Source organism: Streptomyces sp. NPDC057565 (assembly GCF_042801455.1).
Lineage (GTDB): Bacteria > Actinomycetota > Actinomycetes > Streptomycetales > Streptomycetaceae > Streptomyces > Streptomyces yanii.
This window is the reverse complement of the sequence record NZ_JBHVFU010000001.1, coordinates 746,132-803,802: the sequence shown is the minus strand read 5'-3', so window position 1 is coordinate 803,802 and position 57,671 is coordinate 746,132. Positions and strand designations below refer to the sequence as shown.

Sequence of the window (57,671 nt, the reverse complement as noted above, 5' to 3'; positions counted from 1 at the left end):
GCGCCCAGGATCGCGGTGTCGATGTGACCGCCGCGGATCATGCCGAAGGAGAGCGCGGAGTCGAAGAAGGCGGCGCCCGGTACGACGGTCACCGTCTCCTTGCCCGCGTTGATCAGGTCGGGGTCGACCTCGTCCTCGTACGGGTACGGGCCTACACCGAGGAGTCCGTTCTCCGAGTGGAGGACGACGTCGACACCCTCGGGGAGGAAGCTCGGCACGCGAGTGGGCAGTCCGATCCCGAGGTTGACGTACGAGCCGTCGGTGAGCTCCCGGGCGGCTCGGGCCGCCATCTCGTCCCTGGTCCAGCTCATCGGGTGCGTACCGTCCTTCGCTCGATGCCCTTGTCGGCAGCCTGTTCGGGGGTCAGTTCCAGCACCCGCTGTACGAATACACCGGGGAGGTGGACCTGGTCGGGGTCCAGTTCGCCGGGCTCCACGAGCTCCTCGACCTCGGCGACGGTGATCCGGCCGGCCATGGCGGCGAGCGGGTTGAAGTTGCGGGCCGCGCGGGCGAAGACGAGGTTGCCATGGCGGTCGCCCCGGGCGGCGCGCACCAGGGCGAAGTCGGTGGTGATGCCGTGTTCGAGGACGTACGCCCTGCCGCCGTACTCGCGTGTCTCCTTGGGCGGGGAGGCGACCGCCACGCCGCCGTCCGGCGCGTACCGCCAGGGCAGTCCGCCCTCGGCGGCCTGGGTGCCGACGCCCGCCGGGGTGAAGAACGCGGGGATGCCGGCCCCGCCGGCCCGCAGCCGCTCGGCCAGGGTGCCCTGCGGGGTGAGTTCCAGCTCCAGTTCGCCGCCCAGGTAGCGGCGGGCGAACTCCTTGTTGTCGCCGATGTAGGAGCCGGTGACCCGGCTGATCCGTCCGGCCGCGAGCAGGATGCCCAGGCCGCCGCCGTCGACGCCGCAGTTGTTGGAGACGACGCTCAGCCGGCCGGAGCCGTGGGCGTGCAGGGCGCGGATCAGGACGTCCGGTACCCCGCTCAGTCCGAAACCTCCGACGGCGAGCGATGCCCCCTCTGCGATGTCCGCCACCGCTTCGGCAGCCGTCGCTATGACTTTGTCCATACAACGACCCTTTTCACTCGAGGTTTACCGTAAGGCTGTTCGCCTAATGAACTTTCGTTCATACTTGGCGCGGGCTGAGTGTCCACCCACGCTTCGGGCTGTGTCAACGGCAGCGGGTACGGTTTCCGCACGGTGATCAGCCCGCGACGCTCCGAGGAGGTCAGACGATGTCCCAGCTCACCGAGGTGACGACGGCGCCCGAGGCCGCGATGGCGCCCGACGAACTGGTCGGACCGCTGGAGCGCGGACTGGCCGTGCTCCGCGCCGTGGCCGCGGGACCGGGGACGCGCCATCGCCCCGGAGATCTCGTCCGCACCACCGGGCTCGCCCGATCGACGGTCGACCGGGTCGCCACCACGCTCGTCCGCCTGGGGTTCCTGCGGACCGAGGACCGCGATCTGCTGTTGGCCCCGCGCTCGGCGGAGCTGGGCAACGCCTATCTGGCCGGCTGCGCCCTCCTCGAAGCCCTCCGCCCCCACGCCGTCACACTCGCCGACCAGCTCGACGAGTCGGTGTCGTTGGCCGTCCCGGACGGCGACGGGGTCCGCTTCATCGCGCAGGCCGCTCGCCGCCGCGCCATGGCGATCTCGTTCCGGGTCGGCGATCTGTTGCCCGCCGAACGCTGCGCGCCCGGCGCCGTGTTCGCCGCCGACTGGGACGACGCACAGCACGAACAGTGGCGCGCGCGGCGTCGGCGCGACCCGCTGGACACCGACTTCCCGGCGCTGCCGCCCCGCCCGGCCGGGGCGGAGCCCACGTCCTCAGCAGTGGAGGCAGACTTCCTCGATCGGGTACGGCAGGCACGCGACGACGGCTTCTCGACGGACAGCCAGCTGATCGAGCCCGGTCTGATCGCCGTCGCGCTCCCCGTCCGCGACGCGGCGGGCGCGGTGGTCTGCGCCGTCAGCGTGGTCAGTCACACCAGCCGGCACAGCATCGAGTCGCTGACGGCGCGGGTCCTGCCCCCGGTACGCGCGGCCGTCGCCGCCATGGAGGCTGCCCTGCGCGCACCGTCGGCCACCGAAACGCCGGCCACCGCAGCGGCGGTCCACCCGCCCGACTCGGGCAGCGCACTCAAGGAGGAACTCGGCGCCGGCTTCCTCCAGTCGCTCGCCCGGGGTCTCGACGTGCTGTGCGCCTTCGGCTCGGTCGACGGCCCCGCCCGCCTGACCGACCTCGCCCGCCTCACCGGGCTCCCCCGCGCCACCGCACGCCGGTCGCTCATCACGCTGCGCCACCTGGGGTACGTACGGGAGGACGCGGACGGTTTCCGGGTGCTGCCGCGGGTCATGGAGCTCGGCTACGCGCGACTCTCGGGTCTGACGCTCGCCGGGATCGCTACCCCACACCTCGCCGAACTGGTCGGCAGGGTCCACGAGTCCGCGTCCGTTGCCGTGCTCGACGACGACGACATCCGCTACGTCGCCCGGGTCGCGAGCACCCGGATCATGCACATCGACATCACGGTGGGCACCCGGCTGCCCGCGTACGCCACATCGATGGGCCGGGTGCTCCTCTCGGCCCTCCCCGACGGCGAGCGCGCGGCGAGGTTGGCCCGGGTGACACCCGAGGCGCTGACGCCCCGCACGGTGACCACACCCGAGGCACTCGCCGACGTCGTGACAGCCACCTCCCGGCGCGGCTACGCCTGGGTGGAACAGGAGTTGGAGGAGGGGCTGCGTTCGATCGCGGCACCGGTCACGAACGGCCGCGGCCATGTGGTGGCCGCGGTCAACGTGGCGCTCCACGCCGGCCGCGCCACCGGCGAGGAGAGCCTGGCCACGCTCCTCCCCCCTCTGCTGGAGACCGCCGCGCGGATCAGCGCCGACCTCGCCGCGGTGGGCCGCTTCTCCCCCATGCCCACCGGCTGATCCTCACGGCCGTCGGACCCGGGCGCGACGGTCCCGGGAGCCGTCCGCCGGAACGCTTGTGGTGGGCAGGCGCGCCGCCATCGTGTCCGGCATCAGGTCCAGGGCGAAGGGATAGCCGCTCTCGCTCATGCCGGCGGCGAGCAGGGGGCAGGCAACGGCGATGTTCGGGTACGTGTCGGCCGGCGTATTGCCGTACACCGCGTGCCGACGGTCGCGTGGCTGCAGCAGCTCGCCGCTTCAGCGCGTGCACCTCGTGGACTGCGCCGTCATCCGTCCACTCCTTGCCACGCGCGTTCGCCCGCCGTTCCCTCGCGCTTTGCCCGTGAGCCAGTCCAAAAGCTCCCCTTGTTGTGGATCAAGGCCATACCATGCGCTTGCGAAGCGCGCGCCGCGCACAGGAAGACGGGGGAGGCGCGATGTCCGGGACAGCGCATGACGGCATATCCGACGCCATGTCGAGCGGAGCATGGGGCACGCTTCCCGCCGCTGTGGAGCTGTACCACCTGAGGCCGGACGGAGGCATCGGGCTGGCCGACCGCGAGGGCGTGCGCGAGCTGGGACCCGAGCGGGAGTTTCTGCGCTTCATCGATGACGGGCAGTTCGCCCACTACCTGGTGGGCGACGCGGCGACCTCCCCCGAGCGCCCCTCGAACGCCACGGTCAAACTCGGTGTCGTGGGGCCGCGCAGCGCCTTCACCCCGCATGCCCACGGCGGTGAACACTTCGTCCTCAGCCTCGGCCATGCGGCGTGCGGCCTCTATGACGCGGACCGCGACCTGGTGACCGAAGTCCCGCTGACTCCCGGGATGTTGATACGGATTCCGGAGATGATGCCCCACTCCTTCGCGAACCGGGGCACCGATCCGTTGACGATCCTCGCGGCCAACACCGGTTACGGGATCGACCACGAGGACTACGCGATCACCGCCGGGGAGGCCGAGCGCCGCGCCGCGGGCGCCACCCCGATGGCCGGCCAGGTGGCCGTAGCCGCAACCACCACCGACTATCGCGCCCTTGCCGCCGCCCTGCGCGACATCGAGCGCCATCAGCAGGATCGCGGCATCGCCCCCACCACCGTCCGCGAGCGCCTGGCCGCACGACTGCGCCGTGTGGCGACCGCACTGGAGGTCCGCCGGTGATCTGTCCGCACTGCGAGAAGAACCTGCTCCGCAAGGAGCGCCCCAACAACACCTGCTCCCACTGCAGGCGCAGGTACGCGCTCGACCCCAAGACCAACTCCCTCGGCCTGAGCGACCTGCGGGTACGCAGGATCGTCGCCAAGGTGACGGAGGAGGGCAGGATCGCGGTGGCTCCGGACCAGTTGTGGTACGCGCTCTCGCGCAGGCGCCTCAAGGACGGCAACTTTGCGCCGGGGTGTGCGGGTGCCTCGCTCGTCGCGGGCCTGGTCGTCGGCGTCTTCGGCCTCTTCACCGAGATCGCGTACCTCTTCCTCGCCTCGGGCGCCCTGCTGCTCGTCTCCGCGGGCTTCGCCCTCGCACGAGCCGCCGGTGCGGGCCGGGGCTACCCGGTGATGAGCCGTGCGGCATTCCGTTCGGAGGCGCTCGCGCCCTGGCGGAGCGTGTATGGCGAGCTGCCGCCCGGGGTGATCGACGCTGCCCCTCCCGTTCCTTCTCGGGCCAGAAAACGCGCGCCCTCCCGCGCTCAGCCCGGCGCCGTACTCCTGTGCCCCGACCGCTCCATCAGAGCGTTCCTGATCACCGACGGCCTGCCCGCCCGTTACGGGATCGCGCTCGCCAAGGATCTCGACGCGGTCCGCGCCCTGCCCACGCGGGGCCCGGTGATCGTGCTCCACGATGCCGACGCGCACGGAGAACTCCTTGTCCGGCACGTCCGCGCGAGTCTGGGGCAACGCACAGTGATCGACGCCGGGTTGCCGCTGCGCACCCTCCGCCGTCTGGCGCAGGCCGTGCCCTACCGCGACAAGCAGGAGAAGCCCGACCAGGAGACCATGGCACGGCTCACCGCGCTGGGCGAGTTCACCGGGGAGGAGCTGAAGTGGCTGGGAAAGGGCTGGTGCTTCCCGCTCGTCGGCGTGCCCCCCGCCCGGCTGCTCGCCGCCGTCACCCGGGTCGCCGAACAGGCCATGGGGAGCGTCGATCCGGAACGGCGTCGCGCCGCGTCCGTGGGGTTCATGACCTGGCCGGGTTCGGCAGCCCAGGACCACGCGGGTGAGCGATGATCTGCCCCCGCTGCGCCGCCTCGCTGACGCGCAAGCAGCGCAGCGGCAGAATCTGCGCGCACTGCGGGAAGCGCTTCGCGCTCGATCCCGCGGTGCACGGCAAGGGCATGCACGACATCCGTATCCGGGGCATCGCGGAACGCGCCACCGATCACGGCCGCCTGAAGATCACCCTCACCCAGCTCTGGTACCTGTCCCGCAGCCGTAACTACGCCTGGGCCGGGCGCGATCCGGAGGGTGTACCGGCGAAGATCCGCTGGCTCGTGGCCCTGCCGGTGGCAGCCGCCCTCGTCGCATGCGCCGTCCTGACCGGCGGACTGCTCGCGTTCCTCGCCGGCGCCGCCGCGTGCACCGCCCTCGTCGTCGCGTCGTCCATGCGGTACCGCCCCGGTCAGTTGCCCCATGGGCAGATCATTCCTGCCGAACAGACCTTCCGTGCCCTGATGAACGGCTCCTGGTCGGCGACCTACGAGGGTCTGCCCAAAGGCGTCGTCGACGACGCGCCCCCCGTGCCCCGGCCGCGCGGGGCGAACCGTTCCGGTGCGTCCGTTCCGGTGTCCCGGCCCAAGGCCGCGATCCTCTGCACGGACCACGTGGTCGCCCTCTTCCTCACGGCCAACGGCATCCCCGCCCGTCTGGAGGCCGGCCTCGTCGAGGTCGGCGACGCCGACGGAACCGGAGGGCGCCCCACCGTCCTGGCAGCGGCGCTCAGCGCGCTCGCGCAGTATCGCAGCGGGCTCCCGGTGGTCGTCCTGCACGACGCCGATCCGCAGGGCGTCCTGCTGGCGCCGCTCATCCGTGGCGCACAGCCCGACCGCGTCGTGGTGGACGCGGGCCTCCCCGTCTCCGCGGTCAGGGGCAAACAGGGCTTCGTGCGGCTCGCCCGGCCCGATCCGCTCGCCGACGCGGAACAGCTCCGCACGGTCGCAGGTCTGCCCGAGGCCGACGCGCAGTGGCTCGGCGAGGGCTTCTGGAGTCCGCTCGCCGCCGTGCCACCGCGCGTCCTCGAATCGATCGTCGTCCGGGCGGTGGAACGGGCCCTGGCCGCCCCGCAGCCCACCCCTCACGAGGACCTCACCCACGGTTTCCTCACCTGGCCGCAGGCGCCGCGGACCCCGAGGACCTCGCGGGCACGGGGTACCCGCCCACCCGGCACCGGCACGTACAAGAAGAAGGGCACCAGTTCCGCATGACGCCGCGACGCCTCCAGGCTCCCGGAATCGGGACCCCCATGGCCCAAAACCCCCGCACCGGCCGCGGGCCGGGCGCCCGTTTCCTCGACCTCGCGATCACCGGCGCCGCCGCGCGCGCCGCAGGCCCGGGGGGCATCAGATTCACGGAGCGGCAGCTCTACTACGAGACCTGCCGTGTCCTGAGCCCGGCCGCGACCCTGCTCCCCCGCATCCCGCGCACCCCGGCCCCTCCCCTGCGGCTGCCCACGTTCACGCGTGCGCTGGAGGCACGGGGCCGGGAGACCGTGGACGGCCTGCTCCCACCGGTTCCGTCCCCGCCGCCGACTGCGCCACGGCCTCCGTCGGTGCCTGATGCCGCCGAACCCGACCTCCACGCCTACGGGTTGCCCCGTCTCCTCGTCTGCCAGGACCGCTCGATCGCCCGGATGCTGCTCGCCAACCATGTGCACCTGGAGGCGGCCTGCCCCGTCCTCGCGGCGCCCGACGCCCTGCCGCTCGACCCGCGCCTCGTCGCGGCGCTGGAGCGGGCCGAGGGCGCGACGGTCCATGTGCTGCACGACGCGAGCCCGGAGGGCATCGGGCTCCCGGCGCGGGTCAGGGCCGCTCTGGGCCCGGTCCCCGGCGTGCGGGTCACGTCGATCGGACTCGTGCCCCGGCATGCGGCAACCCTGCGCCTTCCGACCGGCCGCGGCCCGGCACCGGCTCCGCCGCCGGCCCCCTGGCCGCCCGGGCTGCGGCCCGAGGAGGCTTCGTGGCTGGCGCGGGGACGGTTCACGCAGGTCGCGGCCGTGTCACCGCCCCGCCTGGTGCGTACGGTGCTGCGCCTCACTCGGGGACCGCGACCGCCCCGGAACTCCATGTGGACCGAACTGCGCGGGCTGCGTGCCACGGGTTTCCTGACCTGGCCCGCCTCGTGATCCGCCGCGTCACCCGCCCATGAACCGCGCGGTGACCCGTCCGGGCGAGCTCTCCTTCCCGCGGCCACGACCGCCCCACAGACCCGAGGAACGCACACGATGATCCGACCTCAAGAGATCGGCTACTTTGACGAGCTACTCGCCGACGGCAGCGTCCACCGGCGTTACGAGGACGGCCGGGAGGAGTGGCGCCACCGTGAGAGCTCCCCCAGTGGTCTCGTGCGCTGGCACGACAACCGGAATGCCTCCGGCACCGACGAACTCCTCGGCAACCGCATCATCAAGCGGGTCCTCGCCGACGGCGCGGTGACGTACGCCCGGGACATCGGATACGGCCGCACCCTGTGGGGCCGCGGCGAGACGGTGATGGTCAACCGGACGTCGTTCGGCGGCAGGGTGGGCGTCATGCTCGCGGGCCTGGGCGTAGCGGGCCTCGCCATCACCGCCGCCCAGCTGCCGCCGCTGAGCATGAGCCCGGAAGAGGAGGAGGAGCTCCGCCAACAGCAGGCGCAGAGCCAGTCGTCGTCCTCGGGCGACTCGGGCGGGGGCGGCGATTCCGGGGGCGGCGGCACGGACGACTGGGACGCGGGCTGGGACGACAGCGAGGACACCTGGAGCGACGACGACTTCGGCTGAGCCGGCCGCGTCGGCACCACAGGAAGCCGTAGGAGCGGCGGTAGCAGTACGGAACACGGAACACCGAGGAGAGGAGCGCCCATGGCACGCTTCTGCGTCTGCCTGTCCCCGACCACGCGGCAGGCCCGGGCCCATGTCGAGGCGATGGGTGCGGCCGGGAACGGCCAGGAATCGATGGACGTCCCCGGGGCCGACCTGGGACTGATCGCGGACGAACCCGGCCGCGCCGAGGGCCCGTTCACAGCATCCGGACTGACAGCGGTGGGCGAGGTCACCCTCCATAACCGCCCGGCCCTGCTGTCCGCGCTGCACGCCGAGGGGATCCCCGTACCCGCCCGCTGCTCCGACGGTGAACTGCTTCTGCACTGCTGGGCGCGGCTCGGCGACGCGGGAGTGGCTCTGGCCGAAGGCATGTTCGTGCTGGCCGTGCTGGACGGCACGGACCTGATCCTGATCCGCGACCACGTGGGCGCCCGGACGCTCTTCTACGCCCGTGCCGAAGGAGCCTGGGCGGCCTCGACCTCGCTGAGGGCGCTGAGGCGCTGGCCCGCGCTCGGCACGTCGATGAATCTGTCCGCGGTCCGTTCCTTCCTCACCTTCGCCTATCTGCCGGGCGAGGAGACGCTCCTGACCGGCGTGCGGGAAGTCCTGCCCGGGCGGGTGCTGCGGCTGGCGAAGGACGGCACCGTCACCGAGACCGTGCACTGGGAGCCCCACGAGCACATCGCGCAGCCGGTGCCGCAGGATCCGACGGAGCATGTCCGGGCCCTGCGGGCGCTCCTGGAGCAGGCGACGGCCGAGAGGCTCCCGCAGGCGGAGCCGGCTGCGGTCCTTCTCTCCGGCGGGATCGACAGTTCCCTCGTCACCGCTCTGGCGACGAAGCTCCACAGCCATCCGGTGCACACGTACTCGATCAGCTTCGGCGACGAACTCCCCAACGAGCTGGGGTACTCGGGCCTCGTGGCCGCCCACTGCCATACCCGCCACCGGGTCCTGAACGTGTCGGGGAAGACGGTGGCCTCACGGCTCGCGGAGGCGGCTGCGCTCCTGGACAGCCCGGTGGGCGATCCGTTGACGGTCCCGAACCTGTTGCTCGCGGAGGCCGTGGCCGCGAACGGCGCGTCCGTGGTACTCAACGGCGAGGGCGGCGACCCCGTGTTCGGCGGCCCGAAGAACCTCCCGATGCTCGTGCAGGAGATGCACCGTGAACCGGGGGCACCCTGGGACGAGGACCGGGCGACGGCGTATCTGCGCTCGTACCGCAAGTGCTGGACGGACCTCCCGACGCTACTGACCCCGCAGACGCTGGACGCGCTGCGGGACGCCCCCCGCCCCCAGCGGTTCGTGGAGCCGTATCTGGCACCGGGCGCCGACAGCCCGCACCGCATGGGCCACCTCCTCAATCAGCTCCTGCACTGCAATCTGCGGACCAAGGGGGCGCACCACATCCTGACGAAGGTGGAGCGCCTGACGGCGTCGCAGGGCATCGAGGGCCGGGCACCGCTCTTCGACCGCCGGGTCGTCGACCACGCGTTCGCGACGCCGCCCACATACAAACTCCGTGGCTCCGCTGAGAAGTGGATCCTCAAGGAGGCCGTGCGCGACCTCCTCCCCGACACGGTCGTCGACCGCCCGAAGAGCGGGATGCGGGTGCCGGTGCAGCAGTGGCTGACGGGTCCGCTGCGCGACCTCGGAAACGATCTGCTGCTGAGCCGACAGTCGGCCCACCGGGGCCTGTTCCGCCCCGACACGATCCGCACCTGGATGAAGGGCGAGGGCACGCTCCTGCCCCGTCACGGCGGCAAGCTGTGGCTGGTGCTGACACTGGAACTGTGGCTGCGCGCGTACGCGTTGTGAGGAACGAACAGCAGGAAGCGACGAGCGGGAACCAACGATGAACAGTGAACTCACCGACCCTCGCACCGGACGCCCGCGCGGCACGGCTCCCGTCTCCCGCGAGCCCGAGGTGGCTGCGGCGGTGGCGGCCGCCCGTACGGCGCTCGGCGCATGGAGCGCCCTGACCCCCAAGGACCGGGCGCGACGCCTGGACCGGCTGGCGACACTGATCGAGGACAGTGCGGCGGAGTACGCGGCTCGTGAGCGGGCCGGTACGGGCAAGCCGGACGCGGAGACGGCGGGCGAGATCGAGCAGGTGGCGGACCTGTTCCGCTTCTTCGCGACGGCGGCACGGACCCGGACAGCCCCGGCGGCAGGCCGGTTGGTGACCGGTCACGAGAGCTGGGTGCGCTGGGAGCCGATGGGCGTGGTCGGGGTGATCGTCCCCTGGAACTATCCGCTGATGATGGCGGCCTGGCGCTGCGCCCCGGCACTCGCCGCGGGCAACACGGTGGTGGTGAAACCGGCGGAGACCACTCCGGACACGCTGGAACTGTTGGCGGAGCACGCCTCACGGACCCTGGGCGAGGGCGTGCTCCAGTCGCTTCCGGGAGACCGGCGGACGGGTCGGCTGCTGGTCGAGTCCCCGGTGGACATGGTCGCGTTCACGGGCAGCGGGCGGGCGGGCCTGGATGTGGCGGCACGGGCGGGGACGCGCCGGATCAGCCTGGAGCTGGGCGGTAACGCCCCGGCCGTCGTTCTCCCGGACGCCCCGGCGGACACGTATGCGTCGCTCGCGGAAGCGGCCACGTACAACGCGGGTCAGAGCTGCGCGGCGCCGGCCCGCGTCATCACGCTCACGGAGAACTACGAGGAGACGGTGACCCACCTGACGGAGGCGATGGGGGCCCGGCTGGCCGGCCGTGACTTCGGCCCGCTCAACAACTTGGACCAGGTGGCGCGTTACGACTCACTGGTCGCCTCCTCGTCCGCGAAACGACAGCTGGCGGCGGACCTCGCCGTCCCGCCCGGCGAGGAGCACGGCCACTGGCGTGCGGCCCTTCTCCTGGCGGATCTCCCGCACGACGACCCGACGGTCACCGAGGAAGTCTTCGGACCGCTCCTCACGGTCCAGCACGCGGACACCGTGGAGGCGGCCCTGAGCCTGGCAAACGGTGTCCCCCAGGCCCTGGCGGCCAGTGTCTGGACGACCGATCTCGGCACGGGGCTCGATCTCGCGGCCCGCCTCGACGCGGGCGAGGCCTGGCTCAACTGCCATCTGGTGCAGACGGCGGAGCTCCCGCACGGTGGGCGTGGCTCGTCCGGCCACGGCACGGACCTGAGCACGCTGGCACTCCAGGAGTACCAACGGCCCAAGACGGTGACGGTGCGGCTGACGCCCGGCCCGCGCGAGAGCTGAGGCAGAGGGCGCGCTGCCCGCCCAGTCGCCCTGGATTCGCCACCATCACCAACGTCGACGATGTGGCCGGCCCGATGACGGGACAGCCCTCGGACCGGCTGCTCGTCAGGGGTCCGTCGGGTGCCGACCCACTCACATCCGATGCTGAGGCCCCGGTGGCGAAGCAAGCCATTCGGTGTATTTACTGAGATGGTGAGTACGTAGCCCCACCGGCTCCTGAAGCAATGCGACAGGGTTGAACACGGCTGTACCCGTACTGGCAGTTGTGGCACACATGGCGATGGTCTGCGTCGGCCGGGAGAACGGCATCCGATCGACATCCGCCACAGCAGCGGGCAGCCGATCGTGCTGATCCGTGGCGACGCGGACCGCATCCTTCCGTACGAGAACACCACCAAGCGGCTGCAGCCGCTGATCAGGGGGCTCACGTCCGTGGCGGTGGAGGCAGCCCGCACAACGTCGCCTGGACACACCCGGACGTCGTCAACCCCGCCCTGCTGGACTTCGTGAAGGGATGAGCGGCCTATGACGGGAGTCACCGGTCCGGCCCGGAACCTCCGTGGTCTCCTCGCCGGGGCTGCCGCGGGCGCTGCCGGGACCACGACCCTGAACGCAGTCGGTTACCTGGACATGGTGATCCGCGGCCGAGGCGAGAGCACGACACCCGAGGTCACCGTGGAACGGCTGTCGGAGACCTTTCACGTTCCGATCCCGGGCGACGGGGACGTACGGAAGAACCGCGTCAAAGGACTGGGCCCCCTGACCGCCGTGGCAGCAGGTGTGGGCATGGGCGCCGTGCTCGGTCTTGCCCTTTCCTGCGGCTGGCGACCGGGCAACGCGGTCCTGACCGCCACGGCGACGACCGGAGCGCTGATCGGAACCAACGGCCCGATGACCGTGCTGCGCGTGACCGACCCGCGGACGTGGTCACGCTCCGACTGGGTCGCCGACATCGTTCCGCACGTGGCGTACGCGCTGGTCACCGTCGCCGTCGTCAGGGGGCTGGAATCGGGACCGGCCGATCACGCGGGCGAGATCCGTACGGGAATACGGCAATGCGGCACCGTGCTCCGGCACGCCCTGTGCTCCTGACCGACGAGCACGCGGCGGGCGAGCGTCGATGGGTGAACGCTGAGGTGCTGTTGGCCTCGAGGGAAGCGAGAACGGGATGACCGCATGGGCGATCTCCGGCACACGGCGTCGAATACTGCGCGCACACGTCACCGTCGCCGGATGCGCACTGGCCCTGTGCGCATCCACGGCAGCTCCGGTTGCCGCGGAAGGCGACACGACCGTCACGAAACCCACCGTGGTCCTGGTGCACGGTGCGTTCGCGGACGGCTCCAGCTGGGACGGGGTCATTCCACGCCTCGAGCGCAGCGGCTACACCGTCCTCGCGCCCGCCAACCCGCTGCGCGGCCTGTACAACGACTCGACCTACATCGCCTCGGTACTCGACAGCATCAAGGGCCCGGTCGTGCTGGTGGGCCACTCCTACGGCGGCGCCGTGATCAGCTCGGCCGCGGCCGGCAACCCCAGGGTGAAGTCGCTCGTGTACGTGTCGGCGCTGATGCCCGACGTGGGCGAGAGCGGCATGACGCTGGCCGCACGGTTCCCGAGTGAACTGGGAACCGCCACCAGGTCCGTCCCGTACCGGGAGAGCGGCCGCAGCGGGACCGACCTGTACCTCAAGCGCGACAAGGTCCACCGGGTCTTCGCCGCCGACCTGCCGGAGAGCGAGGCGAATCTGCTGTGGGCCACCCAGCGACCCGCCGCTACGACCGCGTTCTCCGAGAAGGCCAAGGTCGCGGCCTGGAAGCACATCCCGTCCTGGGCGCTCGTCGGCCGACAGGACAAGACCATCAACCCGGATCAGGAACGCTTCCAGGCGAAGCGCGCCGGTTCGCACACGGTGGAGATCAACTCCTCCCACGTGTCCTTGATCGCCCATCCCGCGGCGGTCGCCGACCTGATCCTCCAGGCGGCCGGAGCTCCCTCCGCCACCCAGCCGCCCCGGGCGGCCACGGGGTCCGCGAAGGACCTCCGCGCCACGGCCCCCGTCGCTGGCTTCGCGGGAGCGTCCCTGGCCGCCGGCGCAGGGGTCGTCCTCCTCGGACGCCGACTGCGACGCACCCGCCGCTGACGGCGGGCCGACACGGAGCGCCCCACACGCGTTCTCCTCTTCGGGGCAGACGAGCGGTTGCGAGCCGAGCCGTGCCCCGGCTCGGCTCGTAGGTTCAACGCAACAGTGCTTCACCGAGCTGACCACCGCTCACGACGGCGTCGTCACTGCAGATTCCACGCGCCGCACCCGGCCGTCCCGGTCCGGCTCGCCCCCATCGACCGGATGCGCTTCGCGGGAGCGACCCGACCCGCGCAGGGACGACAGTTCGGCCGTCAGCCAGCGGAAGACCTGCGGCACTTGGCGTTTCCACACCGCAATGGTGTGCGGCCCACGCGCCTCGACCACCACCACCCGCGTCGGGGGTGCTGCCGCCCGCCGCAGCGCGAGGCCGTCACGGTAGCCGTCGTTGCGCCGGCCCGAGAGGTACAGCGCGACGCGCGGCGGGACGGTGGCGTGGCGCAGGATCCACAGTGGGTTGTTGACCCGCCGCAGCTCCGGGTCCCCGCCCGTGAGGGAGACCCGCTCGGCGGCCGGATCGTTGTATCCGGAGAGGCCCACGGCCGCCCGGTACCGGTCGGGGTGGGCGAGCGCCATCTTCACGGCGCAGTGTGCGCCGGCCGAGTATCCGGCCACCGCCCAGCCGCCCGCACGCCTCTGCGCGCGGAAGGTGTCGATCACCATCTGCCGGACGTCCACACTCAGCCAGGATTCGGCGTCCACGACACCTGGCACGTTGGCGCACCCGGTGTCCTGGCCTGCCAGCAGATTGGTGCGCGGCTCCACGAGGATGAACGGGGCGATCTGCCCGCTCCGCATCCCGGCCTCCAGCTGCGACTGCACCCGCAAGCCGCTGAACCACGCCTTCGCCGATCCGGGGAATCCGCCGAGGAGCTCGACCACGGGGAACCTCCGGTTCTGGAAGGCCGGTTGGTTGTACTGGGGCGGCAGCCACACGTACACCTCGCCGCGCACCCCCGACACCCGACCGCTCAGCCGGGTGACGCGGACGCCCCGGCCCATCCGGGCGTCATGCGCCGGACTGAAATCCTGGACAACCCTCGCCTCGTTCGCCCGTCGTTTGTGGTCCCCGAGTCCGTCGCGCCCGAGGTCCGGCGCGGCGACGATGTGCTGTCCGGTGCCGAGCAGATCGGCCCAGCTGTCATACAGGCCGTTGCTGTTGTTGACCATCACGAAGACGCTCAGCACCGCCGACGCCTGCGCGAGGACGACCATCATCAGCCGCAGCGTGCCGCGCACCAGGGCGGGGCCGCGTAGCCGGGACCACAGCAGCAGGGGAAGCAGCACAGTGACCACGGCCAGCGCGATCGTGGCCAGGAAGAAGGGTGTCCCCGTCAGGCTCATCACGCCTGGGAGGATGCCGTACGCACTGCGCCGGTTACCCGCTTTTCCACCTTTTTACCTCGAACGCGAGAGACTGGGGAACGCCGTGTTGACGCCAGGAGCCGTCGACCCGTGTCCTCCTGGCCCGGTCTCCCTGCGCGCGGGTGCACTGCCATCCCCGGACGAGTCGACAGGCGGTGGCCCCGCGAGTCAGTTCGTGACGGTTCGAGAGCTGGAGCTTTGGGCAGGCCGGATGGCCCCGGCGCCGTTCTCGGCGGCGCCGGAACCGCAGCGCGGGTAACGGACGGGGCACTCGCGGCAGACACCGCCGCCGCCGAGCGGCGCCGGACCTCCACACCACCGCCGGGCAGTGGAATCGCCCTCGGGGCGGGTGTCGGTGATGACCGTGACGGGCTCCCTCGGCGCGGCTCCGTCGGCATCGCGACCAGCATCAGTAGGGCACCGTGTCGCACAAGGTCTCCGCCCAGGCAGAGGCGCCGTACTTGTTGGCCGCGCGCACCGTGACGCAGATCTCGTCACCGGAGTACGGACCCTTGATCGTGTAGCTGGTGCTGCTGGTCGAGTAGGTGGTGTCGACGTTCTTCTCGGTGAAGTTGCTGCCCTTGTTGGTGTAGTGGATGTCGTACCTGGTCGCTCGGGAGATCGCCGACCAGCTCACCTTGATCGGCATGTCGCACGCGCCAACACAGGAGTTGGTGTACGCAGCCTTGTAGCTCGTCATGGCGGGCGGCCGCGAGCCGGAGGACGAGCCGCCGGAGCCGGCCGAATTACCGCCGTCCGAACCCGAAGGGGCGGACGACCCTGTAGAGCCGGACGCGCCGCTGGTGCCGGTGCTGCCACTGTCGGAGCCGCTGTCGCGATCGGTTGAACTGCCGCTGCTCTTCCGGGCGTTCGGCTCCTCCGGCCCGTCCTTGTCACCCTGCCCCTTCTCCCCGCCCTTGCCGTCGTCCCCGCCCTTCCCTTTTCCTCCATTGGAAGATGAACTACTGGGAGTTCTCGGTGAGTTGATGCCAGCCGGAGTGGCACTCGCACTGCTTCCCGGCGGCTGGGCGTGCGTTCCGTCCCCGCCGCCCTCGAAGGGCTGGAGCAGGACGGCCGTGCCGCCGCCGACGGTGATGACGGCGACGATGGGCAGAACGATGAGCCTGCGGCGCTGGCGGGGCCGCCGTTCGTGCTCCCGCCGTCCCGTCGTGGTGTCGTTGTCCGCCGGGACGACTTCGGGAGGCCCGCCCTTCGGCCGCAGCCCGACGGTCGCCAGGTCCACGGGCTCCTCCCGCAGCGGCGCCGCCTCGGCGTCGAGCAGCCGTGCGGACTGCTGCGCGAGGTGCGCGACGACGCCGGCAGGCAGCCAGGCCCCGCGCGCGGCACGGGGACGGGGCCGCTCGGGATCCTCCAACAGCTCGTCGACGTCGGGCCGTTGGTCGATACCCTTCGTCAGACACCGGGCGATGAGCGCCCGCAGCGCGGCGTCCTCGACACGCGTCAGGTCGGGCTCGCCCTCCACGATCTGGAACATCACCGCGTGTTGATTGCTTGCCCCCTGCCCGAACGGCAGCTGCCCCGTCGCCGCATAGGTCAGCACGCACCCGAGGGTGAACACGTCGCTCTTGACCCCCGCGCGCTGCCCGCGCACCTGCTCCGGCGACATGAACCCGGGAGAGCCGATGGCCATCCCCGTACTGGTCAACAAGGACTCGACGGACGTCTCGAGCGCCCGCGCGATCCCGAAGTCGATGACCTTCGTACCGTCCACGGTGAGCATCACATTGGACGGCTTCAGGTCGCGGTGCACGATCCCGGCGCCGTGAATGTCCTTGAGTGCCTTCAGCAACCCGTCGGCGAGGAAGTGCAGGGACGCGGCCGGCAACGGCCCGTACAGTCGGACGACTTGCTCGAGCGAGAGCCCGGGAACGTACCCCGTGGCGACCCACGGCGGTTCGTCGCCCGGACCCGCGTCGAGCACCGGCGCCGTGTACCGCTCACCGACCCTCCGCGCCGCCTCGATCTCCCGCCGGAACCGCGCCCTGAACTGCTCGTCGGACACGTGCTCTTCGTGCACCACCTTCACGGCTACGGTCCGCCCACTGTCCGACCGCGCGAGGAATACCCGCCCCATGCCGCCGGCACCAAGCCGCCCGAGCAGCAGATAGGGCCCGATGCGCGCGGGGTCGCTCACCGCGAGCGGCTTGATACCCCCGTCGATCCTGTCGTCCCGCTCGTCGCGTCCGTCCCCGTTCGTACCGCGCATGATGGTGTGACTCCCCCGCTCTTCCCGCCTGATCAACGGCGTAACTCGGGTGAGGATAGACGTTGTTGATGTACCTGGCGAAGTTGAGGGACGCGCTGTTCGAGTGGGTCGGTTCTCACCTGGCCCTTTCATGCCGGTATCCCTGCGGGCCGGTACTGTCGGAGCCGCTGAACAGGCACAACGCCAGGACATCGTTGACCGGTTCCGGGCTGATCTCTTCAGTCAGCACACCGAGGTCACGGCCGTTCAGGGTGTGGGCGACGGGTAGAGGGTGCTCGCATTGTTCCGGGGCTTCGGCCTGTTCCTGCCGCACGGGCCCTCCGCGAACGCTCGGATCAGGTTCTCCGTCGCTCGGGTGACGAACCGTCCGGTGCGTGCGTCCATTCCATGGTTGCGTCCGTTGTCCGGAGTTCCGGCCATGAGGGCCTCGACCCATCGCATCGTCCCGGACGCGAAGACGCCCGATCCGCTCGGCACGGTGTAGTACGCGGAGTCGGAATGGCTGGGCGTGCCCTTGTAGAAAAGAGGGGAGTGTGCAACGACCTCAAGCGGCGCCGGGGCGGGCATCCCCGGCGTGACCCGGTCGTACTCCACCCCGACCAGATGGTCGAAGGAGTCTCCGCGCCTGACCCCGGTCCCTTCGAAGAGCCAGTGGTCGTCAGCATGGACCACATACGGAGCGTCGACCGGATAGCCCTCGTAGAGGACGCCGGTGAGGGAGGATTCGGGGTCGGCTCCGGGCGGCTGTCGGAAGTCATGGGTCGGCATGGCCGGATGGTCGGTGAGGTACGGATCCGCCCGGTAGTCGGATTTGTAACAGACCACCGTGCGGGCGTCGCCGGTGGGTCCCCGCTCCAGCCTGATCCGGCGGAAGCAGGCGTTGGCGCCGAGGAAGGCCACATTGGTACCGGAGTCACGCGCCCGGGTCACGTGGTCCCGTTGCTGTGGGCTCCAGTACTCGTCGTGGCCCAGGGAGAGCGCCGCCCTGGCGCCGTGAAGCACGCCGGGTTCGCGATGGACGTCCACCCCCGTGGTGTAGGCGAGCGGAATGCCCAGCCGCTCCGCGAGAACGACCACGGCCCTCTCGTAGACCATGAACTTCTCGGCGCCGCTGCGGTCATAGGGCCGGTCGAAGCTGACAGCGAGCGACCGTGTCCCGTACGCACCGTCCTCGCCGCGATACAGGCTGTACCCGCCCCATGCGTTGTACGCCTGCCAGGTCGACGCCGCGTGCATCAGCACCGTCCTGCCCGCGCCGGATGCCGAACGGACGATCAACGGCACGTAGCGCTGGTGGCCGTTGTCCGCTTCCAGCCGGAGCAGGTACGCGCCCTCCGGCCAGCCGTCGGTGCGTACGCCGAGCGTGCGCTTCCAGTCGGCCCGAACTGTACGAGTCGCCTCCAGCAGTCGGGGCCGGGCCTGGACCGAGCCGGCGATACGGCGCGAACGCCACACCAGGCGCGCCTGCTGTCCCCCGTACCAGCCGACCCGGTAGGCCGAGACCCGGAAGCCGGACGCGGTCGTGGAGACGTACAGACCGAAATCCTCGCCCGGCAGCACGCTGACTTTGTCGGTGTATCCCTGGACGGCCTCGGGCGTTCCCTCCGAACGGATACGCCAGTCGGGGTTTCCCTCACGGGTCCGCTCACCGTCCCCCGTGGACCGGCCGGAGTCGGGCGGGGTCGTCTCGGTGCGTGGCTCCTTGGCAACGGAGGAGCGGCAGCCGGCCGCCATCGCACCAGCGACGGCAACGGCGAGGAAATGCCTGCGCTCCAGACGACCGAGCACCTCGGCGTCCTGCCTGTCGGCCTGCTCCATGTCCTCCGCCAAGTGTTCTCTGCCGCGGCACCGTCACAGCCGATCGTCACCCGCCACGCGCTCGCGGACGAGCCGAACCGGGCACACGGGTCAGCGCCCGTGGTGAGCCCGACCATGCGCAGGGCCGCCCCGGTGACCGAGGGGGTGCGGACGGACACATCACGACATGTGGTGCGCCCGCGATGCTCCTACGGTGGAGGCATGCGGGTGCTGGTGGTCGAGGACGAGGTCCGCACGGCGGAGCTGCTGCGGCGCGGGCTGACCGAAGAGGGGTACGCGGTCGACGTGGCCGCGGACGGTCCGGACGCTGTCTGGCAGGCAGCCGAGGTGCCCTACGACCTGATCGTCCGCGTGCACGTCAAGCTCAGCCACGCGGGCGCCCAGCACCTGCGCGTGGCCCACGGCAAGACCCTCTCGCCCATCGTCCACGTGATGGTCACTTGACCTCGAACTGACTCGAAGCGACGCCTCGCGGTCTGGACCTCGACAGGTCGAGACCGCGACGGTCCATGAACGCGTCCCAACCGTGGTTTCGCCCCCTCCCCCACCGCGCACCGGGTGGCCGGGGCGCCGGAAACGACGAAGAACGGCGACGTGCCGTTTTCCACCGACCGGGATGCGTACGACTGGTCCGAGCTGCTGTTCCGCACCGCCCCGGAGCCTCTCCCGGTACAGAGGCCACCCAGGCACCATCGGCGTTCCCCGTATGGTGCATGCGTCAAGTTCTCACTTCTCGCGTCATCCGTGCCGGAGGATTCCGTGACCGTGGCCCCTCGTCTCGTCTCCACCGTCGCCGCTCCGCTGGACCGAGCGTCGGCGGACGCTCCGCAGGTGCTGTATTGGCCTGGCCGCAGGGTACTTGTGCAGCGCGGTGACACCGAAGTGGTCGCCCTCGACCTGGACGGGGCCGGCGCGGGAGAGGCCACCGAGGTCCGCTTCCCGGCTCCCTGGCCGCGCGACTTCGGAACAGTGACGGTGTCGCCGGACCGGGATGTCGCGGTGTTCGCCGGCGTGCACGCGGTGCGCTCGGTGGAGGCGTCCGGCGCGACGCGGTGGGAGGTGCGGCATGGCTGCTGGGACGGCAGCTGTCCCGTGCTGCACACATCCTTCGCCGAATACGCCGACGACAGTGGCCACTTCTACGCGGACATGGGGTCGATCGCCGTCTCCGCGGACGGCAAGCTCGTCTGGGCGCACGTCCGCGGACCGTTGAGCGACGACGAGGCGGCGGACTACGAGGAACTGTGGCTCGTCCTGGACGCGGCCGACGGCAGGGTCCTGGGCCGCGTGGACACCGGGACCGTGGCCTCCGGATCGTTCCACACCCCGCACCCGGACCCGGCACAGATGGGGCTGAGCATCGGCGAGGGCGAGGAGGGATCGCCCTCGCTCTGGGGACGGTGGGACGGGCAGCGGCTGAATGCCGAACAGATCGACATCGAGACGATCCTGCTGACGGTGAATCCATCGGGCCGGAACCTGCTGTCCGTTCCCCTCGATCAGGGATCCCTCGACCTGCACCAGGTGGAGGGCGGCGCGGTTCTGCGGACACTGGACGCGCAGGGCACCGTGCCGCCGCACCCGCGGAGCACGGGCGAGGACCGGCTGTACTGGGACTTCGAGGCGGCCTTCGCGGACGAGGACACCGTCGTCGCGGGCACCGCCGAGTGCGACAAGCAGTACGGCACGGTCCGCCACTGGCTCGTCGATGTGCGGAGGATGTCCCTGCGCGGCGAGATCACCTACCCGTTCCCTGTCTCCGGGCCTGCTCGCTCGGCGGGGAACGGAACCTGGTACACGGTCTCCGAGGACCGGACGTCCCTGCACCTGTGGCAGCGGGCCGACGAGGACTGACCGGATGTGGTACGGCCCGCCAGTGGAAACTGGCGGGCCGCGGTCCTGCCTGGGCGTTCAGCCCCTGTTGCGTGCGGCTGGGCCTCTCGTTCGGATCTTGCCGGACCAAGCCCGACGTCAGATCGCGTCGAGCTCGACCTCCTCGTAGACCCGCTGCCACCAGGTGGCGACGTCGTCCCTGAAGGCATCAGGGTCCTGGCTGCGGAGCCCGTCCCTGATCTTCAGTCCGAAGGCGACGCGGGCCGCCTCGGCCGGGTCGTCCTCCTCCTCGGGGTCGTCCGGCTCCAGGTCGTCGAAGTCGTCGAGGTGCTCGCTGCGGTGGTCCCAGGCCGCCAGGGCGTCGAGGAACGCGAGCAGCGAGCTGTTGACGAAGCGGGGTTCGGGGAGGGCCGGGTCCGGGATCACGACCCGGCCCTCCGCGTCGAGTACGTACTCCAGGGCGTGCGAGGACTCGTGCCGGCCGAGTCGCCAGTACGGCCCCTCCCCCGCCTTCGCCACCTGGGTGAACGCGGCGCCCTGTTCGGACGGGTAGAACATCCCGTACACCTCGTTCGGCAGCCCGTAGGTACGGGCCACCTCCAGAGCCTCACGCACGGGCTGCGGCCACTCGCCCGCCGCCGCGACCGTATCCGCGTCCAGGTCGAGGATGCCCTCCTCGTCCCAGGACTCGGGCGTCAGCCACTGCAGTACGTACTCCACTGGTCGTTCCCTTCGAGAAAATGGCCGGCAGAAGGTGATCGAACACCTGCTTGCCTCAGCGCACCACCCAGGCTACGGAAGCAGGCCGATCCGCTCCCTGTAGGCATGGGCAAGCGCCAGCGACTCCGTGCAGAGACGGTCGACGGCGGCTACGTCGATGCCGTCCAGGGCGGTGGCCGCACGGACATCGGCGAGATCGTCGACCTGGCGCCGGATCTCCAGTTCACGGAGGTCCACCGGATCGTCGCCGTTGCGCACCACGGGGATCATCTCTTCCAGGGCGTCCGCGAAGGAATGCATCGCGTCCAAGGCCTCCGCGACCGTTTCGGCGCTGGAATCCGGATCGTCCCACGCTTCGAGCACGTAACCTGCGATGTCCAGGACGTCCAGTCCCCAGGCACCCGGGCCGTCCGGTTCCTCGATGTGCTCACCATCGGGCTGAACGATCTCGTTGTACACCTCCAGAACTTCCGCGAGTTCGTCCGTGGCCGGCTCTCCGGAGGCGAGGGCCCTGGAGACGGCCACAGCCCGCTGGAAGAAGGCCTCCGAACCGGGGAAGGGCTCGGAGAATCGGCCCTCCATAGGGAACAGCGAGACCCTGTGCAGAGCGAGCGACGCGATGACCGCCCGCCCCGCGGGGCTGACCTCGGCCAGCCCCGCGGACGTTACTTCAACTTCGGACATCTTCCCTATCCCCTACCAAGCGAACGACCGGGCGCCGGTGAGGGCATCCCCACTCGGTGTCTTCCGGAACTTGTTGAGGATCACAGTCTTCCAGTGAGTCCCCACAAGGCGGGCAGCGCCCACGGTGTCGCTGAACGGTTGGAACAGCTCGTTCTGGCACCAGGGGCAGACCGGCCGGTTGGCGGCGCCGGCGACAGGAGTCCACCCCATCTTCTTGATGTGGGCAAGAGCGCTCACTTCCGCATCCCCGGGAATGACGTCGGCCAGAATCTCCGAGCCGTCCGTCTTCATCGCGTTGCGGATCTTCGGGTCCACGATGCGGTCCCCGCTGGATGCGAGGACATCGACGAAGGTTCCGTCACCCTTGTCGGCCCTGATCATGGCCGTGGTGCGCTTGCTCTGGGCCTTCTTGTTGAGCTTGCCGTGCATCTGCTGCACACGCTTGTCAAGATCCTTGGCGATCTGTTCGTTGCAGTTGTGGACAAGGACCCTGGCGCCGCCCGCCAGCACGTAATAGTCGTGGACGGCGTCCACCGTGAGGTTGTGGACACGCTCATGCCGGGTCGTGTGCGAAACCGCGGTGATCTGCACCCACGTGCCGGACGAGGTCTGCAGCCACATCCCCGACTTGAGGGCGTCCGCCCTGGCCCAACGGCCGACGTCCGGCAGCCAGTAGAGGTGAGCCTCGGTCGACGTGACCTTTCCGGTGGCCTCGCCCTTCTTGCCGTCGGTGTCGACGGTGACGGTGACCAGGCGCTTGGAGCCCTCATGGCTGCGAACGCTCAGCACCTCGCGGGACTGGAGGTCGCCACGCTCGACGTCCGAGGCCAGGACCTGGTCGCCCTCGGTCAGCTTCTCGATGGCCTTGGTGGAGCCGTCCGCGAGGACCACCTGGGTGCCTGGGACAAAGCTGTTCTTGCAGGCCTTGGGGGCTGCCGGTTCCTTCGGGGCCGAAGGGGCATCGGCTCCGTCGGCCTTGCGGGCGGTGCTGCCGGCGTCGACGGCCGCCTCGGCCTTGTCCTCCGCCTTGCGGACGTCATTGGCGGTGTCGAGTGCTTCGACTCCCTTCTTGGCGTACTTGCCGGCCTTGACGGCGCTGGCGCCGTAGCCGACGAGCGGAATGGCCGAGGACATCGACAGGGCCGCGTCGACGTAGTTGCCTTCGGCGGCGTACCAGATGCCGTTGGCGACGTCGGCGACCTCACCCACGACCGGGATCAGGCCCACCACGTCCAGCGTCGCGTGACCGATGTCGGAGAGTGAGAGCCCGAAGAGGTGCCCGTCGAGTTCGATGAAGCTGATCGGGTTGCCACCGGCGAACGAGTACCGGTTGCCGGTGAACGGATCCGATGCCAGCGACATATCGGCCAGCGCGCCACCGTACATGTCACGGGTCAGGAACCGGTTCAGCCCCGGGTCGTAGTTGCGGAATCCCATGTCGTACGTGCCCGACGCCTTGTCCCAGCGGGACGAGCTGAAGCGGAAGGCGTTGTACGAGTCCTTGTCGGGGTTGGCCGCGTCCGGCTTGTCCGCACCGGTCATCTGGGACTTGTCGTCCGATCCGTAGGCCGTGTAGCCGTACGTGGACCGGGTGTTGCCGCTCTCCTTCGTGATGGCCTCGACGTCACCGCGCGGACTGGTGACGTACTGCGAGTACTCCTTGGTCCCGTCGTCCTTGTGCTTGATCTGCGTGGCACGCTGCCCGGACGCCAGGTACTGGTACGACTTGTCCGCTTTGCCGTTCAGCTCCTCGCGCAGGACCAACTTGTCGATGCCGAGGTAGGTGAACGCCGTCGTCTTGGCCTGCGCGCCGGACGTCGTCTGCGACACGGTCCGGTCGAACGGGTCGAAGACGTAGGACGTCGTCACCGCGGCGGCGCCCGATCCGGCCCGTGTCTTCACGGTCCGGTCGAAGCCGTCGTAGTAGTACTTCTGCTCCGTCTGGCCGCCACTGCTCACGGTGTCGACACGGCCGAGCGGGTCGTAGTTGTAGGTGGAGGTGACGCCGCCGGCCGAGGTGGACAGCAGACGGTTGCGGTCGAAACGGGACGTCTGGGTCTGCCCGTCGACCGTCTGCGACACGATGTTGCTGTTGCTGTCGTAGGTGTACGACTCGGTGGAAGGAGCGTCACCGGACTTGGCGACCTTGGCGATCCGGTCCTGCGGGTCGTAGTCGAAGGTGTAGGTGTTGTTGATGTACGCCGAGTTGTTGTCGGCATTCATCAGCTTCAGCACGTCCTTGGAGCGGTTGCCGTTGGGCTCGTACTCCAGGTCGTGCTGGGCCACGACGGTCCCGCCCGACGTCTTCTCCACGGACTGCTTGACCGAGCCGTCCAGGTAGTACGTCAGGTCGAGCACGTTGCCGTTGGGCTTGGTCTGCTTGAGCAGGAGTCCGCGGGCCGTGTACGTCAGATTGGTGATCTGCTGGTTTCCGGCGGTCGGCGAGTCCCCGTTGGTCACCTTGCTGACCAGGTCCCGCGCGTCGTAGTCCACCTTCGACCAGGTGAGGTCATGCGTCGTGGAGACGGGGTTGCCGATCTCGTTGTACGCGAGGGACGTGGTGTTCTTCACCGTGCCGGCCGCCACCTCCTCGACCTTGGAGACCTGGTTGAGGCCCTCGTAGTCGATGCGATAGGTGTCGATCTTCGCGCCGGGCGAGTTGTCCTTGACCTCCACCATGTTGGCGTTGGCGTCGTACTTGTAGGTGAAGTCCTTCTTCTCGTTGTCGGTCTCACCCGTGTTCGAGCGGACCAGCTTCACCGAGTCGGCGAGGACGGTGCCGTTCGCCTGGTCGGTCACCGTGACCTTCTGCGGGCCGTCCTCGACGAACGAGTAGCTGCCGAGCGAGATCCAGGATCCGGCATTCTGGGTCTGGTCGACGGTCTTCGTCGCGGACCCGCCGTCGTGGTCGACCGTGAACTTGGTGTTGCTCGCGGCGCCCGTCAGCTTCGGATGGCGAACGAAGACCTCGTACGTGCCGTCCTGCGGGATGTTGAGCTGCCACGCGAACGTGTCGTCGCCGGTACCCGCGGGATGCGAGTAGGTGTCGTAGCCGTACTGCGACTCGGCCTGGGTGCGCGACCAGTTGCCCTGGAGCGCGGTGTTGTTGAAGTCCGAGCTGTCGACGACGACAACCTGCTTGCCGACGGGGATGCCGTCGTCGGAACGTGCCTTCTGGTTGCCCGACTGGTAGAAGTCCCAGGTCATGGTGCGCTGCTGGGAACCACCCGCCGAGGTCAGGGTGTTCTTGGTCTGCTGGCCCAGTTCGTTGTAGTCGTAGACCGTGGTGATGTCCCACGGGTCCTTCGATGTCCTGGTCCAGCCGTTGTCGTAGTAGCTGTAATCGGTGACGTTACGGACCGTCTGGCCCTCGGACGGAGGCGCGGACACCGAGCTGAGGTTGCCCACCGAGTCGTAGAAGTAGAACGTCGAGTCGGGGGTGTTGTAGCGGGTGTCCGCCTTGCTGTACGCCGACCGCTCCTCCTTCACCCGGTCGAGCTCGTCATAGACGGTCTCGGCGGTGAAGTCGGTGTCGTCGCCGGTGGTGGCGACACCGCGTGGGGTGATCGTCCTGGTCTGGTTGCCGACCTGGTCGTACTCGTACTTGGTGGTGCGGTAGCTGATGGCCCCGGAGGCGTCCTTGCTGAGCGGAACCTTGGATTCGACCAGGGCTCCGCGCTCGTCGTACGACGCGAGGGACTCATTGCCTTCGGGGTCCGTGGTGCCGACGGTGCTGCCGTCGAGGTCGAACCGCTCCGACGACTCGTTGCCGAGCGCGTCGCTGGTCCTGACGACCCGGTGGTTGAGGTCGTACGTGTAGGTGTTCGTGTAGTCGTTCGGATCGGCGGTGGCGTTCTTGCGGGGGTCGACGACCTTGATGACGTTTCCGACGTTGTCGTACACCGAAGTGGCCTTGCCACCGTTGGCGTTGACGACCTCGATCGGCTGGTAGACGGGGTCGTACCTGGTCGTCGTCGTGTAGTCGCCTGCCGTCGCCGTCGTGTTGCCCTTGGGCTCCGTGATGGTGAGCGGGTTGCCGACCTTGTCGTACGTCGTCGTGGTCCTGCGGGCCGGATCGGTCGGTTCGTCACCGGGGACGTTCGCCTCGGTGATCTGATCGGCTTTGTCGTACGCCGACGTCGACACCGAACCGTTGGCCGCGACGACCTTGGTGATGTTGTCGTTGGCGTCGTACTCCGGAGCCGGAGTGGTGATGAAGTCACCCGCCGCCCGGTCCTTGGGCTCCTTCTTCTCCAGCGGCCGACCGAAGGTGTCGTAGGCCTGGGTGACCTGCGCTCCCTCGGCGTTGGTGACCGTGAGAACGTTGCCTCGCTCGTCGTAGTCGAACGTCGACGGGTTGGTCAGCGGGTCGATGATCGTCGCCGGGTAACCGGAGGCCCGGAAGTCGCGGTTCTCCGTGGCGTGACCGTTGGCGTCGATCGACTTCGTCAGCTGGCCATAGGTGTCGTACTCCGACCTGGAGGTGTAGTCGCCCACGGTGGACGTGGCCACACCCTTGGGGTCCGTGACCGAGGTCAGGTTGCCGCGGGTGTCATAGCCGAACTGCCACGTACGGCCCTCCGGGGACTTCTTCTGGAAAAGGTCCGCGATATAGCCGTTCAGGCCGGTGGAGTAGGTGAAGGTCTGCGCAGGAGTGCCGTTCTTGTTGGCCTCGGCATCCTTCTTCTCCAGTGGGTAGCCCGTCTTCGGGTCGTACGACCACGTGGAGACGGCGCCATTGGCCTCCTCAAGACGCGTGACGTTGTTGTCCGCGTCCCAGGCGAGCTTCGAGGCCTCCAGCTTCGCGTTGGTGATCTCGGTCGGGCGGCCGAAGCCGTCCATGAGATGGGTGGTGGTGTTGTTCTCCGCGTCCTTCACCTTGGTCTCGATGAACGAGCCCGCGGTACCGTCCGGATCCCGGTACGCGTAATCGGTCGCGAAGGAGAGCCGGTCCGTGATCGTCTTGGTGTTCCAGTGGAACTTCGGGTCGTCCCCGGTCTGCGGGTAGTAATAGTCCAGCGAGGTCGAGTTGCCCCGCGGGTCCGTCACCTTGACCAGCTTGACGTTCTTGTTGCCCTGCGTCGCGTCGTAGACGAACCCGAAGACCTTGGGCTGGGCGGAGCCGTCGCCGTCGGTCAGCTCACCGAGGAGCCCCTTGTCGGAGTAGACGAAGGAGATCTTCCGCCCGGAGACATCCGTCATCGACTTGACGTGGTCGATGATCTTCGGGTTGGTGAGGTTGCTGCCCGTGACCTTCGTACCCGCGTCATTGATGTACGGATACGACTGGCCCTTGGCGTAGTACTCGACGGTGAGGGACTGCCGCCCCGTCGGATCGGTGAGGTAGCGGAGGAACTTGGTGGGCTTGTTGTTGGACTTGCGCTCCTCGTAGGTGTAGCTCTGCGTGTTGCCGTTCTTGTCGGCGATCGACGTGAGGAAGCCGTCGCAGTCGAAGAAGAACTGGGACCGGTCCGGGCGCGTCAGCGACCAGGCCTTGGGGTCTCCGTCCTTGTCCGGGGTGCAGTCCACACCCGAGCCCTGCTGGAGCAGGTAGTGCACACCCGCCGGGGCCTTCCATGTGCCGTCCGGCTGCTTGCGGAAGACATGCTCCGTGCCGTCGCCGTCCGGGAGGGTCACCTCGGTCGGGTTCGGGTTGGGGTGGAAGTCCAGCGCCGCACCGAGCCGCAGCGGCATGGCGGCCTGCGCCGACCAGCCGTGGCCGAGCACCGTGTCGGAGGTGTCCTGCGAGTTGTACGCGAAGCGCACCGCGGTCTGCAGACCGCGGCCGGGGTTGGTGAAGGCGTTGTACTGCCAGACCGTGTTGCCCGCGTACAGGTTGGTCATCAGCGAGCTGCCGGCACCGGTGTTCTTGCCCGCATACGAGTAGAATTTCTCCAGGCCGAGCTGGTTGGACGTCGGGTCCTCGACGCGGACGTTCTGCGCGAGCGGCGCGATGGAATCCGTCGCCGACAGCCAGGTGCCCGCCGTGACGTTGCGCAGATCCCATTTGAGGACGTAGTCGAGGCGCTTGTTGCCCGAGTCCGAGTTGATCGGAGCGCGCAGCGCGGCCGGTATGGTGACCGACTCTCCCGGATGGACGTCCTTGGGCAGTGCCGTGCGCAGCTGGTTCCCGCCGGTGGTGGCGTCCGTGCCGTCCGGCAGGGTCCAGGTGTAGGAGAGCGACTGGTCGGCGGCCCGCCACACGGAGGTGGTGGTGTTGGTCAGGGTGACATCGACGGTGTAGTCGTCGCCCGGGATCATTCGCGCGGGGGTGTACGGCGCGAAGTACGTGGACTCCGTCGACTTGTCGATGTAGGTGACGACGAGCTGCGGGCGCAGCTGCGCCTCCTCCGCCTCCGAGGAGAGGAAGACGGTCCGTTCCTGCGGTCCCGTCGCCGACTCGTCCTGGAGTCGGAGCGTCAGCCCCTTGTTGCTGGCCGGGTTCGTGACCCAGTTCTGTGCCAGTGAGGTGAGGTACCAGCTCTGGCGCGCGGGGTCGTTGGTGACCGTGCCGACCGTGTCCGCGACGGCCGCGTCCATGTCGCCGCCCGCCGTCGTCCACGGGGTGGTGGCGGTAGCGTTGTTCCAGGTGGCTGCGGTCTCGTCGAAGTCCTTGGTCAGACCGTGGGCCTCGTACACCGCACCGCCGGTGCCCGTGGTGGTGGTGGTGAAGCCCCACAGGTCGAGCTGGGCCTCCAGGACCCGTGAGCTCGCCGGGATGCCGGACAGCGGGAACTTCAGCAGGGACCGGGTCTTGCCGTACGTGGACGAGTTGTTGCCCACCGACAGCCAGGTACGGTTGATGCCCGAGTCGGAGAGCTGGTCGTGACCGGTGGTCGGCTGGGCCGAGGTCAGCGTGGTGTCCGTCCCGGTGCCTTGGAGCACCATGGTCGTCCGCCCCGCCTTGGGCAGTCGGACGATCTGGGTCGGGGCCGGGATGATCTGCCCGTCCTTCGTCTTCACCGCGACCATGTAGTAGAAGACGTTGCCGAACGAGTCGGCCGAATCCGCCGGGGTCGGTGTGGCCGTCGAGTCCGTGAACGCCGTCCGGTCGTTCGCCACGGGTGAGACGAGGGTCTGCGAGGACGGGGTGAAGGACTGGAAGACGCTGCGGTGGACCTGGTACTCGACGATGTCGTCGCCGGTCGCGGTCGACGGGTCGGTGTACGCGGGCCAGGTCAACTCCGCGCCGGTGGAGTGGATCACCTGCGGGGCGTTCACGTTGACGCCCTGCCGGCCCCAGGTCAGGACCAGCTTGGGGTAGTTGGCGACCTCGCCCTTGTAGGCGTACTCGGCGGCCTCGTACCGTGGGCCGCCCTTGGGGCCGCTGGTCGCGGACTCGTCCCCGGCCTTCACGACGAAGCCGTTGTTGGCGTACGTGCCATCGATCCAGGACTGAACGGTCTTGGTCACCGGGAAGCTGTGCCAGGTGTTCAGCTCACCCGGCTTCTTGGTGACGACGCCGCCCTTGGTGAAGCGGACCGCGTCCGCGATGACCGAGGTGGAGGCGGAGGCGGGACCGTCACCGAGGACGATCTTGCCCGTGGTGCCCGCCTTGAACGGGTGGGTGCCGAGCGTCTTCCACACGCCGGCCGTGCCCGCGCTCTGGTCGACCGTGTACGCCTTGGTACCACCGTTGTAGGTGACGGTGTACGGCGCGTTTGTCGCACGGTCCGAGGCCGGGATGTAGTGCGTCTCGACCTGGTAGTTGCCGTCCTCCGGGAGGTTCGGCTGCCAGGTGTACGACTCCCCGGCGACGGTGTCCTTGTTGTACAGGTAGTCCTGGTTGACCGCGTACTGGGTGAACGCGGTGTTGGTGGAGGCGGGCCAGGCACCCTGCGCGGCCGTGGTGCCGGCGTCCCGGTCGTCGACCAGGACCGAGGTGCCGGACAGCTCACCGGTGATGCCGCTGGCGCTGTTCCAGGTGGCGTTGGTCTCGCTCCACGCAGTGGTGGCGCGGTGCGCCTCCAGCTGTACCTCGGTGTCACCGGTGGTGTGCGTCTGGTCGTAGTAGAGCCTGAGGTCGGCGGAGTCCAGCTTGGTGCCCGCGGGCACCCCGGACAGCCCGAACTTCAGCAGCGCCCTGGAGGAACCCGTGGGCGTGTTGCCGACCGAGAGCCGCCAGTTCCCGTCGTAGTTCGTCGTCGGCCCGTCCGACGAGATCATGACGTCCTGGGACTGCGTGGACGTCGGCGAGATGGAGATCGTCGGGTCCACGACCACCGGGTACTGACGCCCGGGGGCGGCCAACCAGTCGGCGTCGGGCCGCAGGACGAGCGCGTACAAACCGTCCTTGCCGGTGAGCCGCTGGGTGACGGCGTCGCTGCTCCGTGTCCCGTACGGTGAGGCGGCGTCCTTCTTCGCGTCCGTCATGAACGGGGCGGGGATGGACAGTTCGGCCCGTGAGGGTCCGGCGCTCTCGCTGAAGAGCGCGACGGAACCGTTCTTCCGCGACGCGGCAGTCAGCCCGTGGGTGGTCAGCGTGAAATCGTACGTCGGCGAGGCGGCAGGCCGCCCGTGGAGGACGATGCCCTCCTTCACGGTGCCGTTGCCGACCCTGTACGTCAGGTCCGTGCCCTTGCCGAAGGCGTCGCGGTAGGTGACGGTGTCGCCGTCGACCTGCGGAACAAGCTTCTTGGGGTGCGTGGCGCCCTTGAGGCCGACGCTGACCCAGTGGCCGGCGTCGACCTCGAAGCGGACCAGCTCGTCGGTGTTCTCGCCGAACCAGGTCCGGGCGGTGTTGGTGGTGTTGGCGTAGACGAAGCCCTCGCGGTCGCTGGGCACGACCGCGGTGTCGATGGCTTTCCACTGCTTGGCCTTGCCCTTGCCCGTGGCGTAGTGGGTGGCCACGCCCGACACCTCGGACTGGACCCGACCATCGGAGAGCTGCCAGTAACGGGAGTTGGGCGTCCGTCTTTCCGCTAATTCCTTGATGCGCCGTGGCTTCTTCGCCTGCTTCGATGCGGCGAGGTGCTCATTGCTGGGGACGGCGGTCTCCGGAAGGCGGGGCGGTTTCGCCTCGCGCTTCTCGTCATCGTCGTCGAACCAGCCTCTGAGGCCTTCGACGAAGGCTCTGCCATCGGCCGGAGCGGCGAAGGCGGGCTGGGGCGCGACGGTCGCGACGACCGCCATCACCCCACTCACCGCCAAAAGCCGCCGGGCTCGTGGTCCGAACATGCTGTTCCCTTCCGCGGAAAAGAATGTGCGAGCCCCGCCGACACCACATGCGTGCCAGAAACAGACACTTCGCAGGAAGAAGCGCCTTCGGGGCAGTTCTGGGTCGCAGTGGAGCCGGCCGCCGGGTGACGGCCGTCAGCGGCGAGTTCTACAGGGGTTCGCGTGGTACATGTCAAGCACTCAGACGAAGGCGGAATTCTGCTGACATCCCGCGATGTGCCGTTCTCCGGGTGAATTCGTTTCGCCCCATTCATCCGGGCGCCGGCAGCCGACCGGGATTCCGATGTATGGCCGCACCGTTCCGTACGGAATTCACCGCAGGAAGGCCGGTCTCATGACAACCGCGGACGAAGAGGCGCGGGTGCGCTCCGTACCGACGCCCGAGGTCATGCACGAGGCCACAGGGACCGGGGCGGCCGAACTCCCCTGCCTCACCCGCCGCGAGTCCAGGCGGACGGCCGTCGAGAAGCGCGTCACGCTGCCGTGGAGGAGATCCGTCCGGGTGCCGCGGCGCATCACCATCGGGTGACGTCTGAAGGCGTGGACTGAACGGCACTCGGCCGGACGCACCGACGAGCAACTCGCGGGGCGGACGGCGCGGGCAGGAACGGCTTTGGCGGGGCACTTCCTGAACAGGAAAACAAGTTCACTTCTGTTCGCTCCGGCCTGGGCATATAAAAGCGCAATCACCCGGATGCGACCCCGATCTCTACTCCGATCGGCCGAATGCTCAGCAGCTCACTTCGTCAGCCCGGACCCTCTCGCCTACAGTTCCCGCGTGGCCGGTATGCCGTCGGCCGAAGGAGCGTTGAAGTGGCGAACAGGGTCACCGTCGGACCGGCTGATTCCGACGATTCGTACGAGGACGAACTGCCGGCAAAGCAAAAGCGGCCAGGCAGCATCGTCGTGAAATGGGCGACTACCACCGATCACAAGACGATCGGCACGATGTACCTGGTCACATCGTTCGCATTCTTCGTCATCGGCGGTGTGCTGGCGCTCTTCATGCGCGCCGAGCTGGCCCGTCCCGGCACGCAGATCATGTCGAACGAGCAGTTCAACCAGGCGTTCACGATGCACGGCACGATCATGCTGCTGATGTTCGCGACGCCACTGTTCGCCGGGTTCGCGAACTGGATCATGCCGCTGCAGATCGGCGCGCCCGACGTGGCGTTCCCGCGGCTGAACATGTTCGCGTACTGGCTGTACCTCTTCGGCTCGATCATCGCCGTCAGCGGCTTCGTCACCCCGCAGGGTGCGGCCGACTTCGGCTGGTTCGCCTACTCCCCGCTCTCGGACGCCGTCCGTTCGCCGGGCATCGGCGGCGACCTGTGGATCATGGGTCTGGCCTTCTCCGGCTTCGGCACGATCCTCGGTTCGGTCAACTTCATCACCACGATCATCTGCATGCGCGCACCCGGCATGACGATGTTCCGGATGCCGATCTTCGTGTGGAACGTCCTGCTGACCGGTGTGCTGGTCCTGCTGGCCTTCCCGGTGCTCGCCGCCGCGCTCTTCGCGCTGGAGGCGGACCGCAAGTTCGGTGCGCATGTATTCGACGCGGCCAATGGCGGCGCGCTGCTCTGGCAACACCTCTTCTGGTTCTTCGGCCATCCAGAGGTGTACATCATCGCCCTGCCATTCTTCGGAATCGTTTCCGAAATTATTCCCGTATTCAGCCGCAAACCAATTTTCGGATATGTCGGTCTGATCTCCGCGACGATCGCCATCGCGGGCCTGTCGATCACCGTGTGGGCACACCACATGTACGTCACCGGCGGTGTGCTGTTGCCGTTCTTTTCTTTCATGACGTTCCTGATCGCCGTGCCGACAGGGGTGAAGTTCTTCAACTGGATCGGCACGATGTGGGGCGCTTCGATGTCCTTCGAGACTCCGATGCTCTGGTCCATCGGCTTTCTGGTGACGTTCCTCTTCGGTGGTCTGACCGGCGTCATCCTGGCCTCGCCACCGTTGGACTTCCATGTCTCGGACTCGTACTTCGTCGTCGCGCACTTCCACTACGTGGTGTTCGGCACCGTGGTCTTCGCGATGTTCGCCGGATTCCATTTCTGGTGGCCGAAGTTCACCGGCAAGATGCTGGACGAGCGGCTCGGCAAGATCACGTTCTGGACGCTGTTCGTGGGCTTCCACGGCACGTTCCTGGTGCAGCACTGGCTCGGTGCGGAGGGCATGCCGCGTCGTTACGCGGACTACCTCGCCGCCGACGGCTTCACCGCGCTGAACACGGTCTCGACGATCTCCTCGTTCCTGCTCGGACTGTCGATGGTGCCGTTCCTCTACAACGTGTGGAAAACCGCGAAGTACGGCAAGCCGGTCGAGGTCGACGACCCGTGGGGCTACGGCCGTTCGCTGGAGTGGGCGACCTCCTGCCCGCCCCCGCGGCACAACTTCCTCGCGCTGCCACGGATCCGCTCCGAATCACCGGCATTCGACCTCCACCACCCGGAGATCAGCTCCATCGAGGAGATCGAAAGACATCCGGCCGCGGCGTCGGCGGCGCCGGGGGACGAACAGGAGTGAGGACACGTGCCGGAGGACAGCGTGTTCATCGGGGCTGACATGGAGGACGACGGCCCGCTCGCCGGGCTCGACGACTATCTTCTGTCGAGTGCGGAGGACGAGGAGGCACGCCGCCGGGCCACCCGGTTCACGGAGCGGCTTCCCTGGCTGACGGCTGCCCAGCGGGCCGACATCGAACGCGCTTTCGCCGCCGACTGGACTGCCGCTTCGCGGGCGATCGACGCCCGGGTCTCCGCTCGGTCGGCCGAACTCGTCATCGAGTACGCCACCCGCTACCGGTTTCTGAGAACGCGCTGCCTGTTGGCCGCCACAGCCTGCATCGGCATGGTGACCTGCGTCTTCGGCGTTGCTCTGCTCGTCGCCCGCTGACGTCCTGACGAAGTCCGGAGGGCTCAGCTGCATCGTCAGCTCGGTCGCGGTGCACAACGAGGTCGTGCGCACCCGCCCCTGCCTGGCAGAGGTGCTGTACCGGCCCTGGCGGCGCGACCGACGCTCCGGGGACGGGCCCGACAGCTTCTGTCGGGCCCGTCCACACCACGGACAGTGCAGGTCGGCTGTCCACGTCCTATGGCCCCGACTACATGCGTTCGGCGCTGCGAGGCGCCCGCGTGCCGCCGTTCAGCCCCGCGCAACGGGAGGCGAAGGAGCTGCTCGACCACCTCAACAGCGATCGCCGCTTCATGCTCGCCATGGACCTGCGCCCGGGCGACATGCAGTTCCTGAACGACCACGTCACCCTGCACAGCCGCACCGAGTACGTGGACCACCCCGAGCCGGGGCGCCGCCGCGACCTCATCCGACTTTGGCTGAGCACCGATCAGGACCGGCAGGCGCCGTCCTGAAGGAGCGCAGGCAGAGGTTCCGGCATGAACACCGTCTGCAAGGACCGTCCCGACTCGGGTGAACTCGGCGCCTCCGGCCTACGAGGAAACACGTCCTTCCCCCGGACCGACCGCCACGAAGGACTCCTCGGAGACCGAGCTCCGTTCTGGGCCCACGACATGGTCGCCTTCCTGTCGTGGTGACAGACGGCCCGGACAAGCCTCATCATCGTTTCCGCTCAGGATCCGGACGCCGCCACCTGCCACGCCTGATTCCGCCGCCCAACCGCCGAGCCGGAGGACTCAGCGGGGCGGCTCGGTACAGGTGGCGCGGGAGACCAGGTCGATCCAGCCGGCTTCCAGCCGCTCCAGGGGCATCCCGCACTGCTTCGTCAGATGGTGGATCAAGGCAGGGTCGAGATATCCCATCAGCGCCTGGGCGAGCAGGTCACAGTCGGCATCCGGCACAATCTGCCGCAGCAGAATCGTGACGTGCGTGACGAGCGCCCGAAGCGAGGGATGAGCGAGCCGACGAGCCGCTTCCGGTTGCGCTGCCAGTTGCAGGTCCAGCTGCTCGGCCGACCGGCGCATGGCCGCCACGCCGAACGCCCGCAGCCGCTCGACGGGCGGCGCCCCAGGGCCAAGCGGCGGCGGCCCGGCGAGGAAATCGGCCTGCAGTTTCTTCGCGGAGTGGTCCAGCAGCGCCATCAGCAGGCCGGTGCGGTCACCGAAGCGGCGGAAGACGGTCCCCTTGCCCACAGATGCCGCCTCGGCCACCGCTTCCATCGTGACCCCGGCCGCACCGTGTTCCGCGACCAGCCGGCCGGCCGCCTCCAACAGCCGGGCGCGGTTGCGCGCGGCGTCGGCGCGCAGGCACGGTTCGTCCGCACCGGAGCCGACTTCGAGCAACTGCGGCTGGTCTACGGGCTCCTGGTGCTTCGGGAAGGGCGGCAGGGCGCTGGACATGAAGACAGCGTAAAGCATCGGGAAGAAACTGGACCACGGTCCGGTTAGTCTGGTAGGAATCTAAACGGACCTCGGTCCGGATCGTGACCCTAATGTTTCAGACCTTGGAGCTCCTATGTCTGTTCGTATCCTTGCGCTCGTCGGCAGCCTCCGCGCCGGTTCGCACAACCGCCAGCTCGCCGAGGCGGCCGTCAAGCTCGCTCCCCAGGGCGCCGAGGTCGAGCTGTTCGAGGGGCTCGCCGACATCCCCTTCTACAACGAGGACATCGACATCGAGGGCAGCGTCCCGGCCGCCGCGGCCAGGCTGCGCGCGGTCGCGCAGAACGCCGACGCGTTCCTGCTCTTCTCCCCCGAGTACAACGGCACCATCCCGGCCGTCCTGAAGAACGCCATCGACTGGCTGTCCCGCCCGTACGGCGCCGGCGCCTTCGGCGGCAAGCCCGTCGCCGTGGTCGGCACCGCCTTCGGCCAGTACGGCGGCGTGTGGGCGCAGGACGAGGCCCGCAAGGCCGTGGGCATCGCCGGCGGCAAGGTGATCGAGGACGTCAAGCTCTCCATCCCGGGCTCGGTGACCCGTTTCGCCGAGACGCACCCCGTCGACGACGCCGAGGTCGCCGCGCAGCTGACCGAGGTCGTCGCCCGGCTGCGTGGCCACGCGAGCGAGGCCGTGGCCGCCTGATCCCCACCGCGCACCCCGAAGGGGTCCGAGCTGCCACAGCTCGGGCCCCTTTGCGTGTCGTAGGTCCACCTGCTCCGCATCGGACGTCTACCCTCCAGAACCCACCCTCCTGAGGCCGCGGCCGCCCGCGACGACCCGCGCGGCTACTCCAGCGCCGCCCGCGACCGCCGGGCGGCGCTGGCCACTGACCCGGGTGCGTTTTACGGCCCCGCGTTACCCGGTTGTGGTCGCAGAGTGGGGTGCAGGTCACTCAACGTGATCGGCGCGAAGCGGCGGGACATCCCCCGCCGACCGCTGCTCCTGGTGAGCCCGCCGGGACCGGCAACGTTCTCGTGGGACGTCATCGCCGGGTTCACGCCGGCCTCCCTCGATCCGACCCGGCTGAAGATCGCCACGGGGACGCCTGGGCTGGTGTGCTCCGACAACGCCCCGTACTGCCCGAAGGGTGCCGCCGAGGTCTTCGGCCGGCCGCTCGGTTGCGGCATCGACCTGCTGGTGGGCGCAGGGCACGTGGCAGTCCCGGACGGCTATGGGCCCTGGCCGTCGGTACTGGACCGGTGCCTGGATTCCACATCCTTCAAGGGTTGGCCGGCCGTTGACGGTCAGGGCGCTCGGAAGCGAGGACCTCACGAATGACATGGCGGGCGTTGGCGGAAATGATCGGGTTTGTATTGCGGTAGTACGGGAGTTGGATGACGGCCATGGACAGGGCCCAGCCGCGGCCGCGCATCCACGTAGCGTCGTCGACGTCCACGGCGTCCCGGAACACGTCCCTGGCCGAGGACGGCAGCAGGTTCCACGCGGGGATCAGATCGCAGGCGGGGTCGCCCACCCCGACAGTGGCGAAATCAATGACCGCGGTGAGCCTGCCTCGCGCGACGAGCAGGTTGCTCGGCATGAGGTCGGAATGCGCCCACCGGGGTGCTGCGCTCCATGACGGCGCGGCGAGCGCGTCCTGCCAGGCGGCCACGGCAGCGTCGGCGTCGAAGAGTTCGTCACAGTGGCGCAGTTCCTCGATCGCGGCGCGCGTCTCGGCATCGACGGTCGCCAGAGGAGCCCCGCGGTAGGCGCTGGGACCGCCTTCGACGTGGGTGTTTCGCATGGCCCTGATGAACTCGGCCAGATCGCATGCCAGGAGCTCGGGCTCGACGAGGTGGCCCTCGACCGGGTTCTCACCTTCGATCCACCGGTGTACCGACCAGGCCCACGGATATCCCTCGGCGGGTTCTCCCGTGGCGACCACGGTCGGAACAGCGACGGGCAGAGCGGGCGCGAGCGTGGGCAGCCACCGTTGCTCCCGCTCCAGATCCTCGACGCCTCCCTCCCTGAGGGGAAGCCGGACGGACAGCGTGTCACCGAGCCGGTACACCGCATTGACGGTACCCCCGGAGGCGAGCCGCTCGACCGGCAGATCCGCCCACTGCGGAAACCGCCCGCTGACGAGCCTCCTGACGAGGTCTGCGTCGGTGTCCGTCTCATCAGCATGCATCTTGACCATCCGTCAAAGAAATCTCCCGGGTGCTCCAACCGTCAACTGATTTCGCCCTCGCGACGCGCGTCGCCGGGCGCTGAGCCATGCCCATCCCTTCGCCTCACCCCCGCGATCTCCGCCTGAACGGGTGATGGACCAATCCGCCGGTCGGTCGGCTCCGAATGACGGGCGTGACGATCTTCGGTACCACTCCCGACTCGTGGCGCGGCCGCCGCGCTCGCTGACGGTTGCCGAGCTCGTATCGGCCACCGTCGGACCCGAGGCAGGCTCGGTATCCGGGGCGGCTTCATGGCCTGCCCCGGCCCCCGGGGCCGGGGCAGGCGGAGTCCGGGGGCACCGTGTGGCGCACCGTCACATGTTGATCATGTGCCCGGCGAGCCCGTGTACGGCCTCCTTGACCGCCTCACCGAGTGTCGGATGGGCGTGGACATTGCGGGCCACCTCATGGACCGTCAGGTCCCACTGCTGGGCCAAGGTGAGCTCGGGCAGCAGTTCGGTGACGTCCGGGCCGACGAGGTGGCCACCGATGATCTCGCCGTACTTCGCGTCGCTGATCAGCTTCACGAAGCCCGTCATGTCGCCCAGGCCGTGCGCCTTGCCGTTCGCGGTGAAGGGGAACTTGGCCACCCTGACGTCGAAGCCCTTCTCGCGTGCCTGAGCCTCGGTCCAGCCGAAGCTCGCGATCTGCGGCTGGCAGTAGGTGGCACGCGGGATCATCGGGTAGTCGAGCTCCATGGTCTCGGCTCCCGCGATGGTCTCGGCCGCCACCACACCCATCGCCTCGGCGGCGTGCGCGAGCATCAGCTTCGCGGTGACGTCGCCGATCGCATAGATGTGCGGAACGGATGTGCGGCAGCGGCCGTCGACATCGATCGCGCCGCGCTCGGTGATGCGTACGCCCGTGCTCTCCAGACCGTAGTCGGTGACGTTCGGTGTGAAGCCGATCGCCTGCAGAACCTTGTCGGCCTCCAGAACCTGCTGCACGCCGTCCTTGCCGGTGACCGTGACGCGGACCTGCGGGCCGGACTCGTCGATCGAATCGACACGGGTGGAGGTGAGCACATCGATGCCCAACTTCCTGTACTGCCGCGCCAGTTCCGCAGAGACGTCCGCGTCCTCCAGCGGCGCCATCCGGTCCAGGAACTCAACGACGGTGACCTTCACGCCGTAGTTGTGCAGGACATACGCGAATTCGACGCCGATGGCGCCGGCGCCCGCGATCAGGATGGACTGCGGCAGGTCCTCGGCAAGGATCTGCTCTTCGTACGTCACCACGCGAGCGGTGCGGCGGGTCCCGGGCAGCAGCTTCGGAGTCGCTCCGGCGGCGATGATGCAGTGGTCGAAGGTGATCGTCCGGGTCGAGCCGTCGAATTGGGCCACGTCGAGCGTGTGCGAGTCCACAAACGCGCCACGGCCGCTGATCTCCGTGATCCCGTTCTTCTTCATCAGGTAGTGGACGCCCTTGACCCGGCCGTCCGCGACACGACGACTGCGCCGGAACGCCTCGCCGTAGTCGAAGGACACCTCCCCTTCGACCTTGATACCGAAGGTCTTCGCCTCGCGCGTGACGATGTGCGCCAGTTCGGCGTTGCGCAGCAAGGCCTTGGTGGGAATGCAACCGACGTTCAGACAGACGCCGCCCCAGTATTTGGCCTCGACGACGGCGACGCGCTTGCCCAGCTGGGCAGCGCGAATGGCGGCGACATATCCGCCTGGGCCCGCTCCGAGTACGACGACGTCGAAGCGCTCACCCTGCTCATCCATGGAAATTTCCTTTCTGATGGGATCGGCCCGGCCTCCGTTGAGAGCCGACTCATCCTGGTCGAACAGCCTGTGAGCCCGGCTCGGCGGCTGTGGTTTCCGACACCCGTCCGCGGCAGGAATCACCCGGAAGGCAATGCGGACGATCGCTCGGCAGGTCACCTCGTCGACCGCCTTTCCGTCTCCAGCAGCATCCTCCATCAGCCCCCAGGGCGCGCTCCGGCCTGCACGCCGCTCTCCCGAGCCGACCTCTTCGGCCCTTCCCTCGGTCGGCTTCCGAAGCCTCCGCGGCAGGGTCACGGTTGTCCGTATCCGGCTTCGGCTCAGGTGCTGACTCATGGCTCGATCGCGACGAGTCCGCGGCGCACGATGGCCCCTGCCCACGCCATCGCCCTGGCTCGGCAGGTTCTGCGTACACCGACACGGCCGGCCCGCGGCATGTGGTGCTGTCCTGCACCACCGCCCGCAGCCGACCGCCCCGAATGGCCTCGTATCGCGCACGGAGTCAGCCGGATAGTGTGATCGCCGGGCGGCGGCGGTAGGACGACAAGGGACGGGGACAGTGGCCGAAGGTGCGGCAGGGACCGGGGCACTTTGGTGTCGCGGCGTGTGTCCATTGCGGGCGTCCGGTGTCTCCCGGCGCCACTGCGTCGAAGGACGGCACTGAGCGCCGACGGCCCTCGCCCGTCGGACGGCGCTCCCGTCGCGCCGGATGCGGCAGAGGCCTCCCTGCTCACGTTCCTCGGTCTGGAGCCGTTGGAGGACGCCGTGTACCGGCTCCTCGTCGACCGGCCCGACAGTGAACCCGCCGCGCTCGCGGGCGAGTCGACCGGGCGTGTCGAGGAGGTCGCGCGCGCCCTCGACGTCCTGGTGGAACGGGGTCTCGCCAGCACCCAACCCGTCGGCGACGCCGTCCTCCGGTACCGGGCCTCCTCCCCCGTGCTCTCTCTCGGGCCGCTGCTGGAATCCCGGCGGGCGGCCTTGCACCGCGTCGAGTCGCTCGTGACAACCCTTGCCGAACGTCACCGTTCCGCCCAGGCCCACGCCTCGGGAGCGCCCATCGAGGTGCTGTCGGGGGCGGCTGCGATCCGGCGCAGGCTCCTGCTGATGCAGGATCAGGCCACCATCGAGGTATGCAGCATGATTCCGCTGCACGATTACCACGCGGTGATCACTTTCGAGGACAACCACGACGAGATCGAGCACGTGCTGATGCGGCGCGGGATCGCCATCCGGGGCGTCATCGATCGCGACTGGCTCGAACGTCCCAAAACAGCGGCGACCATAGCCACCTATGCAGCCCAGGGCCAGTACATCTCCGTCGTCGACAAACTGCCCATCAAGCTGATCATCGTCGACCGGCGGATCGCCCTGCTGCCGCTCGCCCCCGGCCACGAAGGCACCGACCCGGTCGCACTGGTCGTGCACGGTACCGGACTGCTCACCGCGCTCAGTTCGCTCTTCGAAACGTATTTCGAGAGGGGTTGGCGCCTGCTTCCCTCCGACACGGATCCCAGAGACGGGCACACCGACGGAGCCGAACTCGACGCCGTGGACCGCCAGATCGTCTCCCTGTTGTACGTGGGACTGACCGACGCGGCCATCGCCCGTCAGCTCGGCATGGGGCACCGTACCGTCCAGCGCCGCCTGCAGTCCCTCATGGTCAAGGTGGGGGCAGCCACGCGTTTCCAGCTCGGCTGGCACGCGGCGTGCAGCGGCTGGCTGGACGAGACGGACTCGCAAATCCCTCCGAACCGGAGTGAAAACAACGCCATGTGAGGCGTATTTACGCCGCGGCGTGTTCACGCCAGAGACATCTCTTGTACGCGCCACCGACCGTGCCCAAACATCTAGGCACCGACCGCGTGGGGCTCCCGTACCTCACGCAATTGAGCGATTTCACCCATCAGCGCGATAGGGGAGGATTCACGTGTTCCCGACACGTCACAGAGGGCTCCGCCATGTCCTGGCCGCCGCAGTGGTCGTCGCGGCCACCGGCTCGACGCTGCTCACGTCACCGGCCTGGGCCGACGAGGAAGCACCGCCGGCCACCACCGTGACCGGCGACCGGGTGCCCGTCGCGCCCGCCATGACTCAGCGTCTCGACGACACCGTCCGTGAAGGCACTCCGGCCCAAGCCGCACGGGCGCACCTGAAGGCCCACGAGGGCACCTACAAGGTTCCGGTCACGGACCTCCAGACCCTGAGCACCAGCAAGGACGGCAAGCAGTCGTCCGTCCGCTTCCAGCAGAAGCACAACGGGGTGCCGGTCTTCGGCGCCGAATACGCCGTGCAGACCGAGGCGGCCGACGGCGGTCAGAGCGTCACCTCCACCACAGGCACCCTGTACACGGACCTGTCGGTCTCCACCACGCCGAGCGTGTCCGAGGCCGCCGCCGAGAAGCGGATGTTCTCCCTCGACCGGAATCTGTCGCGGGTCAAGGGCGCCAAGACCGAGGGCCACGGCCTGATCGTCCTGCCGGACGCCCGAGGCGGCAAACTTGCCTGGCACTTCACCGTCACGGGCGGCGAGGCCGACGGCAGCCCGGTGCGCCAGGAGGTGTACGTCGACGCGAACATCGGCGGCATCGCCCTCTCTTACAACAACATCGACGCCGCGGACGCCACGCCGGCCAAGGGCACGGGCGTGCGCGTGGACGGCTCCGAGGCGGAGCTGGACATCAACAAGGAGACGGGCGGGTCGTACACGCTCGTCGACTCCACCCGGGACATGTACGCGCGGACCGGCGGCCAGATACGAACCTACGACGCCCAGCGCAAGAGCTACACGCTCGTGGCGGGCGGCCCGGTCACCGAGGATGTTCCCCTGGCGACCTCCGCGAGCGACCGGTTCGACGCCACCAACACGTCGTCCGGCGCCGTCGACGCACACCTGAATGCCTCGAAGGTCTACGAATATCTCAAGGACAAGCTCGGCCGTGACGGCGTCGACGGCAAGGGCGGCACGATCTACTCCGTCGTCAACGTGGCGAGCAACGGCAAGGACTACGCCAACGCCTTCTGGGACGGCTCCAAGATGGTCTACGGCCACATGAACGGCGTGCCGCTGTCCGTCGGCCTGGACGTGGTCGGGCACGAGATGACCCACGGCGTCACCGAGCACACCGCCGGCCTCGTCTACCTGAACCAGTCGGGCGCGCTCAACGAGGCGATCTCCGACTACTTCGGCAATGCCATGGAAACCGCCGACAAGGGCATCGCGATGAGCGACCCGACGTCCGGCCTCATCGGCGAGTACCTCTGCAACGGCACCAAGCCGCTGGAGGAGTGTGCGCTGCGCGACCTCAACGACGGCCGCAACGCGCAGAAGGACTACGAGCCCATCACGCTCGACATCGACAACGGCGGTGTGCACTACAACTCCACCATCGTCGGTGGCGCGCTGTGGGACATCCGCAAGAACATCGACGCGAACCTCGCCGACCGGATCATTTACCGGGCGAGCCAGAACTATCTCACCCCGCTGTCCGGCTACACCGACATGCGCAATGCGGTCACCCTGGCCGCGAAGTCCCTGAAGGTCTCCGCTGCCGACCTCGACGCCATCGGCCGGGCCTTCGACGGCCACGGCATCGAGGAGGGATGGGAGCAGAAGGCCGGCACCCATGACGGCACCACCATCGGCGCCGACGTCCTGCCTGCCTACGAGGTGTACAGCGGCGTCGACGAGCAGGCCACGCAGATCAGCGGCGACGTCTACGCCATCGGCCACGGCGACGCGATCGCCTGGGACCAGGGTGGCGCCGCCTTCGGCATCACGGTTGGCCGGTTCAGCAAGCAGAACGGCGATTCCGCGCACGAGCTGGCCCAGCAGAACGCCTACCTGCTCGACCCGTCCCTCGACAGCGACCGCGTCGTCTTCACCCGGATCACCGCCGATGGCGTCGGCATCTACCAGGCCGGCGACAAGGGCCAGGGCGAGATCAAGAAGCTGGTCGACACCCCGGACACCGACGAGACCGAGCCGGTCACCGAGAACGGCGCCCTCGCCTACATCAGCACCACGCCGGACGGCGAGCAGGACGTCATGCTCCGCAAGGCCGACGGCACGACGGTCAACGTGACGCCCGAGGTCGGAACCCAGGCCTCCCACCTGGCCATGAAGAACGGAACCATCGCCTGGGCCGGCGGTGACGGCACGTACCTCCACCTCTACGACATCGCCACCGGCACCACGCAGAAGAAGCGGATCGGCGGCTTCCTGTTCAACTACATCTCGGACATCCAGCTCACCTCGGACCGCGTCTTCTACCGCGTGACGAACGGCTTCCTGATCCCGAGCACCACGCTGGGCTCGACGCCGGTCAACGACGTGAACCAGATGGCGAACCTGCGCTACCCGTCGAGCCTCTACGTCGCCCAGTTCTCCGTGAACGACAACTACCTGGCGTACTCGACGTACAGCCTCTGGGGCGCCCTCGGCGCCTGGGACGGTCCCACCAAGGTGAAGGTCGCCAAGACCTCCGACGTGCTGGCCGGTCTGAACAACTTCAGCCGCGTCTCCTGCTCCTCCGGCTCACAGCTGGCCCCGTCGCTCGGTGACGGACAGCGGATCGCCTGGCTGGACACCACGGCCGCGGCGACGGACGTGGTGACGCGCGAGACGTTCGCGGGCACCTGCGAGTAACATCCGTCAACTCGCCGGAGGCGGTCACCGGATCTTCCGGTGGCCGCCTCTTCGCGTACAGGTGTCGGCCCGCAGCCTCACGGGACCCCATGCTCGTGATCAACCTGGCAGCAGCACAACCGGAGTACGAACGACACAGCTGCCGGACCAGATACCTCCTTTGACATACCTATGACACCAGACCTAATATCGCGGCATGCCCGATTCCCGCACGCCCGCTCAGGACATCGACCGCGTAGCCTCCGCGCTCGCGGCGTGCCTGCCTGCGCTGAATCGGTCCCTCGATCGCCGGGTCGCCCGGGATTTCCCGAAACCCAAGCCACCTGAGGGTCAGCTCGCGCTGCTGCGGTTCGTCTCGCAGCAGGAGGGCGCCACGGTGCGCGAAGCCGCCGACGCCCTTCTGATGCGGCCGAACAACGTCAGCGCCCTGGTCTCCCAGCTCACCGAGAAGGGGCTGCTGGAGCGCCGGCGGGACGCCGGCGACATGCGCATCGCGCATCTGTATCCCACGTCGAGGGCGCGACGGGAGCTGGCCGAAGTCCGGCGCCTCGAGGGTGAGCACATCTCCCGCGCCCTGCAGTCCCTCACCGACGGTGAGATGGACGCCCTGGGTTCGGCAGTGGGCGCGTTGAATTCGCTGGCGCGACACCTGCATCCCGCGCCCGCGCCCGAATAGATCCCGCAGTCCCCCGCCCGGGACGCGACCCACCGCGCGCACGACTGTCTCTGTGCCCGCGGAGCCTTCCCCTGCCCGGAGACGGAACGCTCCGGCCGCCCGCGGCGGCCGGGGCGCAGCGCGTTCTCCCATCCTTGCTCCGGCACCACTCTCGACAGACAAGGCACTTCCATGCCGTCCACCACCATGGATCACTCGTCCCAGCCCGCTCACTCCCCGCCCCAGGCGGTGATTGAGCGGGGGCGTCGCTCCAGCCCCTGGCTGACGCTCCTGGCGGTCGCCTTCGGCCTCTTCATGGTCCAGCTCGACGCCTCCGTGGTCGCCATCGCCAACCCGGAGATCGGCCGCGCGCTCGAGGCGTCCACCGCGGACCTCCAGTGGGTCACCAACGCCTACCTGCTCGCTCTGGCGGCTTCCCTGATCCTGGGCGGCAAGCTCGGCGACCGCTTCGGCCGGCGCACCTACTACATGGTGGGCGTCGTCGGGTTCACTCTCGCCTCGGTCGCCATCGGTCTGTCGGGCTCCATCGACGGCGTCATCGTCTTCCGGGCGGCACAGGGCTTCTTCGGGGGTCTGCTGATGCCCAACACCCTGGGCCTGCTGCGCGCCGTCTTCCCCCCGCGTAAGTTCGGCATGGCCGTGGGCATATGGGCCATGGTCTCGGCCGTCTCCACGGCGCTCGGTCCCATCGTCGGCGGTCTGCTGGTCGAGAACGTCAGCTGGGAGTCCGTCTTCTACGTCAACGCCCCCATCGGCGTGATCGCGATCCTCGTCAGCGCGGCCGTGCTGCCGCAGAGCAAGAACTCCAGCGCCAGCCATCGCTTCGACGTCCCCGGCGTCATCCTTCTCGCACTGGGCCTGCTGTGCATGGTCTTCGGCGTCGTCAAGGGCGAGACCTGGGGCTGGACTTCCGTCGGCACCCTGGGCGTCGTCGCAGTCGGCGTGCTGATCCTGGTGGGCTTCGGCTGGTACGAAACCCGCGTCGAGCACCCGCTGCTTCCGATGCGCCTGTTCCGCATCCGGGCGCTGACCGTCGGCACCATCGTCACCGCGCTCAACTTCTTCGTGATGCTCGGTGTGATCTTCTTCGTGATGCTCTACCTCCAGAACGTGCGCGGCTTCTCGCCCGTGGAGGCCGGAGTGCGAACGCTGCCTCTCAGCCTTGCCTCGTTGGTGGCGTCCCCTCTGGGGGCAGCGCTGACAGGCCGCTTCGGCTCCCGGCTCTCCATGCCGCTGGGCATGGTGCTCCAGGCCGTCGCGACCTTCTCCATGCTGACCTGGGACACCGGCTCGTCGTACGCCACGATGTGGCCGCCGTTCATCGCGCTCGGCCTGGGCGTCGGCACGGTCCTGTCCGCCTCCTCGGACGCCGTCGTCGGTCAGGCCCCCGTCAAGGAAGGCGGCGTGGCGGGCGGCCTCCAGGCCACCGCTCTGCAGATCGGCGGCGCGCTGGGCACCTCGGTGCTGGTCTCGCTCATCAGCAGCCGGGTCGGCGCCACGCTCGTCGGCGAGCTGACCGACGCCGGGGTTCCCCCGGCCGTCGCGGGCGGGCTGGCAGATGCCAAGGACGCGGTGGCCATGGGCATCGCCCCGGTTTCCGGTTCCATGTCCGACCAGTTGAAGTCGGCTGTGGTGGAGGGCAGCAGTCAGGCGTTCATGAACGGTATGCACACCGCCGCTGCCGTCACCGGCGTCCTCTGCCTGCTGGGAGCCGTCATGGCGACGCTGGGGTTGCGCGGCACCTCCCGGCCCATGCAGGGCTGAGACCCGGCGCTTCGCCAAAAGCACACGGAAAGGTGCCCGCCGACGCGGTGGGCACCTTCGGGGGTCCGCACATCGATGTCCGGCCGGGCACGACCGCGGGCCTACGCTCCCGCGGCGCGCTCGATCAGGAGATGGCGGGGACCTCTCAGCACCGGGCTGCGCCGGTACGGAGGCGGGTCCTCGACCAGACGGGGGTCGACGAGGTGGCGGAGGAGCGCGTCGAGCGCGATCTGCGCCTCGACACGGGCGAGCGGGGCGCCGAAGCAGTTGTGAATGCCGCTGCCGAAGCCGAAGTGCTGATTGTCCTCGCGCATCGGGTCGAAACGGTCGGGGTCATGGAATCTCAGGGGGTCCCGGTTACCGGAAGCCAGCACGAGGATCAGGGGTGCGCCCTTGGGGACGGTGATGCCCGCGACGTCGATATCGGTGAGCGGTGAGCGCTGTGGCAGAAAGTGAACGGGGGGCTCGTAACGCAGCAGTTCCTCCACCGCCCTCGGAAGGAGTTCGGGCGCGGCGCGCAGCTGCTCCAGGATGTCGGGGTGGCGCAGCAGTGTGAGCATGCCGTTGGTGATCAGGTTGACGGTCGTCTCGTGACCGGCGATGAGCAGCAGTACCGCTGTGGCCATCAGTTCCGGATGTGTGAGGCGCCCTTCGGGTCCTTCGTCATTGGCAAGGGCGGAGAGCATGTCCCCGGTCGGGTGGCCGCGCCGCTCTTCGGCGAGTCCGCCCAGATAGTGCGCCATCGCCATCCGTGCCTCCTGAGCCGAACGCCGACGCTGCTCCGGGTCCTCCCCGGGCGTGGGGTCGAAACCGGCGATGATCGCGTTCGTCCAGGCGCGGACACGGGGCACATCCTCCTGGGGCACGCCCAGGAGCCGGCAGATCACGGTGACGGGGAGCGGGTAGGCGAAGTCGTCGACGAGGTCGATCCGGTCCTTGTCATGGAACGCGTGGATCAATTCCTCGGCGATCCGGGTGATGTCGCCGTGCAGGGCGTCGATCCGTCCCGGGGAGTGCGGCGGGCCGAAGGGGCGCATGGCCAGGCGGCGGAGCCGGTCGTGTTCGGGGTCGTCGACACCGATGAAGGACGGCGGCAGTTCGTCCGACCTGGCCAGAGCGGCGTCCGGGTCCGGCTCCATTCGGTTACGGAGGTCCGAGCTGACCCGTGGGTCATGAAGCAGGGCGGCGATCTCATGGTAGGTGCCCACGAGGTAGCTGCCGTTGTCCTGCCGCACCACCCCGCTCTCGCGCAGTTCCGCGTAGAGCGGATACGGGTCGGCGCGGTTCGCGTAATCGGTGATGCGCTCAAAGAGGGTGTCCGGGGGCATGCGTGGGGCTCCTCATCGACAGTGGGCGGCGGTCGGGGGCGGTTCGTGCCGCACCAGAGTCAGGTGCCTGTCCGGCAGATGACCGGTGAGAGCCACAGTCGGGCCGTGCGAGAGCAGCTGTGGGGACGGCACGTCGGAGGGGACGGGATCGAACGCCCCGGGCCGGTCGGCGGCACCGGGCGCGGGAGGAAACGGTGCCGCCGTCTCGATGAGGTACTGGTAGTGCTCCAGCCACTTGGCGCGGTTCACACTGACCGCCGCGGTGATGCGTCCCCGGTAGCCGTAGACGGCGACGAAGCGCCCCTCGCGCAGCGAGCCCTGGGCGATGACCACGTGGTCGGAGAAGGTCGGTACGCCCACGGACTTGATGTTCAGTCCGAACTGGCTGGACCAGAAGGCGGGCACGGTCAGGTGGGGCCGCCTGCGTGGCCCCGGGCTGATCATGTTGTGGGCCGCCACCTCGGCCTGCGCAACCGCATTGCCCCAGTGTTCGAGGGACAGCATCTGATACTCGAAGAGCGGGTGCGGGAAGCGTGCCACATCTCCGGCGACGAAGACATCGTCGGTGACGATCCCGTACATGTCGAAGGCTCGGCACCCCGCGTCGCACGCGACGCCGCGGGGGCCGGCGGCCAGACCTGATCCGTCAAGCCATTCGGTGTTGCGGACGGCGCCCAGCGCGACCACGGCGACATCGGCGTCGATCCGGCCGCCGTCGGAGAATTCGGCGCCGGTGAGCCGGCCGTTGCGGCCCTTCAGCGCGGTGACGGTCACACCGCAGCGCAGGTCGACGCCGTGCGCGCGTTGCAGCTTCCCGGCATAGGTGCCGAGTGTCCCGCCCAACGCACCGACGAGGGGCGAAGGTCCGCGTTCGGCGACCGTTACGTCGAGACCGAGCTCCCGGCAGGCGGAGGCGATCTCAGAACCGATGAATCCGGCGCCGATCACCAGCACCCGGCGCGGTCCGGCGTCGAGGCGTTCGGCGAGGCGGGCCGCATCGTCGTTCGTACGCAGGGTGAGTACGCCGTCCAGGCGGGCTTCGTCGGCGTTCGGCCAGGGTCGGGCCCGGGTTCCGGTGGCGATCAGCAGCCGGTCGTAGGCGAGCTGTTCGCCGTCGGCGAGCATCACCCGCTTCTCGATCGGATCGACCCCGACGGCACGTGCACCGAGCTTCCACCGGGCGTCCACCGCACTGCGGCTCGGCAGTGCGACGTCCTGCGCGCGCACCCGCCCGAGCAGCACCTGCTTGGACAGCGGTGGTCTGTCGTACGGGGGGTGCGGCTCCTCCCCGACCAGGGTCAGCGATCCGGCGAAGCCTTCCTCGCGCAGCGACTCGGCGGCGCGCAGACCGGCCAGCGACGCACCGACGACGACGATCCGGCCCTCGCCGATCACGAGGCGCCGAGGCCGGCCGGCTCACCGACCAGGATGGCCTGTACCGGACAGGCCGCCTCCGCGCGTCGGACGCGCTCACGTTGATCGTCGGGCACGCTCGGCCTGAACATCAAGGACTCCTCGCCATGCAGTTCGAACACCTGGGGGGCGAGAAACACACATTGCGCGTAACCCTGGCACCGATTGAGGTCGACAACGATCTGCATTTCGGTCCACTCCTCCGTGCCACCGTTATCTCTGTCCTATTACCTGCCGGAGTGCGACGCCAACGGTGCTGAGCCATGCGGGTGCGCGCCGGCCGAAGGAGCAGGGAAGGCAGTGGCTGCAGCAGACCGTGCGTCAGGGAAGCACCGGTCCGATGCGCCCACGGCGCGCGATGACAATGCGTCCCCGCAAGCCTTCCGTCGGCCGGCGCCCCGGTGCCCGAGCGATTCGTCGGCCCAGCCCATCGGTTCGCCGGCATTCCGCCGGGAGCCGTTCGTCAACGGCATGTCGCGGCATTCAGTCACGGCAATGCCTGTTGATAATGACGCGTCACGGCAGAGCGGCGATGGGAGCCCGATGCTGGGCCGACGACTGCGCATCGGACTACTGGTGCCCCTGCTCGGAGCAGTGAGCGCATGCGGCCGTACCGGCGAGCACAGCGAGGATGCTTCAGCCCGCGTCAGAGGGTTCGAGTGGCTCCTGCCGCCTGGGGCACGCGTACGGCCCTGGGCGCCGCCGCGGCTCACCGGAGTCCGAGCCCGCGGGCGCGGTGCATCGGTCGACCGGCGTCGAAGGCCGGCTGCCCCTCCCTCTCGTCCGGGGCCATCAGAAATCCCACCGCCCGACGACCGCCTCCGGTGAAAGCACCGAGCGGGGCCTTTCCCTACCCGTACGCGCGGATACGCAGGCCGGCGCTGTGGCGCCGGGCAAACCGAGGCACCCAAGAGGTCGTCGAAGCAACCAGAAAGGCAATGCCATGGACGAGCAACAGGCAGCCACCGGAATGATTGCGGGTCGTGATGCAAAGCTCGCACTTCCGGTCGCGGACACGGTGGGCTGGGGTCCGCTGGATGTACGAGCGGTGGACACCGTGCGCGTTCTGGCCGCTGACGCGGTCCAGAAGGTGGGAAACGGTCATCCGGGAACCGCGATGAGCCTGGCCCCGCTGGCCTATCTGCTGTTCCAGCAGGTGATGCGCCACGACCCCGCCGATGACCAATGGCTGGGACGCGATCGATTCGTGCTCTCCTGCGGGCACTCAAGTCTCACTCTCTACATCCAGTTGTACCTCAGCGGGTACGGACTGGAGCTGCAGGATCTCAAGCAGCTCCGCACCTGGGGCTCCGCAACGCCGGGGCATCCGGAATACCGCCACAGCCGGGGCGTGGAGGTCACCACGGGCCCCCTGGGCCAGGGGCTGGCCGCCGCGGTGGGGATGGCGCTGGCGGCACGGCGCGAGCGCGGGTTGCTGGATCCCGACGCCCCGCCGGGTGAGAGCCCATTCGACCATCACGTGTACGTCGTCGCCTCGGACGGCGACCTCATGGAAGGAGTCACATCGGAGGCGAGTTCGCTCGCCGGTCACCAGGAACTGGGCAACCTGGTCGTCCTCTACGACTCCAACCACATCTCGATCGAGGACGACACCGAGATCTCGTTCAGCGAGGATGTCGCCGCGCGCTACTCCGCGTACGGATGGCAGGTGCAGACTGTCGACTTCACGCACACGGGCTCCTATGTCGAGGACGTCGACGCCCTCGCTGCGGCGATCACGACCGCCAAGCAGGACACTTCGCGGCCGTCCATGATCGTGCTGCGTACGGTCATCGGCTGGCCCGCCCCCACGAAGCAGAACACCGGCAAGGCCCATGGCTCAGCGCTCGGTGACCAAGAAGTCGCCGCCACCAAGGCCTTGCTGGGCTTCGACCCGGGTCGAAGCTTCGTCGTGGAGGACGAAGTCCTGGCCCACGTCAGGAAGGTGCGGGAGCGGGGCGCTGCTGCGCGTCGCCAGTGGGAGAGCGTGTATGAGAAGTGGCGCGCCGCCCAGCCTGACCGGGCCGCGCTGCTCGACCGGTTGCGCGACCGGCGTCTGCCCGATGGCTGGGCCGACAAGCTGCCGACTTTCCCCGCCGACCCTGCCGGAATGGCCACGCGCAAGGCATCCGGCGAGGTGCTGACGGCGCTGGCGCCCGTCCTGCCCGAACTGTGGGGTGGATCCGCCGACCTTGCGGGGAGCAACAACACCACGATGAAGGGGGAACCCTCCTTCATCCCGGTCGGCAAGCAAACGGCCGAGTGGAAGGGCAATGCCTACGGGCGGACGTTGCACTTCGGCATCCGTGAGCACGCCATGGCCGCAATCCTCAACGGCATCGCGCTGCAGAGTCTGACACGTCCCTACGGCGGCACATTCCTCGTCTTCAGCGACTACATGCGTCCGGCTGTCCGTCTGGCAGCGCTCATGCGGCTCCCGGCCACCTACGTCTGGACGCACGACTCCATCGGGTTGGGCGAGGACGGGCCCACCCACCAGCCCGTCGAGCACCTGGCCGCGCTACGGGCGATCCCTGGCCTCGACGTCGTACGGCCGGCTGATGCGAACGAGACCACTGTCTGCTGGCGCACCATCATCGAGCATCAGGACAGGCCGGCCGGTCTCGTGCTCACCCGGCAGCCGCTGCCCGTCCTGGAACGGGGCACCGACACGCATGCCCCGGCCGAGGAAGCGGCCCGCGGCGCGTACGTCCTCGTGGACCGTGCCGACGGGCAGCCCGACGTCGTCCTCGTCGCGACCGGCTCGGAAGTGCACATCGCCCTGCAGGCGCGTGATCTGCTGGTCGCCGAAGGGTACGAGGCACGCGTGGTGTCCATGCCGTGCCGGGAATGGTTCCATGCTCAGCCCGTTTCCTATCAGAACGCGGTACTGCCGCCCGCTGTGCGGGCCCGGGTGAGCGTCGAGGCGGCCGTCGGTCAGGGCTGGCGCGACATCGTGGGCGACGCGGGCCGCATCGTCAGTCTGGAGCACTTCGGCGCCTCCGCCGACTATCGGCGTCTCTACCAGGAATTCGACATCACGCCTCAAGCGGTGGTTGCTGCAGCCCTCAGCAGCATCCGTGCGGCCTCCGCGGCACGGTGAATGCCAGTGGAGAGCGGCACGCCTAGGGCGTGTGTCGGAAGTCCCGCCTGCCCGGCGACGCCCGGCACGCACGCTCGCCGCGTTGTCGGGTTCGCCCAAGTACGTCCCGTACGAGGACGGCCCTCCGCCCTGCGATCGCACGCACCGGACGCCGCCAGGCCCACCCTTCGGGCGGACGGCGGGACTTCCGACACACGCCCCAGTGCCTCTCCCGGCATTACGGGACAGCCCTTGGTCAGGGTCTGTCGTCGAACTGCCGCTGTCCGGCCGGAGGCAGGTACGTGCGACGACAGCCCCTGGGGGACTCCTGGCCACCGCGAGGGTGGGCCCCCCGGCTGACGACCACTTCGTCCTGCCGGAGTGACATGCCGGACGTGCGTTGCCACGTTGTTCACGCTCGGGTCATCGCGACCCTCGTCACGTGTCGGCGTATGCCCGGAGATCCCACCCCCCGAAGGTGCTCGTGCACCTGGCGGACCGCCGTCGCGCCCTCCCCCACCGCGGAGGCCACCCGTTTGACCGAACCGCTGCGGACGTCGCCGACAGCAAAGAGCCCCGGGAGACCGGTCTCCAGGGCGAGCGGGGCACGGGCAAGGTGGCGCCAGAGGTTCGCGGGAACGTCGACCACGTCCTGGCCCGTGCGGATGAAGCCCTGCGGGTCCAGGCCGACAGCCGCGTCGAGCCAGGATGTGGCGGGGTGCGCGCCGATGAAGACGAACAGGGCGCGCGCTGCCAGCACCTGCCGTTCGCCGGTTCTGTTGTCCTGGACGAGAACGGACTCGACCCGGTCGCTGCCGGCGACTTGCCGGACCTCGGTGTTCACGCGCACATCGATCCGGGGGTGCCGTTCTATCCGGTCGATCAGGTAGCGGGACATGCTCTGGGTGAGGTCGCCGCCACGTGCGAGCAGATGCACCGCGGGCGACTGACGTGCCAGGAACAACGCGGCCTGGCCGGCGGGGTTGCCGCCGCCGACGACGGCCACGGGGTCCATGCGGCAGTTTCTCGCCTCCCAGAGGGTGGCGGCATAGTGGACCCCGGCTCCTTCGAGCCGTTCGACGCCGGGCGCGGGCAGGCGCCGGTACCGGGCGCCGGTCGCCACCACGACGGTGTGGGCGGAGATCGTGGCACCGTCGGTGAGCGTCACGACGTGGGACCCGTCCCGCTGTTCCAGGCGCGCGGCTTCGGCGGGGACGGTGATCCGGGCGCCGAACCGGTCGGCCTGGAGAGCGGCGCGTTCGGCGAGTTCGGTTCCGGAGATCCCTGCGGGGAATCCGAGGTAGTTCTCGATCCGGGAGGAGGTTCCGGCCTGACCGCCGGTGGCCACGGCTTCCAGGACGACCGTGGCCAGTCCTTCGGAGGCCCCGTACACGGCCGCGGCCAGCCCCGCGGGCCCCGCGCCGACCACCAGCAGATCGCAGACGGCTTCTGTGGGGGTGTCGGAGCGCAGGCCCATCACCCGTGCCAGCTCGGCGTCGGTGGGGTTGCGCAGCACCCGGTCGTCGTGCCAGACGACCACGGGGGTCTCCTCGGGTGTCACTCCCACACGGCGCAGCAGCGCCTCGGCCTCGGTGTCCTTCTCCAGATCGATCCAACGATGCGGGAGCCGGTTACGGGCGGCGAACTCGAGCAGCCTCCGGGTGTCCGGGGAGAACGCGGAGCCGATGACCCTGAAACCGGTGGCCATCCCGGCCAGCAGTGTCCGGCGCAGGAAGTAGGCGCGCAGGATGAGGTCGCCGAGCGCGGGTTCGCGGACGAGCAGGTCGCGCAGTTCGGCCGAACCGACCACCAGGACCTCACCGGGGGCACGGACCACGGCGCTGAGGAAGGCGGCCTGACCCTCGCGCAGGCCGAGCTCGCCGAGGAAACTCCCCGGACCATGGAGCTGGTAGGTCCTCTCGTGACCGCCATGGTCATCCACCACGGCCACCGTGCCGCTGAGGACGACGAAGAATTCCTGACTGGGTCTGCCCGCCTGATAGAGCAGTTCGCCTTCGACGGTCGGCCACCACTGTCCACAGGCGCTCAGCACCTGGATCTGGTCGCCCGTCAATTGCGGGTACGCGTCATGCGGCGTGGGCGTTTCAGCGGTCACAGTGCACTTCCCTTGGGGCGGATGAGAGCGGGAGAGCTCAGACCATGGCTTCGTGGACGAAACACCAGCGCCAGTCCTCACCGGGCTCGAAGGACCGCGCAATGGGATGTCCGGCCGTCTCGGCATGTCCGCGGGCATGGCGCATCGGGGACGAGTCGCAGCATCCGACATGGCCACAGGTGAGACAGAGCCGGAGATGGACCCAGGCGGAACCGAGGCGCAGGCATTCCTCGCACCCCTGCGGGGTCCTGGCGGTGACGGGTCGGACCAGCGAGAGGTGTGGGTCGGGCGGGATGGTCATCGCGACCTCCAGGGTCGGTCAGGCGGGCTGGGCGCTGTCCGTCAGTGCCTGCTCCACCCACTGGCGCAGCACCGGAGCCGACGCCGCGCCGGCCTGGCGGGCGATGGTCCGGCCCCGGTCGAGAACCAGCAGGGTGGGGACGGCCTGGACCTCGAAGCACCGGGCGAGCGCCGGTGACTTGTCGATGTCGACCTTCACAAGTTTGATGCGGCCGGCCAGGTCGTTGGCGACCTTCTCCAGAGCGGGGCCGACCATCCGGCAGGGGCCGCACCAGGTGGCCCAGAGATCGACGAGGACCGGCAGACCGGCCTGCTCGGCGACGGTGCCGAAATCGGAGTCCCCCGCTTCGGCGATCCAGGGCAGCGGAGCTCGGCAGTTGCCGCACCGGGGGCGGCCCTGTGCGGCGGCGGGCACACGGTTGGTCCTGCCGCAGGTGCCGCAGCGGACGGTGTGACTGACCGGGGAGGCGCTCATGACGACTCCTGCGGCTCGTCCTGGAGAGTGAAGGTCAGTTCGTCGTCCTGGGCGTCGACCAGGATCGTCACGCCCTCGGTCGCCTCGCCGCTGAGCAGCGCGCGGCCGATCCTGGTCTCGACCTCGTGGGAGATGAACCGGCGCAGCGGACGGGCGCCGTAGACCGGGTCGTAGCCTTCGGCGGCGATGAGGCGGCGGGCCGGTTCGGTGAGGACGAGGGAGATGCGCTGGTCGGCGAGGCGGCGGCGCAGCTCGTCGAGGAGCAGGTCGACGATGCGTTCGATCTGCGCCAGGCCGAGCGGGTGGAACAGGACGATGTCGTCGACACGGTTGAGGAATTCGGGCCGGAAGTGGCTGTTGAGCTCGCCCATCACGAGTTCCCGTACCTCGGGCTTGATGTCGCCGGCGTCGGTGGCGTCCTCGAGCAGGTACGGGGATCCGAGGTTCGAGGTCATGATGACGACGGTGTTGCGGAAGTCGACGGTTCGCCCCTGGGCATCGGTGATCCTGCCGTCGTCCAGGACCTGGAGCAGCGTGTTGAAGACGTCGGTGTGGGCCTTCTCGATCTCGTCGAAGAGGACGACGGAGTACGGCTTGCGGCGTACCGCCTCGGTGAGCTGGCCGCCCTCCTCGTAACCGACGTATCCAGGAGGTGCGCCGACGAGGCGGCTCACGGTGTGCCTCTCCTGGTACTCGCTCATGTCGAGGCGGATCATGTTGCTCTCGCTGTCGAAGAGCGCGGCGGCGAGGGTCTTGGCCAGCTCGGTCTTCCCGACGCCCGTGGGGCCCAGGAAGATGAACGAGCCGATCGGCCGGCGCGGGTCGCGCACTCCGGAACGAGCCCGGATCACGGCGTCGGCGACCAGTTGTACGGCCTCGTCCTGGCCGATGACCCGCTCGCGCAGGATCTCGTCCAGGCGCAGCAGTTTCTGCCGTTCGCCTTCCTGGAGCCGAGTGACGGGGATGCCGGTCCAGGCGGAGACGATCTCGGCGATCTCTTCGGCGGTGACCACCTCGCGCAGCAGTCGTGTCTCGCCCTGTTTGACGGCGAGTTGCTCCTCTTCGGCGGCAAGGCGGCGTTCGAGCTCGCTGATGGTGCCGTAGCGCAGCTGGGCGGCGCGGTTCAGGTCGTAGGCGCGTTCGGCTTCCTCGGCCTCCTGCCGGGCGCGTTCCAGTTCCTGACGCAGTTCCTGGACGCGGCGGATGGCCTGACGTTCGGCCTCCCACTGGGCATGTTTGGCGTCCGCCTCGCTCCGCAGGTCGACCAGTTCCCGGCGCAGGTCGTCCAGGCGGGCACGGCTTGCCGGGTCGGTCTCCTCGGCCAGGGCCGCCTCCTCGATCTCCAGCCGGGTCACCCGACGGGTGAGTTCGTCCAGTTCGGCCGGCATGGAGTCGATCTCGGTGCGCAGCCGCGCGCACGCCTCGTCGACCAGGTCGATGGCCTTGTCGGGGAGGAAGCGGTCGCTGATGTAGCGGTGACTGAGGGTGGCGGCGGCGACCAGTGCGCCGTCCTGGATCTTGACGCCGTGGAAGATCTCCAGGCGCTCGCGGATCCCACGCAGGATGGAGATCGCGTCCTCGACGGTCGGCTCGTCCACGAGGACGGTCTGGAAACGGCGTTCCAGGGCGGCATCGGACTCGACGTGCTTGCGGTACTCCTCCAGTGTGGTGGCGCCGATCATGTGCAGCTCGCCGCGGGCCAGCATCGGCTTGAGCATGTTGCCCGCGTCCATGGCGCCCTCGGCGGCGCCGGCACCGACGACGGTGTGCAGTTCGTCGACGAAGAGCAGGATCGAGCCCTCGGCACCCTTGACCTCCGCCAGGACGGCCTTGAGGCGTTCCTCGAACTCGCCGCGGTACTTGGCTCCGGCCACCAGCGAGCCCATGTCGAGCGAGAACACCGTCTTGTCCCGCAACCCCTCCGGTACGTCACCGCGCACGATCCGCTGGGCCAGACCCTCGACGATGGCGGTCTTGCCGACGCCGGGTTCGCCGATCAGAACGGGGTTGTTCTTGGTCTTGCGGCTGAGGATCTGGATCACCCGCCGGATCTCTGCGTCCCGGCCGATCACCGGGTCGAGCCGACCGGTGCGGGCCTCCACCACCAAGTCGCGGCCGTACTTCTCCAGAGCCTCGTAGGCGGCTTCCGGGTTGGCGGAGGTGACCCTCTGGTGGCCACGCACCTGAGTGAGGGCCCCGAGGAAGGTGTCCTTCGTGACGCCCTGCTCGGCGAGCCGTCGGCCGGCGGCGGTGGCCGAGCCCTCGTCCACCAGGGCCAGAACCAGGTGCTCGGTCGAAACGTATTCGTCCTTGAGGCGTTTGGCCTCCTGCTCCGCCGTGTCGAGCAATCGGGCGAGGCGCTGGGTGACCATCACCTGGCCGGGGGCGGCGCCCGGTCCGGTGGTGCGCGGGCGCTTGGCGAGATCGGCTTCGACGGCGCCCCGCAGCGCGGCCGGGTCGGCGCCGGCGCCGGCGAGCAGCCGGGTCGTCAGGCCGTCCTGCT

At 69.1% G+C, this 57,671-nt stretch carries 42 protein-coding genes and 1 pseudogene (2 of these 43 running past the window's edge); 24 read left to right on the top strand and 19 right to left on the bottom strand.

What is annotated here, in order from left to right; all coding sequences use genetic code 11:
• Positions 1 to 311 carry the beginning of a CoA transferase subunit B gene (locus ACFU8W_RS03300; protein WP_384031796.1) on the bottom strand. The gene continues 409 nt to the left of window position 1, outside the view, so 311 of the gene's 720 nt are visible here — the first part of the coding sequence; the start codon lies at positions 309 to 311; the stop codon falls past the left edge of the window.
• Positions 308 to 1,066, bottom strand: a complete 759-nt coding sequence (locus tag ACFU8W_RS03295; RefSeq protein ID WP_384031794.1) for a CoA transferase subunit A — start codon at positions 1,064 to 1,066, stop codon at positions 308 to 310. Before ACFU8W_RS03295 ends, ACFU8W_RS03300 begins: the two co-directional genes overlap by 4 nt.
• Positions 1,067 to 1,233: 167 nt before the next feature.
• On the opposite strand from ACFU8W_RS03295, the gene ACFU8W_RS03290 reads away from it, so the two are divergent.
• Positions 1,234 to 2,937 carry an IclR family transcriptional regulator C-terminal domain-containing protein gene (locus tag ACFU8W_RS03290; protein ID WP_384031792.1) on the top strand — a complete coding sequence of 568 codons (1,704 nt, stop codon included), beginning with the start codon at positions 1,234 to 1,236 and terminating at the stop codon, positions 2,935 to 2,937.
• A 3-nt stretch (positions 2,938 to 2,940) separates the two neighbouring features.
• Here ACFU8W_RS03290 and ACFU8W_RS03285 read toward each other — a convergent pair whose 3' ends face one another.
• The gene (locus ACFU8W_RS03285) at positions 2,941 to 3,135 is read right to left on the bottom strand and encodes a hypothetical protein (RefSeq protein WP_384031790.1); all 195 of its coding nucleotides are present in this window, start codon (positions 3,133 to 3,135) and stop codon (positions 2,941 to 2,943) included.
• Positions 3,136 to 3,353: 218 nt separating this feature from the next.
• Here ACFU8W_RS03285 and ACFU8W_RS03280 point away from each other — a divergent pair, with 218 nt between their 5' ends.
• From ACFU8W_RS03280 to ACFU8W_RS03240, 9 genes are all read left to right on the top strand, one after another.
• Complete coding sequence (locus ACFU8W_RS03280) at positions 3,354 to 4,076, top strand: cupin domain-containing protein (RefSeq protein WP_345520256.1); 723 nt, start codon at positions 3,354 to 3,356, stop codon at positions 4,074 to 4,076.
• Positions 4,073 to 5,137, top strand: coding sequence for a hypothetical protein (locus ACFU8W_RS03275; protein WP_384031787.1), 1,065 nt, complete (start codon positions 4,073 to 4,075; stop codon positions 5,135 to 5,137). Before ACFU8W_RS03280 ends, ACFU8W_RS03275 begins: the two co-directional genes overlap by 4 nt.
• Positions 5,134 to 6,330 carry a hypothetical protein gene (locus ACFU8W_RS03270; RefSeq protein ID WP_384031785.1) on the top strand — a complete coding sequence of 399 codons (1,197 nt, stop codon included), beginning with the start codon at positions 5,134 to 5,136 and terminating at the stop codon, positions 6,328 to 6,330. The genes ACFU8W_RS03275 and ACFU8W_RS03270 overlap by 4 nt, the downstream gene beginning before the upstream one ends.
• A gap of 38 nt (positions 6,331 to 6,368) precedes the next feature.
• A complete protein-coding gene (locus tag ACFU8W_RS03265) occupies positions 6,369 to 7,247 on the top strand; it encodes a hypothetical protein (protein WP_384031783.1) in 879 nt (292 codons plus the stop codon).
• A gap of 99 nt (positions 7,248 to 7,346) precedes the next feature.
• A complete protein-coding gene (locus tag ACFU8W_RS03260) occupies positions 7,347 to 7,883 on the top strand; it encodes a hypothetical protein (protein ID WP_384031781.1) in 537 nt (178 codons plus the stop codon).
• 81 nt (positions 7,884 to 7,964) lie between these two features.
• Positions 7,965 to 9,740, top strand: a complete 1,776-nt coding sequence (locus tag ACFU8W_RS03255) for an asparagine synthetase B family protein (protein WP_384031779.1) — start codon at positions 7,965 to 7,967, stop codon at positions 9,738 to 9,740.
• A 37-nt stretch (positions 9,741 to 9,777) separates the two neighbouring features.
• Positions 9,778 to 11,139, top strand: a complete 1,362-nt coding sequence (locus ACFU8W_RS03250) for an aldehyde dehydrogenase family protein (RefSeq protein ID WP_384031777.1) — start codon at positions 9,778 to 9,780, stop codon at positions 11,137 to 11,139.
• Between the two features lie 525 nt (positions 11,140 to 11,664).
• Positions 11,665 to 12,231 (top strand): hypothetical protein, encoded by a 567-nt coding sequence (locus tag ACFU8W_RS03245; protein ID WP_384031775.1) that lies wholly within the window; start codon positions 11,665 to 11,667, stop codon positions 12,229 to 12,231.
• A gap of 76 nt (positions 12,232 to 12,307) precedes the next feature.
• Positions 12,308 to 13,282, top strand: a complete 975-nt coding sequence (locus ACFU8W_RS03240; RefSeq protein WP_384031773.1) for an alpha/beta fold hydrolase — start codon at positions 12,308 to 12,310, stop codon at positions 13,280 to 13,282.
• Positions 13,283 to 13,411: 129 nt separating this feature from the next.
• On the opposite strand, the gene ACFU8W_RS03235 is transcribed toward ACFU8W_RS03240, so the two are convergent.
• The 3 genes from ACFU8W_RS03235 to ACFU8W_RS03225 all read right to left on the bottom strand — a co-directional run bounded on the left by ACFU8W_RS03235 (position 13,412) and on the right by ACFU8W_RS03225 (position 18,692).
• A complete protein-coding gene (locus ACFU8W_RS03235) occupies positions 13,412 to 14,626 on the bottom strand; it encodes an alpha/beta hydrolase (RefSeq protein ID WP_384032052.1) in 1,215 nt (404 codons plus the stop codon).
• 430 nt (positions 14,627 to 15,056) lie between these two features.
• Positions 15,057 to 16,874 (bottom strand): serine/threonine-protein kinase, encoded by a 1,818-nt coding sequence (locus ACFU8W_RS03230; RefSeq protein WP_384031771.1) that lies wholly within the window; start codon positions 16,872 to 16,874, stop codon positions 15,057 to 15,059.
• A 246-nt stretch (positions 16,875 to 17,120) separates the two neighbouring features.
• A complete protein-coding gene (locus ACFU8W_RS03225; RefSeq protein WP_384031769.1) occupies positions 17,121 to 18,692 on the bottom strand; it encodes a N,N-dimethylformamidase beta subunit family domain-containing protein in 1,572 nt (523 codons plus the stop codon).
• A 201-nt stretch (positions 18,693 to 18,893) separates the two neighbouring features.
• Here ACFU8W_RS03225 and ACFU8W_RS03220 point away from each other — a divergent pair, with 201 nt between their 5' ends.
• Together ACFU8W_RS03220 and ACFU8W_RS03215 are read left to right on the top strand one after the other, a co-directional pair.
• A complete protein-coding gene (locus ACFU8W_RS03220) occupies positions 18,894 to 19,136 on the top strand; it encodes a hypothetical protein (RefSeq protein WP_384031767.1) in 243 nt (80 codons plus the stop codon).
• Between the two features lie 321 nt (positions 19,137 to 19,457).
• Positions 19,458 to 20,546: a hypothetical protein gene (locus tag ACFU8W_RS03215; RefSeq protein WP_384031765.1), complete on the top strand. Its 1,089-nt coding sequence runs from the start codon at positions 19,458 to 19,460 to the stop codon at positions 20,544 to 20,546.
• A gap of 117 nt (positions 20,547 to 20,663) precedes the next feature.
• Here the strand turns inward: ACFU8W_RS03215 and ACFU8W_RS03210 are convergent, their stop codons facing one another.
• The 3 genes from ACFU8W_RS03210 to ACFU8W_RS03200 form a co-directional block, all read right to left on the bottom strand.
• Complete coding sequence (locus ACFU8W_RS03210; RefSeq protein WP_384031763.1) at positions 20,664 to 21,245, bottom strand: SUKH-4 family immunity protein; 582 nt, start codon at positions 21,243 to 21,245, stop codon at positions 20,664 to 20,666.
• Positions 21,246 to 21,317: 72 nt separating this feature from the next.
• Positions 21,318 to 21,929: a hypothetical protein gene (locus tag ACFU8W_RS03205; protein WP_384031761.1), complete on the bottom strand. Its 612-nt coding sequence runs from the start codon at positions 21,927 to 21,929 to the stop codon at positions 21,318 to 21,320.
• Between the two features lie 12 nt (positions 21,930 to 21,941).
• Complete coding sequence (locus ACFU8W_RS03200) at positions 21,942 to 31,106, bottom strand: DNRLRE domain-containing protein (RefSeq protein WP_384031759.1); 9,165 nt, start codon at positions 31,104 to 31,106, stop codon at positions 21,942 to 21,944.
• Between the two features lie 334 nt (positions 31,107 to 31,440).
• Here ACFU8W_RS03200 and ACFU8W_RS03195 point away from each other — a divergent pair, with 334 nt between their 5' ends.
• From ACFU8W_RS03195 to ACFU8W_RS03175, 5 genes are all read left to right on the top strand, one after another.
• Positions 31,441 to 31,635, top strand: a complete 195-nt coding sequence (locus ACFU8W_RS03195) for a hypothetical protein (RefSeq protein WP_384031757.1) — start codon at positions 31,441 to 31,443, stop codon at positions 31,633 to 31,635.
• 284 nt (positions 31,636 to 31,919) lie between these two features.
• Positions 31,920 to 33,647 carry a cytochrome c oxidase subunit I gene (gene ctaD / locus ACFU8W_RS03190; RefSeq protein WP_384031755.1) on the top strand — a complete coding sequence of 576 codons (1,728 nt, stop codon included), beginning with the start codon at positions 31,920 to 31,922 and terminating at the stop codon, positions 33,645 to 33,647.
• Positions 33,648 to 33,653: 6 nt separating this feature from the next.
• On the top strand, positions 33,654 to 34,016 hold the full coding sequence (locus tag ACFU8W_RS03185; protein ID WP_384031753.1) for a hypothetical protein: 363 nt from the start codon (positions 33,654 to 33,656) through the stop codon (positions 34,014 to 34,016).
• A gap of 239 nt (positions 34,017 to 34,255) precedes the next feature.
• A complete protein-coding gene (locus tag ACFU8W_RS03180; protein ID WP_384031751.1) occupies positions 34,256 to 34,489 on the top strand; it encodes a TauD/TfdA family dioxygenase in 234 nt (77 codons plus the stop codon).
• Between the two features lie 24 nt (positions 34,490 to 34,513).
• The gene (locus tag ACFU8W_RS03175) at positions 34,514 to 34,672 is read left to right on the top strand and encodes a hypothetical protein (protein ID WP_384031749.1); all 159 of its coding nucleotides are present in this window, start codon (positions 34,514 to 34,516) and stop codon (positions 34,670 to 34,672) included.
• A gap of 99 nt (positions 34,673 to 34,771) precedes the next feature.
• Here ACFU8W_RS03175 and ACFU8W_RS03170 read toward each other — a convergent pair whose 3' ends face one another.
• Positions 34,772 to 35,452, bottom strand: a complete 681-nt coding sequence (locus ACFU8W_RS03170) for a TetR/AcrR family transcriptional regulator (protein ID WP_384031747.1) — start codon at positions 35,450 to 35,452, stop codon at positions 34,772 to 34,774.
• Between the two features lie 97 nt (positions 35,453 to 35,549).
• Between ACFU8W_RS03170 and ACFU8W_RS03165 the strand changes: the two genes are divergently transcribed.
• Together ACFU8W_RS03165 and ACFU8W_RS03160 are read left to right on the top strand one after the other, a co-directional pair.
• Positions 35,550 to 36,113 carry an NAD(P)H-dependent oxidoreductase gene (locus tag ACFU8W_RS03165; protein WP_384031745.1) on the top strand — a complete coding sequence of 188 codons (564 nt, stop codon included), beginning with the start codon at positions 35,550 to 35,552 and terminating at the stop codon, positions 36,111 to 36,113.
• 234 nt (positions 36,114 to 36,347) lie between these two features.
• Positions 36,348 to 36,749, top strand: a complete 402-nt coding sequence (locus ACFU8W_RS03160; RefSeq protein ID WP_384031743.1) for an alpha/beta hydrolase — start codon at positions 36,348 to 36,350, stop codon at positions 36,747 to 36,749.
• Here ACFU8W_RS03160 and ACFU8W_RS03155 read toward each other — a convergent pair.
• Positions 36,691 to 37,602: an aminoglycoside phosphotransferase family protein gene (locus tag ACFU8W_RS03155; RefSeq protein WP_384031741.1), complete on the bottom strand. Its 912-nt coding sequence runs from the start codon at positions 37,600 to 37,602 to the stop codon at positions 36,691 to 36,693. The genes ACFU8W_RS03160 and ACFU8W_RS03155 overlap by 59 nt on opposite strands.
• Positions 37,603 to 37,956: 354 nt before the next feature.
• On the bottom strand, positions 37,957 to 39,369 hold the full coding sequence (gene lpdA / locus ACFU8W_RS03150; RefSeq protein ID WP_384031739.1) for a dihydrolipoyl dehydrogenase: 1,413 nt from the start codon (positions 39,367 to 39,369) through the stop codon (positions 37,957 to 37,959).
• A gap of 606 nt (positions 39,370 to 39,975) precedes the next feature.
• On the opposite strand from lpdA, the gene ACFU8W_RS03145 reads away from it, so the two are divergent.
• The 4 genes from ACFU8W_RS03145 (at position 39,976) to ACFU8W_RS03130 (ending at position 46,454) form a co-directional block, all read left to right on the top strand.
• Positions 39,976 to 41,145, top strand: coding sequence for a hypothetical protein (locus ACFU8W_RS03145; protein WP_384031737.1), 1,170 nt, complete (start codon positions 39,976 to 39,978; stop codon positions 41,143 to 41,145).
• A gap of 151 nt (positions 41,146 to 41,296) precedes the next feature.
• Complete coding sequence (locus ACFU8W_RS03140; protein WP_384031735.1) at positions 41,297 to 44,014, top strand: M4 family metallopeptidase; 2,718 nt, start codon at positions 41,297 to 41,299, stop codon at positions 44,012 to 44,014.
• A 196-nt stretch (positions 44,015 to 44,210) separates the two neighbouring features.
• Positions 44,211 to 44,690 carry a MarR family winged helix-turn-helix transcriptional regulator gene (locus ACFU8W_RS03135; protein WP_384031733.1) on the top strand — a complete coding sequence of 160 codons (480 nt, stop codon included), beginning with the start codon at positions 44,211 to 44,213 and terminating at the stop codon, positions 44,688 to 44,690.
• Between the two features lie 171 nt (positions 44,691 to 44,861).
• Complete coding sequence (locus tag ACFU8W_RS03130; protein ID WP_384031731.1) at positions 44,862 to 46,454, top strand: DHA2 family efflux MFS transporter permease subunit; 1,593 nt, start codon at positions 44,862 to 44,864, stop codon at positions 46,452 to 46,454.
• Positions 46,455 to 46,555: 101 nt separating this feature from the next.
• Here the strand turns inward: ACFU8W_RS03130 and ACFU8W_RS03125 are convergent, their stop codons facing one another.
• The 3 genes from ACFU8W_RS03125 to ACFU8W_RS03115 are packed head-to-tail and all read right to left on the bottom strand — an operon-like array spanning position 46,556 to position 49,383.
• Positions 46,556 to 47,782, bottom strand: a complete 1,227-nt coding sequence (locus tag ACFU8W_RS03125; RefSeq protein WP_384031729.1) for a cytochrome P450 — start codon at positions 47,780 to 47,782, stop codon at positions 46,556 to 46,558.
• A 12-nt stretch (positions 47,783 to 47,794) separates the two neighbouring features.
• Positions 47,795 to 49,177, bottom strand: coding sequence for an NAD(P)/FAD-dependent oxidoreductase (locus ACFU8W_RS03120; RefSeq protein ID WP_384031727.1), 1,383 nt, complete (start codon positions 49,175 to 49,177; stop codon positions 47,795 to 47,797).
• Complete coding sequence (locus ACFU8W_RS03115) at positions 49,174 to 49,383, bottom strand: ferredoxin (RefSeq protein ID WP_345520321.1); 210 nt, start codon at positions 49,381 to 49,383, stop codon at positions 49,174 to 49,176. Before ACFU8W_RS03115 ends, ACFU8W_RS03120 begins: the two co-directional genes overlap by 4 nt.
• A gap of 755 nt (positions 49,384 to 50,138) precedes the next feature.
• Here ACFU8W_RS03115 and tkt point away from each other — a divergent pair.
• Positions 50,139 to 52,324, top strand: a pseudogene (gene tkt / locus ACFU8W_RS03110) (transketolase).
• A 365-nt stretch (positions 52,325 to 52,689) separates the two neighbouring features.
• On the opposite strand, the gene ACFU8W_RS03105 reads toward tkt, so the two are convergent.
• The 4 genes in view from ACFU8W_RS03105 to clpB are tightly spaced (at most 37 nt apart) and all read right to left on the bottom strand, a layout consistent with a single transcriptional unit that may run on beyond the window.
• Positions 52,690 to 54,393, bottom strand: a complete 1,704-nt coding sequence (locus ACFU8W_RS03105; RefSeq protein WP_384031725.1) for an FAD-dependent oxidoreductase — start codon at positions 54,391 to 54,393, stop codon at positions 52,690 to 52,692.
• Positions 54,394 to 54,430: 37 nt separating this feature from the next.
• Complete coding sequence (locus ACFU8W_RS03100; RefSeq protein WP_384031723.1) at positions 54,431 to 54,694, bottom strand: UBP-type zinc finger domain-containing protein; 264 nt, start codon at positions 54,692 to 54,694, stop codon at positions 54,431 to 54,433.
• A gap of 18 nt (positions 54,695 to 54,712) precedes the next feature.
• Entirely contained in the window at positions 54,713 to 55,168 is a 456-nt protein-coding gene (trxA, locus tag ACFU8W_RS03095) for a thioredoxin (RefSeq protein WP_384031721.1), read from the bottom strand.
• Positions 55,165 to 57,671 carry the 3' portion of an ATP-dependent chaperone ClpB gene (gene clpB, locus ACFU8W_RS03090; RefSeq protein ID WP_384031719.1) on the bottom strand. 121 nt of this gene lie beyond the right edge of the window, so the window shows 2,507 of its 2,628 coding nt (coding positions 122–2,628); its start codon lies beyond the right edge, outside the window — the gene reads right to left on this strand; the stop codon is at positions 55,165 to 55,167. The genes trxA and clpB overlap by 4 nt, the downstream gene beginning before the upstream one ends.

What these genes read in the sequence shown, in the direction of transcription:
- ACFU8W_RS03295 (WP_384031794.1), bottom strand. Translation starts at nt 1,066, where the DNA reads ATGGACAAAGTCATAGCGACGGCTGCCGAAGCGGTGGCGGACATCGCA.
- ACFU8W_RS03290 (WP_384031792.1), top strand. Translation starts at nt 1,234, where the DNA reads ATGTCCCAGCTCACCGAGGTGACGACGGCGCCCGAGGCCGCGATGGCG.
- ACFU8W_RS03280 (WP_345520256.1), top strand. Translation starts at nt 3,354, where the DNA reads ATGTCCGGGACAGCGCATGACGGCATATCCGACGCCATGTCGAGCGGA.
- ACFU8W_RS03270 (WP_384031785.1), top strand. Translation starts at nt 5,134, where the DNA reads ATGATCTGCCCCCGCTGCGCCGCCTCGCTGACGCGCAAGCAGCGCAGC.
- ACFU8W_RS03265 (WP_384031783.1), top strand. Translation starts at nt 6,369, where the DNA reads ATGGCCCAAAACCCCCGCACCGGCCGCGGGCCGGGCGCCCGTTTCCTC.
- ACFU8W_RS03260 (WP_384031781.1), top strand. Translation starts at nt 7,347, where the DNA reads ATGATCCGACCTCAAGAGATCGGCTACTTTGACGAGCTACTCGCCGAC.
- ACFU8W_RS03255 (WP_384031779.1), top strand. Translation starts at nt 7,965, where the DNA reads ATGGCACGCTTCTGCGTCTGCCTGTCCCCGACCACGCGGCAGGCCCGG.
- ACFU8W_RS03250 (WP_384031777.1), top strand. Translation starts at nt 9,778, where the DNA reads ATGAACAGTGAACTCACCGACCCTCGCACCGGACGCCCGCGCGGCACG.
- ACFU8W_RS03245 (WP_384031775.1), top strand. Translation starts at nt 11,665, where the DNA reads ATGACGGGAGTCACCGGTCCGGCCCGGAACCTCCGTGGTCTCCTCGCC.
- ACFU8W_RS03240 (WP_384031773.1), top strand. Translation starts at nt 12,308, where the DNA reads ATGACCGCATGGGCGATCTCCGGCACACGGCGTCGAATACTGCGCGCA.
- ACFU8W_RS03235 (WP_384032052.1), bottom strand. Translation starts at nt 14,626, where the DNA reads ATGAGCCTGACGGGGACACCCTTCTTCCTGGCCACGATCGCGCTGGCC.
- ACFU8W_RS03230 (WP_384031771.1), bottom strand. Translation starts at nt 16,874, where the DNA reads ATGCGCGGTACGAACGGGGACGGACGCGACGAGCGGGACGACAGGATC.
- ACFU8W_RS03225 (WP_384031769.1), bottom strand. Translation starts at nt 18,692, where the DNA reads ATGGAGCAGGCCGACAGGCAGGACGCCGAGGTGCTCGGTCGTCTGGAG.
- ACFU8W_RS03220 (WP_384031767.1), top strand. Translation starts at nt 18,894, where the DNA reads ATGCGGGTGCTGGTGGTCGAGGACGAGGTCCGCACGGCGGAGCTGCTG.
- ACFU8W_RS03205 (WP_384031761.1), bottom strand. Translation starts at nt 21,929, where the DNA reads ATGTCCGAAGTTGAAGTAACGTCCGCGGGGCTGGCCGAGGTCAGCCCC.
- ACFU8W_RS03200 (WP_384031759.1), bottom strand. Translation starts at nt 31,106, where the DNA reads ATGTTCGGACCACGAGCCCGGCGGCTTTTGGCGGTGAGTGGGGTGATG.
- ACFU8W_RS03195 (WP_384031757.1), top strand. Translation starts at nt 31,441, where the DNA reads ATGACAACCGCGGACGAAGAGGCGCGGGTGCGCTCCGTACCGACGCCC.
- ACFU8W_RS03175 (WP_384031749.1), top strand. Translation starts at nt 34,514, where the DNA reads ATGAACACCGTCTGCAAGGACCGTCCCGACTCGGGTGAACTCGGCGCC.
- ACFU8W_RS03170 (WP_384031747.1), bottom strand. Translation starts at nt 35,452, where the DNA reads ATGCTTTACGCTGTCTTCATGTCCAGCGCCCTGCCGCCCTTCCCGAAG.
- ACFU8W_RS03165 (WP_384031745.1), top strand. Translation starts at nt 35,550, where the DNA reads ATGTCTGTTCGTATCCTTGCGCTCGTCGGCAGCCTCCGCGCCGGTTCG.
- ACFU8W_RS03155 (WP_384031741.1), bottom strand. Translation starts at nt 37,602, where the DNA reads ATGCATGCTGATGAGACGGACACCGACGCAGACCTCGTCAGGAGGCTC.
- lpdA (WP_384031739.1), bottom strand. Translation starts at nt 39,369, where the DNA reads ATGGATGAGCAGGGTGAGCGCTTCGACGTCGTCGTACTCGGAGCGGGC.
- ACFU8W_RS03135 (WP_384031733.1), top strand. Translation starts at nt 44,211, where the DNA reads ATGCCCGATTCCCGCACGCCCGCTCAGGACATCGACCGCGTAGCCTCC.
- ACFU8W_RS03130 (WP_384031731.1), top strand. Translation starts at nt 44,862, where the DNA reads ATGCCGTCCACCACCATGGATCACTCGTCCCAGCCCGCTCACTCCCCG.
- ACFU8W_RS03125 (WP_384031729.1), bottom strand. Translation starts at nt 47,782, where the DNA reads ATGCCCCCGGACACCCTCTTTGAGCGCATCACCGATTACGCGAACCGC.
- ACFU8W_RS03115 (WP_345520321.1), bottom strand. Translation starts at nt 49,383, where the DNA reads ATGCAGATCGTTGTCGACCTCAATCGGTGCCAGGGTTACGCGCAATGT.
- ACFU8W_RS03100 (WP_384031723.1), bottom strand. Translation starts at nt 54,694, where the DNA reads ATGACCATCCCGCCCGACCCACACCTCTCGCTGGTCCGACCCGTCACC.
- trxA (WP_384031721.1), bottom strand. Translation starts at nt 55,168, where the DNA reads ATGAGCGCCTCCCCGGTCAGTCACACCGTCCGCTGCGGCACCTGCGGC.